The organism is Bacillus sp. 37MA, assembly GCF_000372765.1.
Taxonomy (GTDB): Bacteria; Bacillota; Bacilli; order Bacillales; family Domibacillaceae; genus Domibacillus; species Domibacillus aminovorans.
The window spans coordinates 2,833,799-2,891,469 of sequence record NZ_KB889752.1 but is presented as its reverse complement, the minus strand read 5'-3'; the positions used below and the strand labels follow the sequence as shown (position 1 = coordinate 2,891,469).

61 protein-coding genes and 1 riboswitch (2 of these 62 running past the window's edge) are annotated in these 57,671 nt (G+C 39.2%); of the genes, 47 read left to right on the top strand and 14 right to left on the bottom strand.

Annotated elements, in window-relative coordinates; genetic code table 11:
* From A3M5_RS0115960 to A3M5_RS0115845, 23 genes are all read left to right on the top strand, one after another.
* On the top strand, positions 1-343 hold the 3' end of the coding sequence (locus A3M5_RS0115960) for a nucleotide sugar dehydrogenase (protein ID WP_018394787.1). 977 nt of this gene lie to the left of the window's left edge; only the last 343 of its 1,320 coding nucleotides appear in the window; its start codon lies beyond the left edge, outside the window; the stop codon is at positions 341-343.
* Between the two features lie 553 nt (positions 344-896).
* Positions 897-2,102, top strand: a complete 1,206-nt coding sequence (locus tag A3M5_RS0115950; protein WP_018394785.1) for an O-antigen ligase family protein — start codon at positions 897-899, stop codon at positions 2,100-2,102.
* A gap of 17 nt (positions 2,103-2,119) precedes the next feature.
* Complete coding sequence (locus A3M5_RS0115945) at positions 2,120-3,322, top strand: glycosyltransferase family 4 protein (protein ID WP_018394784.1); 1,203 nt, start codon at positions 2,120-2,122, stop codon at positions 3,320-3,322.
* A 62-nt stretch (positions 3,323-3,384) separates the two neighbouring features.
* Positions 3,385-4,455: a TDP-N-acetylfucosamine:lipid II N-acetylfucosaminyltransferase family protein gene (locus A3M5_RS23870; RefSeq protein ID WP_018394783.1), complete on the top strand. Its 1,071-nt coding sequence runs from the start codon at positions 3,385-3,387 to the stop codon at positions 4,453-4,455.
* Positions 4,456-4,475: 20 nt separating this feature from the next.
* The gene (locus A3M5_RS0115935) at positions 4,476-5,942 is read left to right on the top strand and encodes a lipopolysaccharide biosynthesis protein (protein ID WP_018394782.1); all 1,467 of its coding nucleotides are present in this window, start codon (positions 4,476-4,478) and stop codon (positions 5,940-5,942) included.
* A 75-nt stretch (positions 5,943-6,017) separates the two neighbouring features.
* Entirely contained in the window at positions 6,018-6,980 is a 963-nt protein-coding gene (locus A3M5_RS0115930; protein ID WP_018394781.1) for a 1-aminocyclopropane-1-carboxylate deaminase/D-cysteine desulfhydrase, read from the top strand.
* The gene (locus tag A3M5_RS23175; RefSeq protein ID WP_018394780.1) at positions 6,977-8,449 is read left to right on the top strand and encodes a GNAT family N-acetyltransferase; all 1,473 of its coding nucleotides are present in this window, start codon (positions 6,977-6,979) and stop codon (positions 8,447-8,449) included. Before A3M5_RS0115930 ends, A3M5_RS23175 begins: the two co-directional genes overlap by 4 nt.
* A complete protein-coding gene (locus tag A3M5_RS0115920) occupies positions 8,450-9,553 on the top strand; it encodes a DegT/DnrJ/EryC1/StrS family aminotransferase (protein ID WP_018394779.1) in 1,104 nt (367 codons plus the stop codon).
* 14 nt (positions 9,554-9,567) lie between these two features.
* Complete coding sequence (rfbA, locus tag A3M5_RS0115915; protein ID WP_018394778.1) at positions 9,568-10,464, top strand: glucose-1-phosphate thymidylyltransferase RfbA; 897 nt, start codon at positions 9,568-9,570, stop codon at positions 10,462-10,464.
* A 41-nt stretch (positions 10,465-10,505) separates the two neighbouring features.
* Complete coding sequence (rfbB, locus tag A3M5_RS0115910) at positions 10,506-11,525, top strand: dTDP-glucose 4,6-dehydratase (RefSeq protein WP_018394777.1); 1,020 nt, start codon at positions 10,506-10,508, stop codon at positions 11,523-11,525.
* A 59-nt stretch (positions 11,526-11,584) separates the two neighbouring features.
* Complete coding sequence (locus A3M5_RS0115905) at positions 11,585-12,016, top strand: VanZ family protein (RefSeq protein WP_018394776.1); 432 nt, start codon at positions 11,585-11,587, stop codon at positions 12,014-12,016.
* Positions 12,017-12,039: 23 nt separating this feature from the next.
* On the top strand, positions 12,040-12,234 hold the full coding sequence (locus A3M5_RS23170; protein WP_018394775.1) for a hypothetical protein: 195 nt from the start codon (positions 12,040-12,042) through the stop codon (positions 12,232-12,234).
* A 277-nt stretch (positions 12,235-12,511) separates the two neighbouring features.
* Positions 12,512-12,688, top strand: a complete 177-nt coding sequence (locus A3M5_RS25525) for a hypothetical protein (RefSeq protein WP_018394774.1) — start codon at positions 12,512-12,514, stop codon at positions 12,686-12,688.
* Between the two features lie 340 nt (positions 12,689-13,028).
* Positions 13,029-13,484: a serine O-acetyltransferase gene (locus A3M5_RS26490; RefSeq protein ID WP_018394773.1), complete on the top strand. Its 456-nt coding sequence runs from the start codon at positions 13,029-13,031 to the stop codon at positions 13,482-13,484.
* Positions 13,485-13,506: 22 nt separating this feature from the next.
* Positions 13,507-14,676, top strand: a complete 1,170-nt coding sequence (locus A3M5_RS0115885; protein ID WP_034298696.1) for a glycosyltransferase family 4 protein — start codon at positions 13,507-13,509, stop codon at positions 14,674-14,676.
* 20 nt (positions 14,677-14,696) lie between these two features.
* The gene (locus A3M5_RS0115880) at positions 14,697-16,772 is read left to right on the top strand and encodes an alginate lyase family protein (protein WP_018394771.1); all 2,076 of its coding nucleotides are present in this window, start codon (positions 14,697-14,699) and stop codon (positions 16,770-16,772) included.
* A 13-nt stretch (positions 16,773-16,785) separates the two neighbouring features.
* A complete protein-coding gene (locus tag A3M5_RS0115875; protein ID WP_018394770.1) occupies positions 16,786-18,024 on the top strand; it encodes a glycosyltransferase family 4 protein in 1,239 nt (412 codons plus the stop codon).
* Positions 18,021-19,301: a nucleotide sugar dehydrogenase gene (locus A3M5_RS0115870; protein WP_018394769.1), complete on the top strand. Its 1,281-nt coding sequence runs from the start codon at positions 18,021-18,023 to the stop codon at positions 19,299-19,301. Before A3M5_RS0115875 ends, A3M5_RS0115870 begins: the two co-directional genes overlap by 4 nt.
* An 18-nt stretch (positions 19,302-19,319) precedes the next feature.
* The gene (locus A3M5_RS0115865; protein WP_026221761.1) at positions 19,320-19,925 is read left to right on the top strand and encodes a sugar transferase; all 606 of its coding nucleotides are present in this window, start codon (positions 19,320-19,322) and stop codon (positions 19,923-19,925) included.
* The gene (locus A3M5_RS0115860) at positions 19,922-20,548 is read left to right on the top strand and encodes an acetyltransferase (RefSeq protein ID WP_018394767.1); all 627 of its coding nucleotides are present in this window, start codon (positions 19,922-19,924) and stop codon (positions 20,546-20,548) included. Before A3M5_RS0115865 ends, A3M5_RS0115860 begins: the two co-directional genes overlap by 4 nt.
* 19 nt (positions 20,549-20,567) lie before the next feature.
* Complete coding sequence (locus A3M5_RS0115855; protein WP_018394766.1) at positions 20,568-21,722, top strand: DegT/DnrJ/EryC1/StrS family aminotransferase; 1,155 nt, start codon at positions 20,568-20,570, stop codon at positions 21,720-21,722.
* Positions 21,723-21,933: 211 nt separating this feature from the next.
* Entirely contained in the window at positions 21,934-23,772 is a 1,839-nt protein-coding gene (locus tag A3M5_RS0115850) for a glycosyl hydrolase family 28-related protein (protein WP_018394765.1), read from the top strand.
* A 328-nt stretch (positions 23,773-24,100) separates the two neighbouring features.
* Entirely contained in the window at positions 24,101-24,658 is a 558-nt protein-coding gene (locus A3M5_RS0115845) for a YdcF family protein (protein ID WP_018394764.1), read from the top strand.
* A 119-nt stretch (positions 24,659-24,777) separates the two neighbouring features.
* Here A3M5_RS0115845 and A3M5_RS0115840 read toward each other — a convergent pair whose 3' ends face one another.
* A complete protein-coding gene (locus tag A3M5_RS0115840; protein WP_018394763.1) occupies positions 24,778-25,188 on the bottom strand; it encodes a GIY-YIG nuclease family protein in 411 nt (136 codons plus the stop codon).
* A gap of 213 nt (positions 25,189-25,401) precedes the next feature.
* Between A3M5_RS0115840 and A3M5_RS0115835 the strand changes: the two genes are divergently transcribed.
* Both A3M5_RS0115835 and A3M5_RS0115830 read left to right on the top strand, forming a co-directional pair.
* Entirely contained in the window at positions 25,402-26,229 is an 828-nt protein-coding gene (locus tag A3M5_RS0115835; protein ID WP_018394762.1) for an SGNH/GDSL hydrolase family protein, read from the top strand.
* Between the two features lie 137 nt (positions 26,230-26,366).
* Positions 26,367-26,597 carry a hypothetical protein gene (locus A3M5_RS0115830; protein WP_018394761.1) on the top strand — a complete coding sequence of 77 codons (231 nt, stop codon included), beginning with the start codon at positions 26,367-26,369 and terminating at the stop codon, positions 26,595-26,597.
* Positions 26,598-26,639: 42 nt separating this feature from the next.
* Here the strand turns inward: A3M5_RS0115830 and A3M5_RS0115825 are convergent, their stop codons facing one another.
* On the bottom strand, positions 26,640-27,158 hold the full coding sequence (locus tag A3M5_RS0115825; RefSeq protein ID WP_018394760.1) for a hypothetical protein: 519 nt from the start codon (positions 27,156-27,158) through the stop codon (positions 26,640-26,642).
* Positions 27,155-27,637, bottom strand: a complete 483-nt coding sequence (locus A3M5_RS23165) for a sigma factor (protein ID WP_018394759.1) — start codon at positions 27,635-27,637, stop codon at positions 27,155-27,157. Before A3M5_RS23165 ends, A3M5_RS0115825 begins: the two co-directional genes overlap by 4 nt.
* Positions 27,638-28,111: 474 nt before the next feature.
* Between A3M5_RS23165 and A3M5_RS0115815 the strand changes: the two genes are divergently transcribed.
* Positions 28,112-28,342 (top strand): hypothetical protein, encoded by a 231-nt coding sequence (locus A3M5_RS0115815; protein WP_018394758.1) that lies wholly within the window; start codon positions 28,112-28,114, stop codon positions 28,340-28,342.
* 165 nt (positions 28,343-28,507) lie between these two features.
* Positions 28,508-29,140 (top strand): FMN-dependent NADH-azoreductase, encoded by a 633-nt coding sequence (locus tag A3M5_RS0115810; protein WP_018394757.1) that lies wholly within the window; start codon positions 28,508-28,510, stop codon positions 29,138-29,140.
* Positions 29,141-29,319: 179 nt separating this feature from the next.
* On the opposite strand, the gene A3M5_RS0115805 is transcribed toward A3M5_RS0115810, so the two are convergent.
* On the bottom strand, positions 29,320-30,174 hold the full coding sequence (locus tag A3M5_RS0115805) for a YitT family protein (RefSeq protein WP_018394756.1): 855 nt from the start codon (positions 30,172-30,174) through the stop codon (positions 29,320-29,322).
* A gap of 422 nt (positions 30,175-30,596) precedes the next feature.
* A riboswitch (cyclic di-GMP riboswitch) is annotated at positions 30,597-30,682 on the top strand.
* 41 nt (positions 30,683-30,723) lie between these two features.
* On the opposite strand from A3M5_RS0115805, the gene A3M5_RS0115800 reads away from it, so the two are divergent.
* Positions 30,724-30,915: a hypothetical protein gene (locus A3M5_RS0115800; RefSeq protein ID WP_018394755.1), complete on the top strand. Its 192-nt coding sequence runs from the start codon at positions 30,724-30,726 to the stop codon at positions 30,913-30,915.
* Positions 30,916-31,011: 96 nt separating this feature from the next.
* On the opposite strand, the gene A3M5_RS0115795 is transcribed toward A3M5_RS0115800, so the two are convergent.
* Positions 31,012-31,731 (bottom strand): YqcI/YcgG family protein, encoded by a 720-nt coding sequence (locus A3M5_RS0115795; protein WP_034286960.1) that lies wholly within the window; start codon positions 31,729-31,731, stop codon positions 31,012-31,014.
* Positions 31,732-31,890: 159 nt separating this feature from the next.
* Between A3M5_RS0115795 and A3M5_RS25520 the strand changes: the two genes are divergently transcribed.
* Positions 31,891-32,034 carry a hypothetical protein gene (locus tag A3M5_RS25520; protein WP_018394753.1) on the top strand — a complete coding sequence of 48 codons (144 nt, stop codon included), beginning with the start codon at positions 31,891-31,893 and terminating at the stop codon, positions 32,032-32,034.
* 48 nt (positions 32,035-32,082) lie between these two features.
* Positions 32,083-32,217, top strand: coding sequence for a hypothetical protein (locus tag A3M5_RS26485; RefSeq protein WP_018394752.1), 135 nt, complete (start codon positions 32,083-32,085; stop codon positions 32,215-32,217).
* A 126-nt stretch (positions 32,218-32,343) separates the two neighbouring features.
* On the opposite strand, the gene A3M5_RS0115780 is transcribed toward A3M5_RS26485, so the two are convergent.
* The 4 genes from A3M5_RS0115780 to A3M5_RS0115765 form a co-directional block, all read right to left on the bottom strand.
* Entirely contained in the window at positions 32,344-32,616 is a 273-nt protein-coding gene (locus A3M5_RS0115780; protein WP_018394751.1) for a hypothetical protein, read from the bottom strand.
* Between the two features lie 130 nt (positions 32,617-32,746).
* Complete coding sequence (locus A3M5_RS0115775) at positions 32,747-33,052, bottom strand: monooxygenase (protein WP_018394750.1); 306 nt, start codon at positions 33,050-33,052, stop codon at positions 32,747-32,749.
* 14 nt (positions 33,053-33,066) lie between these two features.
* The gene (locus A3M5_RS0115770) at positions 33,067-33,987 is read right to left on the bottom strand and encodes a DsbA family protein (protein WP_018394749.1); all 921 of its coding nucleotides are present in this window, start codon (positions 33,985-33,987) and stop codon (positions 33,067-33,069) included.
* A gap of 24 nt (positions 33,988-34,011) precedes the next feature.
* Complete coding sequence (locus tag A3M5_RS0115765) at positions 34,012-34,320, bottom strand: winged helix-turn-helix transcriptional regulator (protein WP_018394748.1); 309 nt, start codon at positions 34,318-34,320, stop codon at positions 34,012-34,014.
* A gap of 183 nt (positions 34,321-34,503) precedes the next feature.
* Between A3M5_RS0115765 and A3M5_RS0115760 the strand changes: the two genes are divergently transcribed.
* From A3M5_RS0115760 to A3M5_RS0115750, 3 genes are all read left to right on the top strand, one after another.
* A complete protein-coding gene (locus tag A3M5_RS0115760) occupies positions 34,504-35,163 on the top strand; it encodes an ABC transporter ATP-binding protein (protein ID WP_018394747.1) in 660 nt (219 codons plus the stop codon).
* Positions 35,160-36,482, top strand: coding sequence for an ABC transporter permease (locus A3M5_RS0115755; protein WP_018394746.1), 1,323 nt, complete (start codon positions 35,160-35,162; stop codon positions 36,480-36,482). The genes A3M5_RS0115760 and A3M5_RS0115755 overlap by 4 nt, the downstream gene beginning before the upstream one ends.
* 121 nt (positions 36,483-36,603) lie before the next feature.
* A complete protein-coding gene (locus A3M5_RS0115750; RefSeq protein ID WP_034298692.1) occupies positions 36,604-37,092 on the top strand; it encodes a VanZ family protein in 489 nt (162 codons plus the stop codon).
* 70 nt (positions 37,093-37,162) lie between these two features.
* Here the strand turns inward: A3M5_RS0115750 and A3M5_RS0115745 are convergent, their stop codons facing one another.
* The 5 genes from A3M5_RS0115745 to A3M5_RS0115725 form a co-directional block, all read right to left on the bottom strand.
* Positions 37,163-38,437 (bottom strand): TRAP transporter large permease, encoded by a 1,275-nt coding sequence (locus tag A3M5_RS0115745; protein ID WP_018394744.1) that lies wholly within the window; start codon positions 38,435-38,437, stop codon positions 37,163-37,165.
* A 4-nt stretch (positions 38,438-38,441) separates the two neighbouring features.
* Positions 38,442-38,933 carry a TRAP transporter small permease gene (locus A3M5_RS0115740; protein WP_018394743.1) on the bottom strand — a complete coding sequence of 164 codons (492 nt, stop codon included), beginning with the start codon at positions 38,931-38,933 and terminating at the stop codon, positions 38,442-38,444.
* 68 nt (positions 38,934-39,001) lie between these two features.
* Positions 39,002-40,018: a TRAP transporter substrate-binding protein DctP gene (dctP, locus tag A3M5_RS0115735; protein WP_018394742.1), complete on the bottom strand. Its 1,017-nt coding sequence runs from the start codon at positions 40,016-40,018 to the stop codon at positions 39,002-39,004.
* A 19-nt stretch (positions 40,019-40,037) separates the two neighbouring features.
* The gene (locus A3M5_RS0115730; protein ID WP_018394741.1) at positions 40,038-41,126 is read right to left on the bottom strand and encodes an NAD(P)-dependent alcohol dehydrogenase; all 1,089 of its coding nucleotides are present in this window, start codon (positions 41,124-41,126) and stop codon (positions 40,038-40,040) included.
* Between the two features lie 51 nt (positions 41,127-41,177).
* On the bottom strand, positions 41,178-42,212 hold the full coding sequence (locus tag A3M5_RS0115725) for a zinc-dependent alcohol dehydrogenase (RefSeq protein WP_018394740.1): 1,035 nt from the start codon (positions 42,210-42,212) through the stop codon (positions 41,178-41,180).
* Positions 42,213-42,451: 239 nt separating this feature from the next.
* Here A3M5_RS0115725 and A3M5_RS0115720 point away from each other — a divergent pair, with 239 nt between their 5' ends.
* From A3M5_RS0115720 to A3M5_RS0115650, 14 genes are all read left to right on the top strand, one after another.
* Positions 42,452-43,453: a LacI family DNA-binding transcriptional regulator gene (locus A3M5_RS0115720; protein ID WP_018394739.1), complete on the top strand. Its 1,002-nt coding sequence runs from the start codon at positions 42,452-42,454 to the stop codon at positions 43,451-43,453.
* A 248-nt stretch (positions 43,454-43,701) separates the two neighbouring features.
* On the top strand, positions 43,702-44,556 hold the full coding sequence (locus A3M5_RS0115715) for a transketolase (protein WP_018394738.1): 855 nt from the start codon (positions 43,702-43,704) through the stop codon (positions 44,554-44,556).
* 3 nt (positions 44,557-44,559) lie between these two features.
* The gene (locus tag A3M5_RS0115710; RefSeq protein ID WP_018394737.1) at positions 44,560-45,522 is read left to right on the top strand and encodes a transketolase family protein; all 963 of its coding nucleotides are present in this window, start codon (positions 44,560-44,562) and stop codon (positions 45,520-45,522) included.
* A gap of 54 nt (positions 45,523-45,576) precedes the next feature.
* Positions 45,577-47,013: an aldehyde dehydrogenase family protein gene (locus tag A3M5_RS0115705; RefSeq protein ID WP_018394736.1), complete on the top strand. Its 1,437-nt coding sequence runs from the start codon at positions 45,577-45,579 to the stop codon at positions 47,011-47,013.
* Between the two features lie 95 nt (positions 47,014-47,108).
* Positions 47,109-48,188: a tartrate dehydrogenase gene (locus tag A3M5_RS0115700; RefSeq protein WP_026221759.1), complete on the top strand. Its 1,080-nt coding sequence runs from the start codon at positions 47,109-47,111 to the stop codon at positions 48,186-48,188.
* Positions 48,189-48,213: 25 nt separating this feature from the next.
* Positions 48,214-48,603, top strand: coding sequence for a 3-hydroxyacyl-CoA dehydrogenase family protein (locus tag A3M5_RS0115695; protein ID WP_155894729.1), 390 nt, complete (start codon positions 48,214-48,216; stop codon positions 48,601-48,603).
* 174 nt (positions 48,604-48,777) lie between these two features.
* A complete protein-coding gene (locus tag A3M5_RS0115685) occupies positions 48,778-50,352 on the top strand; it encodes a sigma 54-interacting transcriptional regulator (RefSeq protein ID WP_018394732.1) in 1,575 nt (524 codons plus the stop codon).
* Between the two features lie 132 nt (positions 50,353-50,484).
* A complete protein-coding gene (locus A3M5_RS0115680; RefSeq protein WP_018394731.1) occupies positions 50,485-51,663 on the top strand; it encodes an iron-containing alcohol dehydrogenase in 1,179 nt (392 codons plus the stop codon).
* Complete coding sequence (locus tag A3M5_RS0115675) at positions 51,647-53,023, top strand: membrane protein (protein WP_018394730.1); 1,377 nt, start codon at positions 51,647-51,649, stop codon at positions 53,021-53,023. Before A3M5_RS0115680 ends, A3M5_RS0115675 begins: the two co-directional genes overlap by 17 nt.
* Positions 53,023-54,447, top strand: a complete 1,425-nt coding sequence (locus A3M5_RS0115670) for an NAD-dependent succinate-semialdehyde dehydrogenase (protein ID WP_018394729.1) — start codon at positions 53,023-53,025, stop codon at positions 54,445-54,447. The genes A3M5_RS0115675 and A3M5_RS0115670 overlap by 1 nt, the downstream gene beginning before the upstream one ends.
* A 131-nt stretch (positions 54,448-54,578) precedes the next feature.
* A complete protein-coding gene (locus tag A3M5_RS0115665; protein ID WP_018394728.1) occupies positions 54,579-54,908 on the top strand; it encodes a CHY zinc finger protein in 330 nt (109 codons plus the stop codon).
* A 184-nt stretch (positions 54,909-55,092) separates the two neighbouring features.
* On the top strand, positions 55,093-55,512 hold the full coding sequence (gene nikR / locus A3M5_RS0115660) for a nickel-responsive transcriptional regulator NikR (RefSeq protein ID WP_018394727.1): 420 nt from the start codon (positions 55,093-55,095) through the stop codon (positions 55,510-55,512).
* A 19-nt stretch (positions 55,513-55,531) separates the two neighbouring features.
* Positions 55,532-57,136, top strand: coding sequence for an ABC transporter substrate-binding protein (locus A3M5_RS0115655; RefSeq protein ID WP_018394726.1), 1,605 nt, complete (start codon positions 55,532-55,534; stop codon positions 57,134-57,136).
* Between the two features lie 13 nt (positions 57,137-57,149).
* Positions 57,150-57,671 carry the 5' portion of an ABC transporter permease gene (locus A3M5_RS0115650; RefSeq protein WP_269765910.1) on the top strand. It continues 468 nt past the right edge of the window, so 522 of the gene's 990 nt are visible here — the first part of the coding sequence; its start codon is at positions 57,150-57,152; its stop codon lies beyond the right edge, outside the window.

The window sequence follows — 57,671 nt, the reverse complement described above, 5'->3', positions numbered from 1 at the left end:
TACATTTAAAGAGAACACGCCAGATACTCGAAATTCTAAGGTAACAGATATTATTGAAAGTTTACGGGAATATGAGATTGAACCTGTTATAGTCGACCCGGTAGCTAATGCGCAAGAAGCTAAAAGAGAATATAATATTGACTTAGTTGATTTAAAAGATGTAAGTAAAGCAGACTGTGTCGTCTTCGCAGTTGCACACGAAGAGTTTAAGGATTTGAGCTTTACTCAAATAGAGAAAATATTTGAAAATACAGAAAAACAAGATAATATCATTATCGATGTGAAAAGTATGTTAGATAAATCGATGATATTGGAAAAAGGGTACCGTTATTGGAGGTTATAAAGAAAAAGAGCGTCATTGGAATGAAGGTGTTACACATCAATTCTTACTATAGTGTTAGTAGTTTCTATGCGACACTCAAAAAAGAAGAAGTATACAAAAGACTGCGCTACGAGAGCTTTGAGACAGCCCGAATGGCCCTATATAAGTATATTGAGAGCTGGTACCAAGGGGTATTCCACCGTAGCATTGATTTTAACTAACATCCAATGTATCTGAAAAAATGTGCGGTGTAGAAGCATAAAACGTGAGGGGGAAAAGAATTCTTCCCTATCACATTTTTCGGTGTAACCTTCATAGGGTTTCTCGCTCTACATCCCGTGTAGGCGGTCAAAGGCTCTTTTCACTTTGATGGGCTACACGGAATGTGGAACACTCTATGAATATTGGTTTCCATAGAAAAAAACTTAATATTTGTGTGTCCAAAAGCCTGACGTAGATCCAAATTAATATAAGGTTAACTTTAACAAGATGGGTAGTAGGCCTTGATCAATACATATTAAGGCTTATTTTCCATTTTTAATTATAGTAATTAATGCTTTGAAGGAGACAAGCTATGGATGAAACTATTAATTATAAGGAGAATTTAATATCTTTACAACTATTGAAATCTCTATTTGCTTTAATAATTATAATGACATTTTTCGCACCAAATCTACTTGGTAGAGATTATTTAGGTATCACTACATTATTTGCATCATTAATTATAGTCTTGTTATATGAAAAAATCATAATAAATAAACTAACAATCCTAATTTTTGTATACGTTATATTTACAATATTTGTTGATCTTATCAGTAATTTCAATTATCCAACTTCTCCTGTATTCATTGTAAGAACTTTTATTTATAGCTTAGTACCTTTGGTTGCGTTTATATTAGGAAGTTTCTTTAATAATCGGTTAAATGAAAATTCAGTTAATAAATTGATTTTAATTACAGGGTTTGGTCAAGCTTTAATAGGACTAGCTCAAGTATACAACGAATCTTTTAGAGCAGTTACTTTAAATTATTACGCAAATTTTGAAAAATACAATTATGGTTTTGAAGCATGGGAAGTAGGAAGAATTGTTGGAACAATTGGAAACCCAAACATATTCGGTGTATTTTTGGTGATATTTTCAATATATATATTAACTATATTGCTTCCAAAGTATCAAAATAATATCAAATATACTTTTATACTGATAATTATATTATTAACTTCTTCATATGCAATACTGCTATCTCAGTCAAGAACTGCTTATCTATTGCTTGCTCTTGGTATAGTAGCATCTATATTACTAAGTAAAAAAAATATCTTAATAAAATCAATATTATTATCATTGATTTTACTAGTACTTGCTTTAATTTATATTAATAATCCTATTGTCTCACGAAGGTTCGAAGCAGAAAATATTGATACACTTGGTGGTAGAGAAGATATATGGAGAATATTCATAAAAAATTATCTTTCACCATTTACTATACAAAGTTTTGTGGGTTATGGATTTTATTATGTTCGTGATATTAGCAAAGCAGTTGATAATTATTACCTACAACTTATATTGCAATATGGTTTTATTGGTTTATTGCTTTATTTGAATATATTTTTGTCTGCTATAAAATCATTTTTATTCAGAGCAAGAGTTTCTAAATATAGTGCTTTCATAATTATATCTACAATTACTATACTAATTTCAGACTTTACTGGAACAATCAACATGTCCCCAGATATATCTATCTTCTATTTCTTAATATTGGGATATTGCTTTAATAAATAATGATTGGAAGTGCTAAAATGAAAATATTATTAATTACAATTTTATATCCTAGCTACGAAGAACACTCAAGAAAGGAAATATCTTATGCATTACATTATTTTGCAAAGGATTGGGTCAGTTCTGGGCATGATGTAAGAGTAATGAAAATTTATCCAAAATATCCTGCGATATTTAATTTAACCAAAAAAGGAAAAAAAAACAGCAGATATCGGAAAGACGCTACATTTAAATTAGAGGACGTAGAAGTAAATAGACTAACAATAAATAAATTTCCTAAGATTAATTATTTTCAAAAAGATATACGTCGAATGTGTAGTAAGATCCTGCATGATATAAATATGAATAATCAACCAGACATAATAGTCTGTCATATGATAGATCCTTCTATATACATAGCTAAAATGTTAAAAGAAGAACTGAATGTTCCATTGATTTTGACAATTCATCAGTCGGATATCTTTCTATTGACTAATACGAAGAAGAGGTTGGAAAGCTATAAAGAAGTTGAGCCTTTTATTAATAGAATTGGTTTTAGAAATCGTAATTTAATGGATAAATATGACGCATTAAACTTAACTTCAAAAAATAACTTTATAATTCACTCAGGAATAAATAAGGATTTGATTATTTCTGATTATAAGCTTCAAAAAAAGATCAACTCTCAATCTCAATTTATTTTTATTGCAGCCAATATGATAGCTTTGAAAAATATAGATATAGTTATAAAAGCTTTTGAAAAAATAGCAGTTGATGAAGACGTATATTTAAAAATTGCCGGCGAAGGACCAGAAAAAAATAAATTAATCAAATTGGCTGAGGAATCTAGTGTGAATGATCGAATAGAATTCCTCGGATATATTACTAGAGAGTCAGTAATTGAGAATATGGAGAAAAGCGATGTTTTCGTAATGGTTAGTTCTCCTGAAACTTTTGGATTAGTTTATATTGAAGCTATGTCTAAGGCATGTATAACAATCGGTACTAAGGGAGAAGGGATAGATGGTGTTATAAAGGACAGTGAGAATGGATATTTATGTGAACCTAGAAATGTAGATGCCTTAGCAAATAAGTTAACTAAAGCATTAAAGTTAAATAGTGATCAAAAAGAAAAAATTATTACTAATGCTGTTCAAACAGCTAAAAATATGACACAAGAGGAAATATCAAATAAATATCTAGATGTATTACAAGATACAATTAAGAACTTTAATAAAAGTTAAATACATTTGTAACTTTGTGATTAGTACTGGCTGTAAAACCATGTTTAAGTAAGGAGAATTTAATGAAACATCTTCATATAGTGAATACAGATAAATTCATTGAGCCATTTATAAGATTTATAAATGCGAATTTCGATATTCATGAACATCAGTTTTTAAGTATTACTTCGGCAGCTAAGAAGAATTATATAAAAGAATGTTATAAGAATGTTTCAATGTACAATAAAGTCTATAGGAATTGGAATATTTTACGTGATATGTATGATTTTGAGCATATTTATATACATTCGTTGTTTGATATGAGGGTTGTCGTGATACTCTTCTTTCAACCTTGGCTTTTAAAGAAATGTTATTGGATAGTCTGGGGTGGAGATTTGTATGCTTATCGTGAACCCAAAAAGACTTTCAAGAGTAAGGTCAAAGAGTTTATAAAAAGTAAAGTAATAAAAAATGTTGGACATGTTTGTACGCTTGTAAAAAGTGATTATGATTTGGCAAAAAAAATTTATAATGTAAAAGGTAAGTATTTACCTGCGATTTATATTAGCGAGGAAAAGAATAATGCAGTTCTTCGAGTATTAGAAACCACAACTGTTAAGAACAGTAATACAATTAAAATTATTGTAGGGAATTCTGCAACTAAATCTAATTATCACATCGAAGTATTCAAATTATTAGAAAAGTTTTCAACGCAAAATATAGAAATATATTGTCCATTATCTTATGGGGATGCTTCATACGCGGAAGAGGTAATAACCTACGGGACCACAATTTTTAATGAAAAGTTTAAGCCTATAGTAGAATTCATGAATATAGATGAATACATCGAATTCTTAGGAACCATGGATATTGGAATATTTAATAATGATAGACAACAAGGACTTGGGAATATTTATTCACTTTTACATCTTGGGAAAAAGGTGTATCTTCGTGAAGGTACGACAATGTGGAATGAAATCCATAACGAAAAAAGCCTTGTGGTTCACACATTAGATAGTATAAATTTAATTGATTTTGAAGAATTTCAGGAATTCAGTAATGAATATCGTTTGAAAAACAAAATAATAATGGATGAAAGATATGATTCAAAAACAACAGTTCAAATTTGGAGAAATATATTTGAAGCAATATAGAATGGATATGATCTTTATTTATGAAAGATAATAAGCAGTTAAAGAAAGATACGATTAGTGGTCTATTATGGACTTTTACAGACTTCTTTTCTTCTAAAGGAATTGGATTTGTCATTCAGTTATTATTAGCTCGTCTCCTTTTACCTGAGCATTTTGGTCTGATAGGGATGATATTAATAGTAATAGCTATTTCACAATCGATTGTTGACAGTGGCATGCAAAATGCCTTAATTCGTGAGCAAGATTCAACACAGGCAGATTATTCTACGGTTTTTTATTTTAATTTAGTTATTTCTGTTGTACTTTACGGTGTTGTTTTTTTGATTGCACCTTTTGTAAGTGAGTTTTATGATGAATCAATCTTAACAGCGTTATTGCGAGTTTTGGGTATAGTTATTATAATCAATGCGTTTAGTATTGTACAAAGAACTATTCTAACAAAGAATATTAATTTTAAAACACAAACGCTTATTAATATTGTTTCCACAATTGTTTCTGGTGCTACTGCAGTAGGATTTGCTTTAGCTGGATTTGGAGTTTGGAGTCTAGTTGTTCTAAATGTAGTTGGGCAGCTCATACAGACAATGCTTTTAACATTGCATAATAGATGGAGGCCATCGTTAATCTTTAGCGTTTCATCATTTAAACGATTATTTGGTTTTGGATGGAAGTTGCTTGTATCAGGACTTATCGATACTACTTATAAAAATATATACAATGTTATCATTGGTAGGGCCTATGCGACTACAACATTGGGGTATTATACACAAGCTGTAATGTTAAGAGATGTGGCATCACAGTCAATCACATCAGCGGTTCAAAAAGTAACATATCCTGTATTAAGTAAAATGCAGCATGATGAAAAACAATTAAAACATGGCTACCGTATCATTATTAAAAATTCAGTTTTCATTACATTTCCTTTCATGATTGGTCTTGCAGCTATCGCAAAGACGTTAATTCCTTTGTTGTTTGGTGAAAAGTGGACAGGTACTGTACCTTACTTCCAAATTCTCTGTTTTGCGGGAATGCTTTATCCTTTGCAGGCCATTAACTTAAATATCCTCCAAGTCAAAGGTCGATCGGATTTGTTTTTGAAGTTGGAGATAATAAAAAAGGTAATTGGAATCGGTTTGATTGCAATTGCAATAGTACTTAAAACCGGGGTTATTGGCTTAGTATGGACTTTAGTTATTTCGTCAGTAATTAGTTATTTTATTAACTCGTTTTATTCAGGAAGATTATTAAATTATAGTACAAAAATCCAAATATTAGATATTTCTAAAACGTTTATTTCTGCTTCCATCATGGGTATATCGGTAGCAGTTCTTAGTTCACAATTAATAATGTTGAACAGTGTCTATTCATTGATATTACAAATACTGTTTAGTGGCATAGTATTTGTTGTAATGTCGATAATTTTAAAATCTAACGAATTAAATTACTTTATCAGAATGGTACGATCTTTAATAAAAACTAAAATTTAAAGTAGATATGATAGGGAAGCTATTGAAAGACAAAGGTGGTAGATATTTCAAATAGAAGAAAAGGGTGAAACAAGAATGGGAAATGGAAACTATTTAACACCAATTCATCAACTTAGCTATAATGATGGAAAAAATAACTATTATATGAAGCGCGAAGACTTGTTACCTTTTTCATTTGGGGGAAATAAGGTAAGAATTGCTCAAAAGTATTTTGAAGATATGGAGAGGAAGAAATGTGATTGTATTATTGCTTATGGCAATAGTAGATCCAACCTTTGCCGAGTAATTGCAAATATGAGTAAATTGAAAGGTATACCATGCTATGTAATTTCTCCAGCAGATGATTCTGGAGAGCGATATGAGACCAATAATAGTATTATTGTCAAAAAAACAGGGGCGAAAATTATCCCATGTCTTAAAACTAATGTATCTCAAACAGTTGCAAGCGTCATTGAAGAATGCAAAAGTAAAGGACTAAATCCGTACTACATTTATGGGGATATGAATGGGAAAGGCAATGAAAAGATTGCTGTTCAAGCTTATGCTGAAGTATTTAAAGAAATAAAAAAACAAGAGAAAGATTTAAATTTGTTTTTTGATTATATTTTTCTTGCCTGTGGTACAGGAACTACATTAGCTGGGCTAATATGTGGTAGTTTGAGTTATAGTAATGAGTGTGAGATTATTGGTATCTCTATTGCGAGAGATAAGGAGCATTCTTTGAGAGTGGTCACTGAATATGTTGAGAAATATATGGAAATGAGTACAAATGAGTGGGGAAAAATTATTAAGGTTGTAGATGATTGGCAATCAGGTGGATATGGACAATATAATAATAGCATTGTTCAAAGTATAGAGGATGTACTATTAAATGATGGAATTCCGCTTGATACAACATATACAGGTAAAGCATTTTGGGGAATGAAAGAGTACATTCATAAACATGATATTACAGATGCCAATATTCTTTTTATACATACTGGCGGTTTACCATTATTTTTTGACAATCTAAAATCTTTGTTAGGAGTGAAAAAATGAATATTCTTCTTACTTCAGTAGGTAGACGTAGTTATTTGGTGAATTATTTCAAAGAAGTTTTGGGTGAAACGGGCTCAGTGCATGTTGCCAATAGTTCAAATCTTACACCAGCATTTGTTGTCGCCAATCATAGTGTAGTAACTCCATTAATTTATGACGATAACTACATTTCATTTTTGCTTAAATATTGCAAAGACAATCAGATAGATGCTTTAATTCCACTCTTTGATGTAGATCTTCCTGTCTTAGCTAAAAATAGAAGTGCTTTTGAAGAAGTTGGTACAAAGCTTATTGTTTCTTCAGAAACAGTAATTAATATTTGTAATGATAAAATGGCAACTTTTAAATTTTTAAAGGAAAATGGATTTAATACACCCAAAACATTTAGTACGTATGAAGAAGTTCTTCAAGCAATTGATCGAGAGGAAATTAATTATCCCTTAATTATTAAGCCGCGTTGGGGGATGGGGTCAATTGGTATATATGAAGCGGAGAATGAGGAAGAGTTAGGGATTTTCCTTAAAAAAGCTAAAAGAGAAATTCTTAAGTCCTATTTAAAATATGAAAGTGAAGTTAACATTCAAGAGAGTATTCTTATTCAAGAAAAATTAGAAGGACAAGAGTATGGTCTCGATGTAATTAATGACTTGAACTCAGAATATATGAATACAATCGTTAAGAAAAAATTTGCGATGAGATCTGGAGAAACGGATTGTGCGGAAGTTTTAGATGATTCCATTTTAAAGAAATTAGGTTCAGAAATCAGTCGAAAATTAAAACATATTGTAAATTTAGATGTTGATGTTTTTTTAGTAGATGGATTTCCTTATATACTTGAGATGAATGCTAGATTTGGTGGGGGCTACCCATTTAGTCATCAAGCAGATGTAAATCTTCCATTAGCTATTACTGAGTGGTTAAAAGGTGAAGAAGTTGACAGGGCAGTACTTACTGAGCAAGCGAACATTATTTCACATAAGGACATAAATATGGTCAAGCTACCTATTTACAGAAAAGAATCAAACGCTAAAATAAAAAAAATCAAAAGTAATGATGAGATTATTCAAGTACTCAACTCATTTGATAATGTATTCAAGCCAACTATTTCAAGTAGAATTCCAGAATTAAATCAGTATTCAAAGAAACTTCTTGAACATGGAGAGGTATATACTATAAATGATGAAAAAAATCAAATTCAAGGATTTGCAGCTTTTTACGCCAATGATCATGAATCGAAAGTGGCCTATTTAATTTTTATTGCAGTAAATCCTAATGTTCAAAATAAATATTATGGAAAAGAGCTATTAGATTTATGTATTAATGTTTCTAAAGATAAAGGTATGGAGTTTTTGAAACTCGAAGTTCAAAAAGAGAATCATAGAGCTATCTCTTTTTACAATAGAAACGGATTTTCTTATATAGGAAATGCATCTTCCCATGCTAACTATATGCAAAGGGAGCTAATATAAATGATAGAAAAACAGAATTTAATTCAAGTCACTCAATCATCTATGCCAGAATTTAATGAATATGTTAATGAAATAAGAGATTTATGGGATAGTCGTTGGTTGACTAATATGGGAGTAAAGCATAATAAATTACAAGAGGAGCTAGCTCAATATTTAAATACGCCGAATGTTTCTCTTTTCTCTAATGGTCATCTGGCTTTAGAGAATGTGATAGGCGCTTTAAATTTAACTGGGGAAGTAATTACAACTCCCTTTACGTTTGCTTCTACAACACATGCGATTGTAAGAAACGGTTTAACACCAGTATTTTGTGATATTAATTCTGAAGATTATACGATTCAAACTGACATATTGGAGAGTTTAATAACAGAGAAAACTTCTGCTATTATTCCTGTCCATGTTTATGGGAATGTATGTAATGTGGTTGAAATTGCTAAAATTGCAAAGAAATATAATCTGAGAGTAATTTATGATGCTGCACATGCATTTGGCGTTACTATTGATGGTGTAGGGGTTGCAAACTTTGGGGATGCTTCGATGTTCAGTTTCCATGCAACAAAAGTATTTAATACTATTGAAGGTGGAGCCGTAACGTTCAGCGATTCTATCTTAAAAGAATTATTAAATGTTTATAAAAATTTTGGTATTACAGGGCAAGAATCTGTTGAGTATATTGCTGGAAATGCAAAAATGAATGAGTTTCAAGCAGCTATGGGTCTTTGTAATCTTCGACATGTAGATGAAGAGATAAACAAAAGAAAGAAAGTAGTAGAAAGATACATTGAACAGCTTAGTGGTATTAAAGAAATTAAACTTTGGGAGCCTCAAAAGAGTGTGAAAAGTAATTATGCTTACTTCCCAGTTGTTTTTGATAACTATAAATTTTCCAGGGATGAAGTGTTAGAGGATTTAAAGCAACACAATATTTTTGCAAGAAAGTATTTTTATCCTCTAACGAGTAGTTTTGAGTGTTATCAAGATCGGTTTACAATTCAAGAGACGCCTGTTGCAGCATACATAGCAGATAGCGTGTTAACTTTACCTCTTTATGCAGATTTAGCTCTGGAGGATGTAGATAAAATTTGTGAAATTATAAAAGGATAAGAGGTGGATATCATATGAAAGGTATTATTTTAGCTGGAGGTTCAGGCACAAGACTTTATCCATTGACCAAAGCTGTATCGAAACAAATGCTTCCAATATATGATAAGCCGATGATTTATTATCCATTATCGGTCTTAATGCTTGCAGGTATTAAAGAAATTTTAATTATCTCGACACCAAGAGACATTGTCGGTTTTAAGGAATTATTAGGAAACGGTAGCAATCTAGGTATGAAGTTCGAGTATATTGTTCAAGAGCAGCCAAACGGCTTAGCAGAAGCATTTATCCTTGGTGAAGAATTTATAGGTAATTCATCAGTAGCTTTAGTACTGGGAGATAATATCTTTTATGGGTCCAATTTCGGTAATACATTACAAAAAGCAGCTTCATTAAAAAGTGGCGGTATAATTTTCGGGTGTTATGTGAAAGATCCAAGAGCGTATGGCGTAGTTGAAGTAGACGAGGACCGAAATGTGATTTCAATTGAAGAAAAGCCAGCGAATCCGAAATCTTCTCTTGCGGTGCCTGGCTTGTATTTCTTTGACAATCATGTCGTTGAAATCGCAAGAAATGTGCAACCATCTGCACGTGGTGAAAAGGAAATTACATCAGTCATTGATCATTACTTGAAAGCAGGCAAGCTAAAAGTATCAATTCAAGGGCGAGGTCTTGCTTGGTTGGATACAGGGACTCATGAGTCTTTGCTTGATGCTTCAAATTTCGTTGAAGCAATTCAAAAAAGACAAGGGTTATATATAGCATGTATTGAGGAAATTGCCTTTAGAAGAGGCTATATTTCTCAAGAACAGATATTAGGTCTTGCTCAACCTCTAATGAAAACGGAGTACGGTAAATACTTAATGGAAATTGCTCTTCAACCACAAGACAAAGTATTAACAACTGTAAAGTAGTTATTGGTTGTTATTGAATACTTTAATGAGAGGTGAAATAGATGAGAAGAAAGAAAGTACTTGTTACTGGTGGTGCCGGCTTTATTGGTGGTAACTTTGTACAGTATATGGTTAATAAATATCCTCACTATGATATTTATAACTTAGATTTATTAACTTATGCTGGTGATTTAACTAAACATCGTGATATTGAAACAAAGGATAATTATCATTTTGTAAAAGCAGATATTGCAGATCGTGAGGCAATAATTCCTCTTTTTGAGAAAGAGGAATTTGATATTGTTGTCCATTTTGCTGCAGAAAGTCATGTTGATCGTTCTATTACAGATCCTGGAGTATTTGTCCATACGAATGTGCTAGGAACACAGGTGTTATTAGATGCAGCAAAACAAGTAGGTATTACTAAATTCGTTCATGTATCAACAGATGAGGTATATGGAGAACTGGATTTTGACCCAACAACATTTTTTACAGAAAAAACACCAGTGCAACCCAATAGCCCATATAGTGCAAGTAAAGCATCATCTGATTTATTAGTCCGTGCATATCACGAAACATACGACCTACCTATTAATATCACTCGCTGCTCAAATAACTATGGACCATATCACTTTCCTGAAAAGTTAATACCTTTAACTATTTCACGTGTCTTAAATGACCAAAAGGTTCCTGTTTATGGTGATGGTAAAAACATTCGTGACTGGTTACATGTTATTGATCATTGTGCTGCTATTGATTTAGTGTTACGCGAAGGTGTAAATGGTGAAGTATATAACATAGGTGGACATAATGAGCGAACTAATTTAGAAGTCGTTAAAACGATTATTAAAACACTAGGGAAATCAGAAAACTTAATTGAGTTTGTAAAAGATCGCCTAGGACATGATAAACGGTATGCAATTGATCCAACTAAATTAGAACGATTAGGATGGAAACCAACTTATACGTTTGAGACTGGAATTGCTCATACCATTCAGTGGTATTTAGATAACCAGGAATGGTGGGAACAAATTTTAAGCGGTGAGTACCAAACCTATTTTGAAAGACAGTATTCTTTGTAACAATGCGCCAAGATGCTTGGTGATTTGAGAAGAATTATAAAGATTAAAAGGAAATATAAATGTACAAAACCCTTTCCTGTACCGCCGTTATTTTTTTGATGGCATTAATCTTCTATCTATCATACCAATCAGCCACAACGTCTAATGAGCTGAGTAAAGGAATAACTGAAATTATAGTTGAAAAAGTAGAAAAAATTGACCCTAATACGACGGAGTTTGATATAAGAAGCTTGAATCACATCATCATAAAAAATATCCTCTTCTTAGTTTATTTAGTACTTGGGGTGAAAGTTTTAAATGATCTAAGGAGAAGTGGGATTTATGGATATCGGCGTATGGGAATGGCTTTACTGATGTGTCTTCTATATGAAATATCAGGTGAAGTACATCAGCTATTTGTTCCCGGCAGAGGTCCGGGAGTGAAAGATGTGTTCATAGATAGTACCGGTGCGATTGGAGTTGGTATAGTTTCGTGGACACTCTTTAGTTAACTCTAAGAGAGGACGTGTCCGGAATGGCACCGAAAAACACGCGTAAATATAACGACGATTTTAAGAAAATGGTGGTTGGATTTTATCATTATCAAACTGGTAGCTCGGTGAGTAAGCTAAGCAGAGAATTTGGTATTTCTGAAGTAAATTGGATTAAGCTTCATTCCCCAATTGAAAGTGCAGAAGAGTTAACGGCAGCGGAAGTGGTTGCGATCTAAAAGGAGAATCATCGTCTTAAACAGGAGATTGAAATTTTAAAAAGGTTATAAGCATATTTGCGCAAAAGTGAGAGAACAAGAGCTCATTGATCATATTGAAAAAGAAAGCGGACATCTTGCAGTTCAGTTGATGTGTAGTGTTTTAAAAGTGCCCGAAAGTATGTATTACTAGTTTTTCCACAAAAAAACGAGTGTTTAGTATATGAAATGCAAAACCAGGAACCGACAGAACGCATTTGTGCTATTCACAAAAAAAGTGAAGGGGGGGTTATAAAGTGTGCCAAGAACTCACATTCTCTTACTTCAAGAAGACTTTGAAGTGAGCATCAAACGGGTGTCACTGTCTCACAAAAAATACCGTCCGACGCCAACGCAGAGGCCGGCGGAAGAACGTGACAATGTATTAGAACAAGATTTTCTTTCAAAAATAATTATCAATTTGCCCGCAAAATGACGATGGATCTTGTTCTGAAAGCGATAGGAAATCAAACGCCGTACAGCGTAAAATCCATCGCCCGGCCTCATCATACACTCAGATTTAGGTAAGCAGTATACGAGTGAGGTTTTCAAAGAACATCTAAATGATTCCTTCAGTCACAGAGGCTGTACCCATATGATAACGCATGTATTGGAATCTTTTCATGCTTTTTTAAAGAAGGAAGAAGTCCATCGCGACACCTATTTAAATTTCTAATTTAACAAACACAACACAACTGTTTTATTATAGGGACTTAATTAAAGTGTGTAGTATTTTGAACATGAAACTCACGATTTAAGTTTGGAGGAGCATTATTTTGAATGCAATTAAGTTTTATAGAATAGCTAGATTTTTATATGAAAAAAAAATACCTTTCTTACCTAAAATTATTAAGGCAATAATATTTCTTTTATTTAACTCCGTAGTTCCTTACTCAACAAAAATAGGGAAAGACTCTAAGTTTGCTTACGGTGGTATAGGTGTAGTTTTGCATGGGAGAGCAATTATCGGGGAAAAAGTGATCATTGGACAGGGTGTCACTATTGGAAGAAAGTTAGATCCTGCAGGCGTTCCTGTTATTGGAGATAATGTATATATATCAACAGGGTCAAAAGTTTTAGGTGATATAAAAGTTGGAAATAATGTCATTATAGGTGCAAATTCAGTTGTTGTAAAGGATGTTCCTGATAATAGTATTGTGGCAGGAGTTCCGGCAAAATTAGTAAAGACTATAGATGAAGATATCTATTCACTTTTAAAAAATATATATTAAATTTATTCCAAGGGTGTGCCACATGCAAAAAAAGAGAGTGATGTTTTACCAACCATATATTGCCAATTGGAGGGCGGACTTCCTAGAAAGACTTATGGATCATTACAATAATGTTTATGAATTTCAAATAGTAAGCGGAGGTTTTAAGAACAAAAAAATTAAAAAGATTGGGAACTATTCACAAATTAAATTTACATACAAAAATTTAATATCTCCATCATTTGTCTTAACAATAAGAAATCAAGTCTATCCGATTTACTTTTCACCTACTTTATTAATAGAATTATTCCGAGAAAAACCTGATGTTATAATAACAGAAGGAGAAATAAATATTCTGAATAATATTCAAATATATATTTATTCGAAAATTCGGAATAAAAACTATATTTGGTGGAGCCTTGGAAAAGTTAGAGGTAGAAAAAAAGTATTTTTGAATAAAATAGGAGATTCGATTAATGATTTTCTTATAAAAAATTCTAAAGTCGTTTTAGCGAGAAATAATTATGCTAAAAATTATTATCTAGAAAAAGGGATAGCGTCTAAAACGAAGATCATTGTTGCTCCAAATAGTATAAATGACTTCAAAGTAAATAAAGAGATCGAGCAGTACCTTGAAATTAAAGATGAAAAAACACCAACCTTAAAAGATTTCTATAATGCTGATTATATATTACTGTTTGTGGGAGCGCTCGAAAAAACTAAAAGATTGGAAGATCTTATTGAAGTAGTATCAATGTTCAAAAAAGACAATGAACTGCAAAATGTGAAAGCTGTTATTGTTGGAAAAGGCGATGAAGAGAATAATATAGCTCAGTTAATAAAGGATAAAAAATTAGAATCTGATGTTTTTTTAGCCGGAGCTGTATACGATGGTATTTCAAAGTACTTCATTGAAAGTGATTTGGTGATTTTGCCTGGGATGGGTGGCTTAGTTATTCAACATGCGGCTTTACATTCAAAACCTATTATTACAAGAATGGCTGATGGGACAGAATTAGATTTAATACATGAAGAGAAAAATGGTTATGTGCTTCAAAATTATGATAATAACGAATTAGCTGAAAAGGTCAAATTGATCTTAACCAATAAAGAGTTAATGGAAGAGATGGGACAGTATTCACTAAAACTGGTTGAAGAAACGTGGAATATGGAATTAATGATAAAAAGAGTAGTAGAAGCAATTGAAAAATAATTAATTTGGTTGTGATAATTATGAAAGCTTCTTTGGAAATTATGAAAAATATGGGTCCCAAATGGACAGTATTTAGAATTAAATATGAAATTGAGAAAAAGCTGGGGTTGCTGCAAAAGCAGTTCCCGGCTTTTTCTTATGAAGCGTTTGATTTGAATAAGCATATTGTTGAAACGAAAAAGCTGCCCCAATTAATTGAAGAGTCAAGTGAACGTTACTTTTTCTCTGGGTTGTCTGATCATTATTCCGAGTTGAAAGATACTTTTCAAATTGAAAAAGTGGTAGCGGAAGCAAATAATATTTGTGATCAGACATTCCGTTATTTCAGCAAACATTCTTTTTCATTTGATCAAATCAACTGGCAGTATAATCCGGATATCAATAAGTCAGCTCCAGCGGATGTTCATTGGGCAGGCATTGCGGACTTAGGCAGCGAATTTGGTGATATTAAGTGGATATGGGAACTGTCACGTTTTTCATTCGTTTATCCGCTAGTCAGAGCGTATGCAGTTACTAAAGATGATAAGTATGTGGATGCTTTCTGGAGTTATTTTGAAGACTTTATTGAATATAACCAACCTGAACTTGGTCCGAATTATAAATGTGGGCAAGAAATGTCGCTTAGATTAATGGCTTGGACGTTTGGATTGTTTGCTTTTCGTAATCATCCAGCAAGCACAGATATCCGACTTGAATCAATGATGAAAGCTATTTATCATCATGCGGATCATGTCGAGAAGCATTTTGATTTTGCGCTTAAATCTGTTAAAAACAATCATTCGATTTCTGAAGCAGCCGGTATGTATACAGCAGGGATTCTTTTTCCTTTCTTTGATAAAGCAGAGAAGTGGCGGAAGAAAGGAAAGAAATATGTGAGATCAGAAGCGATGTGGCAAATATACGAAGATGGATCATACATTCAGCACTCGATGAATTATCAGCGTCTTGCTATTCAAGATTTAACATGGACTGTGCGCCTTTCTCAAATAAACAATGATTCATTCGACAGTAAATTTTTAAAGAGATTCGGTCAGACAGTTTTATTTATGTATCAACATCAGGATCTTACGACAGGAAGACTGCCGAATTATGGCATGAATGACGGTGCATATATTCATCCGCTGACAACATGTGAATATTTGGATCACCGTCCAGCACTTCAAGCGGCCTGGTATACTTTGCATCAGGAGTTTTTATATGGTGATGAAACAGTGAATGAGATTGTCTTCTGGCTGTCAGGTGAAAAGGCACTTCTATCTAGAACAGCTCACGTTGAACAAAAATCGCAAGCTTTTCCTTACGGTGGTTATTGCACATTGCGTACAGAAGATTCATTTGGAATGATCCGGTGTGCAACATATAAGCATCGTCCTGCTCAAGCGGACATGCTTCATTTTGACTTGTGGCATAAAGGACAAAATATTTTAGCAGATGCAGGTACGTTTTCTTATAATACAGATCAGGATCATATTCTTTACTTCAATGGTACGGCTTCTCATAACACGGTCATGGTGAGTGAGCAAGATCAAATGAAAAAAGCATCACGGTTTATTTGGCTGAACTGGACAAAATCAAAAACGTTGCGTGCTGAAAAACATGATGACATTCAAGTTTTTGAAGGTGAACATTACGGATATGGTGCTGTTACACATAGGCGGGGAATTATTCAGAGCGGCGATCAGTGGGTGATTGTAGATGATATCTTTGGTGATGTGAAAGAAGATAAAATTTCACTAAGCTGGCTATTCGGTGTTCAAAATGTTCAGCAGTTTCAAGAGAATGAATGGTCAATTGAGTTAAAAGACAATGAACATTGGACATTAAAAACGTATTCTAGTGAACTTATTTCTTCACAATTGTATAAAGGAGCGGAACAGCCTTTGAAAGGATGGCGCTCACTTTATTACGGTCATAAAGAAGCTTTTCCACAGGCTGTCATGAGCAGCAGGGGAGATCAGCCAATGCGCTTTATTACAATCATTGGTCCATCAGATGAGCGTCATGAAGTATCGATGAAAGATGGTGAAGTCTTTTTAAGTAATAAAGTCATCTCGTTAAATGGTATTGGGAAGGCTACGATTTTCAAATTGAACTAAAGGGATGTTATTCGTGAAAATATTAGTGTTGCATCAATATTTTTTAGGGAAAGATGATCCAGGTGGCTCACGCTTTAATCAATTCGTGAAGTATTGGGAAGAGATGGGACATGAGATTACAGTAGTAGCTGGCACGGTGCATTATGCAACGGGTCAAAAAGAAGATAAGTATAAAGGGAAATGGATCGTAAAAGAGCAATACTCTGATAAAACAACTTTGTATCGAACTTACGTGTCTGAAGCGTACAACAAATCGTTTCTCGGTCGTTTGTGGGGTTATTTCTCTTTTACTCTTTCTTCGCTCTCAGCCATTATATTCAAAGTGAAAAAACATGATGTAATGATTGTGACCTCGCCGCCGCTATTTGTAGGGATTACAGGTATTCTGGCAAAGTTCTTTAAAAGAATGCCAATGGTGTTTGAAATAAGAGACTTGTGGCCGGAATCTGCTATTGACACAGGTGTGTTGACGAATAAGTTGATTATTAACATTGCGTATCTAGTTGAAAGGCTTTCCTACAAGTATGCAGATAAGATCAATGTTTTAACACCCGCTTTTAAACAGGCATTGATTGAGAAAAAAGACATTGATGAGAAAAAGATTATCTTTATTCCAAACGGAGCGGATCTGGATATCTTTCAGCCAGGACCTAGAGACAACTGGGTACGGGATCAATATGGTTTGAAGGATAAGTTTGTGATCACGTATATGGGTGCTCATGGAGTAGCTAACCATCTTGATTCACTTATTGATGTGGCAAAAGAGTGTCAGGACTATGAAGATATTGTCTTTATGCTAATTGGTGATGGTATGCAGAAAAAGGGACTTGTTGAACGCGTAACACAAGAAGGACTGAAAAACGTCCTTTTTGTTGATTCGCAGCCGAAACAAAAGATTCCGGACTTTTGCAATGCATCGGACATATGTACAGCCGTACTGAAGAAGGTAGATACATTTAAGACAGTATATCCAAACAAAGTGTTTGACTATATGTCGTGTGCAAAGCCTATTTTGCTAGGGATTGATGGAGTAGCTAGAGAACTTGTGGAAGAAAGCGGCAGTGGTTATTATGTGGACCCGGAAAATCCTGTGGAGTTTAAAGAGAAAATCTTGGCGTTGTATCATGATAACCAATTGCAAAAACAGCTTGGTGAAAACGGCCTTAAATTCGTTCGAGAGAATTTCAGCCGGGAAAGTTTAGCCGAAAAATATCTTAAAGAAATTAAATTAATAGGAGGCGTTTCAAGATGAATAAAAAACTTTGTGTAGTAGGATTAGGTTATATTGGGTTACCAACAGCAGCAATGTTCGCAAAAGCAGGTTGGAATGTGACCGGTGTCGATGTCAATTCAATCGCGGTAGAGAAATTGAATAAAGGCGAGATCCATATTGAAGAAGTAGGTCTTGGTGAACTAGTGAAAGCAGGCGTTGAAGCAGGGCGATTGAAAGCGAAGTTAACACCTGTTGAAGCAGACTGCTTTATCATTGCTGTACCGACACCGCATCGTGCAGATCATACAGCGGATTTAACGTATGTGGAGTCCGCAACAAAAGCCATTATCCCGTTTTTAAAAGAAGGAAATACGGTGATTGTTGAGTCCACCATTCCACCGCGTACCATTGATGACGTGGTTGCACCTTTATTAGTGGAAGCAGGATGGATTCCTGGTGAAGATATTTATCTTGCTCATTGTCCGGAGCGTGTATTGCCGGGACGCATTTTAATTGAACTTGTTGAAAATACGAGAATCGTTGGCGGGATTAACGAAATCTCTGCACAAAAAGCAGCTGATGTTTACCGTAGCTTTGTGACAGGAGATATCCTTATTACACGAGCAGTCAGTGCGGAAATGTCAAAATTGATGGAGAATACGTATCGTGATGTCAATATTGCATTGGCAAATGAGTTAGTGAAAATTTCAGAGCAGCTTGATGTTGATGCACTGGAAGTCATTCAGCTAGCGAACCATCACCCACGTGTAAATCTACATCAACCGGGACCTGGAGTTGGCGGACATTGCTTAGCGGTTGACCCATATTTCATTATTGAAAAAGCGCCTGAACAATCTGTTTTAATTTCAAATTCACGTAAAATCAACAACTCTATGCCAGAGTTTGTTGTTAGTCAAGTAAGAAAGATGCTTCCAGACACAAATTCTAAAATCGCCGTTTTTGGATTAACGTACAAAGGAAATATTGACGATGTGCGTGAAAGTCCCGCAATGGACGTGTTGAGCTTACTGCAAGAAGAAGGTTATAAGTTAGGTATTCATGATCCTCATGTGGAGCAAGAACGAGTTAATTTTCACCTGTCTTCATTTGAGGAAGCGGTACAGGACGCTGAGTGCCTGCTAGTGTTAACAGACCATAATGAGTTTAAACAGTTGGATGAGGAAACGATTCTAGCAAAAATGAAGAACACTGTCGTTTTTGATACAAAGAATTGTGTGTCTATACAAGATGAAAATATCTCTTATTATAATTTTGGTAACTTGTCTGAAACGAAATATACTGTTCAAGAAGTTTAATGGATGAAGGTGTTCGACATTAAAAGATTATTTGATTTCATATGTTCTTTAATCGGCATTGTTTTATTGTCCCCGGTTATCATAGTGACAGCTCTATTGATTCGACTAAAATTAGGTTCACCAATCGTCTTTAAACAACAACGTCCGGGCTTACACAGTAAGCCCTTTTTTGTATATAAATTCCGGACGATGACAGATGAGCGAGATGAAAATGGGGAAATGCTTCCCGATTCGATTCGGCTGACATCATTTGGTCAACTACTTCGTAAATTGAGTTTAGATGAGCTGCCTCAGTTGTTTAATGTATTGAAAGGTGATATTAGTCTTGTTGGTCCACGGCCGCTTTTGATGGAATATTTGGAGCTTTACACACCTGAACAAGCTCGCCGTCATGAGGTACGTCCGGGTATTACAGGCTGGGCACAGGTGAACGGCCGTAATGCGATATCGTGGGAAGATAAGTTTAAGTTGGATGTGTGGTATGTCGATAACCGATCTTTCTGGCTAGATATTAAAATTTTGTTTATGACGATACAGAAGGTGTTTAAGTCTGAAGGGATTAGTCAGGCAGGACATGTAACAATCGAGAAGTTTGCCGGTCCGAAAGGCGCTGATAACGAGTGAAACCGATTGTTGTGATTGGTGAAGGCGGCCATAGTAAAGTGATACAGGATATTATTGCGGCAGAAGGACTTTATCAGGTGATCGCGATACTGGATGATAAATATAATGACTTGTTTGAAATAGATCGAGTTGTAATTGGTCCGATATCTTATGCAGAAAAGCTGATTGCAGAAACGAATGCTGTTTTTGTGATAGCAATAGGGAATAATCGAGTCCGTGAAAAAATTGCTAGATCGTTGTTTGAAGCGGGTGCTGTGTTTAAGGCAGTCGTTCATCCATTTTCATCGGTTAGTCCTTCTGCACGTATTGGTGCAGGAACTGTTGTAATGGCAGGTAGTGTGATTAATGCAGATGCGGTGATTGGGGAGCATGCGATTATTAATTCTGGTGCTGTTGTGGAGCATGATAATCAAATTGGCGATTTCGCACATGTTTCGCCAGGTGCTGTGTTGACGGGGAATGTGTTTGTTGGTACCGGTGCTCATATTGGTGCAGGCGCGACAGTAATCCCAGGAAAGACACTTGGCGATTGGTCAGTTGTTGGTGCTGGGACAGTGGTAATTAATGATATCTCAAATGATGTAACGGTTATTGGTGTGCCAGCGAAAGTAATGAAACAATAATATATAGAGGAGTGATCGTATGTCTCAACAACCAAGAATTTATTTGTCTTCTCCACATATGAGCGGGAAAGAGCAAAGTTATATTAATGATGCATTTGAAACAAATTGGATTGCGCCGCTTGGTCCGAATGTGGATGGATTTGAGCGTGAGATTGCAGAGTATACGGGTGTTGCAGATGCGGCCGCGGTGAGTTCGGGAACAGCAGCGATTCATCTGGCGCTTCGATTGTTAGACGTACAGGCGGGCGATACAGTATTTTGTTCAAGCTTAACGTTTGTAGCGAGTGCGAATCCGATTGTTTATGAGGGTGCTGTACCAGTTTTTATCGATTCAGAACCTGAGACGTGGAATATGTCCCCAGACGCTTTAGAGCGAGCTTTACAAGATGCTAAAGTGTTGCCGAAAGCAGTTATCGTGGTAAACTTGTATGGACAGAGTGCGAAGATGGATGAGATTATGTCGATATGTGATCGTTACGGTGTGCCGGTCATTGAAGATGCCGCGGAATCGCTTGGTGCGGAGTATAAAGGCAAGAAAAGTGGTTCGTTCGGGAAGTTTAATGTATTTTCGTTTAACGGAAATAAAATTATTACAACGTCGGGCGGCGGAATGCTTGTTTCGAATGACGAAGAAGCGTTGCGAAAGGCTCGTTTCTTAGCGACCCAGGCACGGGACCCAGCTCCGCATTATCAGCACAGCGAATTGGGTTACAATTACCGGATGAGCAATATTTTAGCGGGTGTTGGCCGTGCGCAGCTAGAAGTACTGGATGAGCGTGTGAATGCGCGACGTGCGGTGTTTAATCGGTATGTGGAAGCATTTGGTGAAGTAGATGGATTTGATTTTATGCCGGAGTTGAAAGGTTTTAAACATAACCGCTGGCTGACGACACTGACGATTGATCGGGAGAAGGTCGGATTTACGCCGATGGAGTTAATTGATGCATTGTCTGCCGAGAACATAGAAGCACGTCCTGTGTGGAAGCCGCTTCATTTGCAGCCGTTGTTTGAAGGGGCGAAGTATTATACCCATACGGAAGGAAACAGTGTGTCGGATACGTTGTTTGAAAATGGTGTGTGTCTTCCATCGGGATCGAATATGACGGTGAAGCAACAGGAACGAGTTATTTATTTTATTAGTAACATGTTAAAGACGAAATCATTGCAAGTTTAATATGGACTCAGTCGGTTGCGGCCGGCTGGGGTGTTTTTAGGTCAATTTACTTTAGCACGGTGATTTAATAAAATATAAAGATAATTATTAACGTAATAAAACATTTGAATTTTCAGAGGAGATTAAATGACATTATGAGATACCTTATGTAAACGGAGAGTATTACCATTTATAAATGATTCAGGGTATCGTTTTATAAGGGGGGGGCATTGTGGATAGAAGAAACTTCTTGATAAAATTGTTACTTTGGATATTAACTCTTATTTTTGGTCATAGAGCTATACATGCTGTGGAAATGGAAATGCAAGGTTCTGATTCGATCAAGATTAAAGATAAAGATGGAAGGTTGGTTTCTGAAAAAATTGAGATCTTAACTGAAGAGTTGGCCAAAACTGAAGTGGATTTATTACAAAGAGCAATTAATCCAAAGAGACCACCTTTCGGAGCAATCGGAGATGGTGTTACAGACGACACAATTGCAATGCAATCCGCTATTAATTCCATGTCAGAGGGTGATACATTCGAACTTCCACGAGGTGTATATAGGGTATCATCTATTAACATTTCAAACAAAAAAAATTGCACTTTTATTTTTAGAGGAATTATAAAAGCGCTAGATAATATTGATATAAGCGAGGTAGTTTCAATAGTCTCATCTGATGGTTCGACTTTCGAAGGTTTGACTATTGATGGTAACATTAGGAACGTTTTTGATCGACAGACTTATGGCGACCAACCAAACTTAACAATAGGTTTTGCACAGAAAGATATTACATTTAGAAACACAGTGTTAAAAAATAGTAATTATTGCGGTATTGTCATGAACGGAATGTGTGAAAACATCTATTTTGATAGATTAGTCTTCGATAATATAGGAGAACACGGTATATATATTTCCGGAGGGTCTAATAAAAATATTAATTTTAAAAAGGTGTCTGCAAAAAATCTAGCATCTAACAGCTACTTAAAATCTCAAGATAGTCACGAGTGTTACGTATTTAAAGTTAGGCATACTGCATACTCGACAAATGAAAATCTTGTATTCGAAGATGTTGAGTTGTTGCAGGATAATAATAGTGTTGTAGTGTGTGTGTTTGGTTTCCTTAATGTTAAAGGCATTTATGCAAAAAACATTACATGCTTAAATAACTCTCTTGCTATTTTTTCCGGTTACGTTGTTGAAGATATTTATTTTGAAAATATTAAAGCAAAGAGACTTCTCTATAACGTAACAGGAGGAATTATCAAAAATATAAATATTTCAGGGGGAATTATTGGTAAAAATACCGGTGTATATATTAATCATATTAACGCTTTTGACATAATAGAAAGTGTAGATTTTGTTAATTGTAGGCTTACCTTTAATAATATAAAAATTTACAAACCACACAATCATAGCGTTAAATTTATAAATTGTACAAACACAGGTATAAAAACCAACTTTTTCATGGATTTAGAATATCTGAATGAAGACGTAGTATTTCAGGGTTGCCGTTTTGAGAGTGACATAAGCGAACTTTCTGTGGAACAGGATTTATTTAGAATAGCTTTAGCCGAATACGATAATGAAACCACATTATCGTTTATAGACTCTATAATAAAATGCGAGAATTGGGACTATTCTATGAATATATACCAAGCGATTAAATTAAATATAATTAACTGTAATATTGATAAACGAATTAGAGCATTTAAAGATCCTATATCGCTAGTAAAAATCAGCAGCAGTGTTATACCAACTTCACCTAAATTTTTTAATAAAATCAGGCATTTTGATAAAATAAATGCCGAAAACCTGACAGATATCACTGGAAAATCTTTAAGTATGTTGAAAGGGGTAGCATCAATTAATGCAGGTCAAACTTCATCGGCCTATATATCTTTATCCAATCTTGCCATTAATCCTAAAGTCGAAGATATATCTGTAATGCCTTTGTCCCCAGTTAATGGATTTTACATCAAGCATGATTCAGTTAATAACCGGTTTTTAATAAGGTTGTTAACTGCAGAACCATCAGATGTATCTTTTTCATATCAAGTTAAAATTTAGCTGGAATAAAGTGTGACATAAGGGCTCTTTTATCGGAGCGTGGTTTTTATGCTTTCAAATGGGCCCCAGCCTTTTTTATGTTTTGAGATTGTTTAGCACGTATGGTAACTATCCACAATTATAAATATGTATTCTGTCTGACTCTATACATTCATTTAAAAAAGCAGTCATTTCGAAGCGTCAGTTCGTGATATAGAAGCAGGCACTGAAATGATCTAGCTGGCTGTGACCGGCTAAGGTGTTTTTAGATCAATTTGCTTTAGTACAGTGATTCGTTGAATTAAAGGTTACTTTACGTACGGGGCATTAAAGGAACGGTGGCGACAAAATGAAACGGATCAAACATGGAAGCATTTTAGTGACGCTGGCATGTATTTTCATGATTGCGGGAAGAGGCTTTTTAGTCGTTGATGAAGAGCCAAAGAAAGCGGATGTGATCATTGTGTTAAGTGGGGATACAGGCCGTCTGGAGCGAGCTGCTGCTTTGTATAAGGAAGGATATTCAGACTATGTCATGCTTTCAATTGCGAGTGAAGAGGGGCTGCGTGCACAGCAAGCCACTGAATTAGGGGTAGCGAATGCTGCGTTGCTTCTTGAGAAGAAGGCGACGAGTACGTATACGAATGCTGTTTATACGAAAGAATTGATGGCAACACATAGTTTGCGGTCGGCTATTGTTGTTTCCTCGGATTATCATATGCGACGAGTGAAGTTGATTTTTGACCGGGTGTATAAAGATAGCGGGATTGAGTTAACGTATGTGGCATCACAGAGAAATGATCAAATGTGGTACAAGGATAGAGCGAATGTCTGGCATACTTTCACTGAATTTGTGAAGATCCCAGCGTATGCTTTGAGATTATATAAGTTCGTTGATATTGAATAGGATTGGGTTAGGGATTTTACATAGGTTAAGAGAAGGTTTTTTTAAGAAAGGTCAAATGTGTTTTTCCCTCTGCCGGGTGGAAAACATATTTGTGGTGCTGCTATGATTATGATTCAAAATCAGATAAATAAATGTTTTTTGTAAAGAGGTTTGAGTGTGTAAGCTAACATATGTTCCACGAGTTCTCGATCTGCTTGATCATTAATTTCAAGCCAGAAGATGGTTGGATGTTTCTGTTCCATTGACTGGAAATATTGAATTCTTTTTGATCGAGTATTTTCGATGCTTAGTTTGTTGTAATGGCTTTTGATCCGTTTGAAGAGAGGTGCGCCTTTCCCGATGTAAAGGATTTCGTCGTTCGCGCTTTTGAATAGGTAGATGCCGGCTGTTGTGCCGAGTTGATGTTGAATGAAGTCTAGCGAAACAGGGGTGTTGGCCGTTTTCGTATAAGGCATGTTAATGGAATTCCAAGACTCTGGATCAAAAGCGTAGCCATTTTCTTTTAAAAGTGCCTCAATTTTGTTGATCATGATTGGGTGTTCTCCTTTTTCACTATTTAAACAGTACTACGTTATTCGACATATCATTCCGTTTTCCTCTTTGAAGCAGGACGATTTTAGTGGGAATTTGGTGCTTGATAGTAGTGGAGACGAAGTCCCTTTTCTGAAGGGGTAAGGTATGGTCCAAATTCCCTTGTTTTCCAAAATATTTTGTTTATAATGAAAAGAAAAAGGGGCGCTTCGATGAAAAAGAGCAGCATTTTTGTGTTCATCACAGTCGTCATTGCTTTCGGCTTGTTAATTTCAGGTTTTGTCTCGTATCAGAGCAAGTTGGACAAGATTGAACGTGAAGCGTGGGCCAGTCAAGACTTAAAACAGGCTCAACAGGAACAAGAAAGCGTTTTATTAGAGGAATTGGATCCTCGTACACATCCTAAGCAATCGGTATTGGATTTTTTACGTTATCAATCTTTAGTAAACGATGAAGTGAAGATCTCATTGCTTGGAGGCGATAGTATAGCGGGTGTTGAAGAATCGTTATTACAAAACAAGCTGCAATCATTTGATCCAGTATTTAAAACGGTTACGGTTCGCAATTATGGCTTTGAACGATATTCCACTTCCGATTTAGTAAAAGCGGACAAGCAGTTAATCGTCGTCAATGATCAGCCAGACTTGGTCCTATTTGAAACGTCGCTCATCGCTAATCAAAAAGAAGCAGTGTACTATGATCAAACGGATGAAGATATTCAAACGATGATGTCTGATATGACAAGCAAACTTCCGAATACTCGTTTTCTGATTATCTCACAGAACCCAACAGTGGATGATGATAGGGGAGAGAATAATCCGATGGGCTATACACGTCAAGGATATTTAGATCATACGAAGGCATCTATATTAGACTCTAAATGGGAATATTTCGATGTGAATGCGGCGATGAAAATGAAACTAGAGGAAGAACATCGAAGTGTAGAAGACATTTTGGCTGATGATATTCATTTGAATGAAGAAGGATACGCGATGTGGAGTGACGTTCTGTTTGATTATTTTGGGCATGCTCGTCCGTAATCGGTAAGAATGACAAATGGCCCCGAGGCTATTTGTCATTTTTTTTATGCAAAAAAGAGTAAATATATTAAATAAAGGGTATAGAATTGAAAGCGTTTTCAAATGGTATCTAAACGGATGAAGAAAGGGTGATGGCTATGAATGACACAAAACAAATGGAGATGTCTATCGATAAACTGTATGAAGAGAATGAGAGAAAAGATGGTTTAAGGGAAGTGACGTTTATTCAAAAAATGATCATTCTATGGCACAAACATCATTACTTAAAGTATCAATATTTAGAAGAAGGGTGTATGAATAAAGAAATTAGAAAGGAACTTGAAGGAAAGAAAGTCTATCATTATGAAAAATACGTTAAAATTTTATAGCCAAACGGCAAAAAGCCCCGGTGTATCAGGGCTTTTAACCATTTAATCGTTTCGCTTTTCAAGCATTCGTGCTTCCACTTTTTTGTAGACGATCAGACCGTTCAGGAAATAGGCGTCTTCAAGATCACATTCTTGTTGGAATGGATCGTGAAAGTCGTATAGATGGGAAAGTTTCCGTCCATGTTTATAGAGCCATATTTCGCGCGTATGGAATGCGATGTCAATAATGAAGCGGTGAGTCCGTTTCTCCAAGTAATAACAAAAGCCGGTTTCGTTGAAAATGGCTTTCGGAATGTGATGTCGGATTCGCGCGCCTGATGCGTATTTGGATTTTGAATAATGAACGTATTCGTCCGCATCCAATATCCAGATCGGGTGTACGCTGGCCAGTACATATTGATCTTGGTGCTCGTACCATGTTTTAAGCGGCATTTTTTCTTCTAAATAGATGAAGACCGAGATGGTTCCATTCGGATGCAGGACGCGAAAATCGCGTCCTGTTTGTATTTGTGCGTCCGGAAACTGTTTCTTGAGCCAGCTAAATAAAGCATGCTTGCTCATTCGGTGTCGCCGAATTGTTCTTGTAGTTGTTTAATAGCCGCCATTTGCCACTTTCGGACGGCGGCGGGTGTGACGTTTTCGCGCCGTGCAATGTCCGGGTTTGTGAGTCCTTCGATAATGGATAAGTCAAACCAACGTTTCGCTCGCCCGCTTAAATGATCACCGTGCGCTTTCGTCATGGCAATCGTGTCAGGGGTCGGGCCAGGGTCAATACCTTCAAATAGAACGGGTTCGCCGGTCAGGACGGTTTCGTCACTGAAGGCTGCATCTTTCGTCAGGGCGTTCAAGATGCGCCCTTGAATGTACGAGTAAGCGTAAGGTGGAAAGGCACCTTTTGCGCTGTCGAACTTTTTGTGTGCTTCCCATAGGGCGATCAAGCCTATTTGATGATAGTCTTCTTTGTTTTTGTAAATGTGCAGTTTGTTCATGATGCGGTGGATCATCGGCGTGTACTGCGTTGCTAGTTGTTCAAATTGCATGATTACATTCCAATCTGACTAGCGCGCCAGCCGGTATATTACCCGGGTTACATTGAATATATAGGTTAATAGACTTGTGTGTAAATACCTTATAATTATGGTTTAATTACCTAATTTAATAGGAAAAAAGTTTATTTGGATTATAATTGGAAGTTGAAGTGGGGGTTGGTATAATAGTAGAGGTCAGTTTGTATTTGGGCGTTTGGAAGCGGTTGCTTTTGGTGTGGAGAAGGCATTATGGATGATTGTTAATGTATTGTAAAATTTATGGATAGACGACAGTTAGCGAGATTAGTAGCAAAAAATAGTGATGATAGCGATATTGTTCAGTCAGGTAGATGTTTTTTACGCGTTTGGAATAAACTATGACATAAGCTCTCTTGTATAGTATAAAAGGATGGATTTACTGAATAAGGGTATACTTTTGAAAGCGTTTTCATATATTATCTAAAATACGATGAAAGGGTGATGGCGATGAATGAGACGAAACAAATGGTGATGTCTATTAATCAACCGTATGGAGAGGAAAAGAGAAAAAGTGGTTTAAAGACAGTGAAGGTCATTCAAAAGAGTATCATTGCCTGGCACAAATACCACTATCTCAAGTATCAATATTTAGAAGAAGGCTGTATCAACAAAAAAATCAGAAAGGAATTGAAAGGGAAGAAAGTGCATCATTATAAAAAATACATGGATATCTCATAGCGAAACGATCGATAAACCTCCTGGCGTGCCAGGGGGTTTTAATCAATCCATTTTCTCGTGCGTTTAAATAATTACGATGTTTTTTTGTTGATTTTTATGCTAGTTTAATATATTATTAATTCAAGATAGTTGAATTAATAATAACTAAAGGAGATTTACAATATAATGAATGTATTAGTAGTAAAAGCAAATAACCGTCCAGCAACAGACGCTGTATCAAGTAAAATGTATGAAACGTTTATGGAGAACGTAGAAGGTGTAAACGTAACAACTTACGATGTATTTGCAGAAGATATGCCTTACTTTGGTCAAGATTTATTCAACGCCTTCGGTAAAGTAGAATCTGGCGAACAAATGACAGATGTGGAACAACGTATTTTAGCTGCGAAACAAAAAGCAATGGATGCTTTATCAGCAGCAGACGTCGTTGTATTTGCATTCCCATTATGGAACTTAACGATCCCAGCTAAATTACAGACGTTCATCGACTATGTGTACCAAGCTGGTTTCACATTCAAATATGACGAAAATGGCCAATTAGTACAATTAATGACGGACAAAAAAGCTGTTATTCTAAGTGCACGTGGCGGCGTTTACTCAACACCAGAAGCAGCACCAATGGAAATGGCTGCTACTTATATTAAAAACGTTGTGGGTGGCGTATTCGGTATGGAAGTCGTACAGGAAGTCATTATTGAAGGTCATAATGCAATGTCAGATCAAGCTGAAGCCATTATTGCGGAAGGTTTAGCAAAAGTGGAAGCTGCAGCAAAAAGTTTATCAGCCGTAACGGCTTAATGATTATTAAATAATAGCCCTCTTTCAGGTCTATTCGAAATGCAGTAAAATCTGAATGTTAGATTTTACTGCATTTTTGTATTAATCTGTTTTAAAATTAAAATGATGATCGGTATGCTTAGGTGATAAATGATAATAAAGTTGTTTAAAAATTGATGAACAAATGGCGATAGAGTCAGTTATTCTCTTTGATAATCTTTCGGTAAAGAAAATCCCCTTCCTACAATGTCTGAAGCATTTAAAAAGATAACAAAAGAATCGGTGTCATGCCTCTGTATTAACTCTTTTAGATAAACAGCTTCTGATTGTTCGACCACGCTAAACAGCAATGCTTTTCTTTGATTCGAAAATCCTCCTTCCGACCACACTCTGGTAAAACCTCTATTGATCTCGTTCTGGATCAGATTTGTTACTTGTTGCTCATTTTCCGTAATAATTAATACAAGCTTAGAAGAGGAAGAACGAAGTTGTACTACATCTATGACTTTACTTCCGATAAAAATTGAAATCATTGCATAAAGAGCGAGCTCTAAGTCAAAGGCAATCATCGCAAAAATCACAACACAGCCATCAATCATTAGTTGTGCAAAACCACTTGATAATCCTGTGTATTTTTTAATGAGCTGACCGATAATAGTCGTACCGCCGGTGGAACCGTTCCCTCGAAAGACCAAGCCAAGACCTGTACCCAAGAGTATTCCCCCGTATATCGAGGAAAGCATAGGATCTTTTACAGCAAAAGGTAAGTAAGAGGTTATCCAAACAAATAAAGGAAGTGACGTAGTTCCCACAAACGTTTTAACACCAAAATCTTTTCCTAAAAGGAAATATCCAAGAAAAAAGATAGGAATATTAATACTCCATTGAATCAAAGCAGGCGTCCATCCATACAGACTATAAAGAATCGTGCTTATTCCGGAGACCCCTCCTGCTGCTAAAAGAGCTGGTAATAAAAAGAGATTAAACGACAGTCCGACAAAAAAAGTGCCAAATACAATTAAACTATAAGATCGTAATTCTTTTTGTGTGTTCATATATATGTCCCTTCTATGTAATACAACAAAAAATGGTATACTTTCATATTTTCTTTTAATGACAAATACTAACGCTAAATATACAGTATCGTCAATTAATTTTTAAACATTTTTCAAATTTATTGAATTAAAATATTTAGTTCGTCATTCGAAAATTGAACGACTTAATGATTTTTAAACAACTTTACTGTAACTAGACATTAGTAGTTTCTTCATTTCCTTTTCTGCAAATTATTCCATCCTAACCGACCATGCCGTTGTGAAACTCCCTTCAATAAATTGTAGAATTTTTCTATTATAACAGAAAATAGGTAAATTAGAGTGGTGTATGTAGGTCATATTCATTCCTTTTTTTTAGGAAATTAAGAAATATTGTTTCATTTTCGGTACTTATGTCGTATTATAGAAGATATAATACAAATTGTACGAACGGGCAAAATCATTGAAAAGTGATGACGCAAAACTAGAGGGGCTAAAGTTTTCGAGACTATGTCAGCCAGTTGCCGAATACGGACCTCCGTACGGTTTAGTAAAGAGGGGGAGTAAAAAGTGATTATAGCAAACGCAAGAGGAAATGAGTCAAAAAGAGTCAGTTTTATTCAAAAACTGATTGTTAAATGGCATAAAGATCAATATGTAAAGTATCGCTATCTAGAAGCTGGCTGTATGAATGAAAAAGTCAAAACGGGCCTAAGAACGAGAAAAATGTATCATTATAAAAAATCTAAGAACATGTTATAAAGTGCTTCCCTAGGAAGTGCTTTTTTTTTATTGTCATTGAAAAAGTGGAGATCGTCCGAATAAAGCAAAGAACGCCGGCTGCGCGCCGGCGTTCTTTTACGTTTCTTCTTTATGGTGAAAGGGGCATTTTCCTTTGATCGGTTCGATGTCGTCGCCGATGAAAAATTGTTTCCACTCGTTATGGTCTGGATCGCCGAAGTGGCTAATGTCCGGATGCTTTGGGAGTTGATCCCATTTCTCAACGCGTTCCCGTACTTTTTCACGGGACATGATGCCGCCTTTTTCTGTTCCTTTCAGCCCTTCGAAAATTTTGCGGGGCTGAAATCCGAGTACCATGGAATTGCCGAGATGACGGGTTTTTCGCTGTTTATAGGCCGGTGCATTGCCGAAGACGAAGATCGGTTCGCCGTTAAAATGAAAGTCCCACAAAAAATGTTCAGGGTTTTTCGGGCTTTCTGTTGGCCACTCTTTGTCATCTTGTTCATGCACGTATTGGAGGATGTCCCAAAATTGCGTTCTGTATTGTTCGAGTGATCCTTCGCGTTCAAAAGGTTCGACGAAAACGAAGAGGCCGTGCCTGATAAAAGGGGGTTTTTGAAAAAGGGCTAGAAAGTTCTCCAGTGCATGAGGCAAATTAGACCAGTCTTTTTGTGTAATGTACGCATAGCGCAGTTCTCCTTTACGTTCCCCATTCATGCCGAAATAACAGGGGAAAGTCGGATCGGTCACAGTTTGATGAAACGTCTCATATTCTTGCTTAAGCCAATCAGGCAAATCTTCACGAGTGTTCATCTCTTCTTTCGTCAATAAAGCCATCTTTGTTTTCAGCAATCCATTCTCGCCTCCAGTACATTCCAATCATATCATAACTACATGCAGTACATTACCCATTCGGAAGTGGATTGAAACCGAATTATCTGTATAAAACAAAATAAGTGTGGGCATATTGAGGATAAAAGAAAAGGGCGAACTATTATGAAGGAAGATGAATACATTAATATGGATGAATATCATGAGGATGGCCATTTCTTTATAGGATTAACGTGGGCAACAGTGTTAAGCGTTCCATTGTGGATTTCATTTTTGGGATGGATCAAATTAATGGGCCACTTTTTGTAAGAGAGTAGCGGGGGGAAATGTTACTTTTTTAATTAGGAGGTACGATGAATGCCACTCTATCATATGAAAGAAGTTTGGACGCCATTAAAATGGATGGGGATTAAAATCTACAAGTCTTATGGTGAAGGTGAAGGATATTATATGAAATTTCGTGATCAACATAGAAAGAAAATTGGATTTTAGATAAAGAAGCAAGAGGATACGAACAACATAATCTTTACGAAGACGAGCGGACAACTGCTCGTTTTTTTTTGTGCTCAAATGATGAAAAAGAGGGGAACGGCATTGTCGTATATGCCGTTCGTTTATTCAACCGGTGTAGAATTGGACGTTTGAGCGCGGAAGGGCAAAGTAGATGTAGGTATAGTTTTTAAAATGAAACAGTGATTTGCGTTTTTTCTTCTGGAAGTAAACACGGTATGCGTTGCCAAGGTCTTCGAAGCCGACGTAGTGAAATTGTTGATCTACGCTGAACTCACGGGCAGCTGCTTCAACATCTGTTTCATTATGAACGTCAAAATCAGGTCGGCTGTAGTCGATGACAGACGGGTGTTCATTAATGGATTCAAGAAAAAACAGCATATCTTCATCTCCTTTTTCAAATAAATCTCATTATAGAATATAGAGTGTTACACTAACGTTACACGCGAATTTTAAAGTAAAGAAAAAGGCCATTCCTTGACTGGTGAGCAAAGGAATAGCCTTGTGATCATTAGTGGAGCGGTCCGTGGGTGATGGCGGTCAGGGCTTCGTTGATTTCAAATAGTTTTGCACGTACGTTTGTGATGCCGAAGCCGTTTAGGCGTTTTGTATGCATAGTTAAGTAGTTTTCGGCATCTGTTTTTGTTTCGAACATGTAGATGCCGCCTGCTTCATTCGTTTCTTTGTTTTCTGTCCATATTTTCCACATGAATCCTTTTTCGTCATTAATGCTTTTCGCCAGATCGGAAAAAGCAGCAGCCATTTCGTCTCCGAACGGTCCTTCATGTTTAAAGTCCACTTGCAGTACGTAAGCCATTTGTCATTGCCCCTTTATTGTTTTTTAATATACGTTTCCCCGAGAATTTCGTTAAGCTTGTATGAATTCGTTGAAAGTTCTTTTTGAATAAATGATGGAATATCTGTTTGATCGATATCGTACAGGACTTCGATTTCTTTTGAAAATAATAGGCCTTCTTCTTCAAGAAGAGATGAGAGTGCAGGGAATGTCTGCGTTTGAAGCGGCTCTGCTGCTGAAAGAGCTTGCTTAAGGCCCTGTACGTAATAGTCAAGCGGCCGTGCACCGACGATTTTGATGCCTTTGTTTTCTTCGTTGACTAGGATGATGGTCGGGAATCCACGGACACCGAGTTGTTTTGTGAGTGCAAAGTCTTGCTGCAATAGTTGTTCGCCGGCTTCACTGTTCGCTTCTTTGACGATTGTTTCTCCGTTGAGATTCATTTGATTCAAGATGTCGATTAAGACCGGTTCATCCGCGATGTTTCGATTGAAAGCAAACACGGCTTCTCTCGCCCGGCGTAAAAAGGTGTTCGCAAGCTGAGGCTTTTTTTGCTGAACGATTTTGAATACCCGTGAAGGCGGGTACGATGAATGGACAGGATTTTCAAGCCATACGGAACCGTCAATCGGCATGCGCGAATGTTCCCCGACTTCTCTCCAGTGCGCGGCAACATCTGCAGGACCGGAAATGCCGTTTGCGACGTCAGCGAAGCCTTCCCACGTTTCGAGTAGTCCGCCCATCACGGTTTGGACATTGAAATACTGTCCGTATTGTTTTTCAAATCGGCGTAAAACGGGTTCGAGTGCCCAGCAGTGGGAGCAAATCGGGTCTGTTATGTAATAAAGAGTCACTTTTTTTTCGGGTTTGTTTAGATCGATCATTTCCATCGCCACATCGCTAGCATCGCCACATATGCCTGTTTCAACATCACAAATCATCTTATTTTTCGTCATAGTCAGTTCCTCTTTTCTTTCTCTTTATTTGTATTGAAGGGCCCATTGTTGAACGGGTTTGAGCGCAGCTGTTAATGTTTGGCCTTTTTCGGTTAATTCATATGAAATGGTTACAGGAGTACCAATTGTCACTTTTTTTTCGATTAATCCGTATTCGGCGAGCTCAGATAGTTTTAAAGACAGGGCTCTAGGCGTAATATCTGTCAGGTCTCTTTTGATTTCGGAAAAATGGGCTGTGCCATTTGGGCAAAGAGACAAATAATGAATGATGAGCCCATTCCACTTTTTTCCTAGTATTTCGAATGAATATTGTAAGTATGGACAAATTTCCACGGATGACACCTCGCTTATAAATAAAGTATATATAATATAAAAAATATATCAAGTATAAAAAGTATATTAATTTATTGGAAAGGAATAAAAGGCCTTTTGCCATAAAACACATACAGGAAAATCGATTTAGTCATGATATGTTATGATAATAATAGAATTTTTTGTCAAATTGGAGGGTTTCGTTTGATAGAGTTGCGTGAGGCAAAAAAGGTGTATCGATCAGGAAGCGGGAAAGATGAGATTTTGCGCGGCATTGATTTGCTTGTCGAGAAAGGTGAGTATGTGGCGATTATGGGGAAGTCCGGTTCTGGGAAAAGTACGCTGCTGAATTTACTCGGGGCGCTTGATGTGTTAGATGCAGGTGAGTATGAATTAGCGGGGAAGTCTGTACATAAAATGAGGCAGGGCCGTCGTGCTGCGCTTCGCAATGAAGAAATTGGCTTCGTGTTTCAGCATTTTCAACTTATTCCGAATTTGTCTGTCTATCAAAATGTGCTGCTACCGCTCACGTATGGCAAGAAGCGGCTCGGGAAAAAGAAATCACGTGTGCTCAGTCTTCTTGATGAAGTAGGTTTGCTAGATAAGAAGAATCAAAAGCCGGCCCGCTTATCAGGCGGTGAGAAGCAGCGTGTCGCGATTGCACGAGCACTTGTGAATGAGCCGGGCTTAATTCTGGCCGATGAACCGACAGGAAGTTTAGATGAAGAGACGACGGAAAGTGTGTTGAATTTGTTTGATCGTGTACATAAGCAAGGAACGACGATTATGATGATTACGCACGATCATGATGTGGCAAAGCGGGCCGATCGTATTTTGCGTTTGCAAAATGGGGTGCTCGCATGAAGTTGATCACGGCGTTTAAACTTGCGTGCTTCGGATTATGGTCGAATCGCTTTCGAGTGCTGTCGGCAATGATGGGTGTTGTGATTGGCATGTTTGCGGTCATTGTACTCACGTCGATTGCCATTGGTGTGAAAGATACGCTGCTAAAGCAGATGGGCAGTCTCGGTGCGGAGCAAATTCTCGTCATGCCGGGCCGTGTGCTTGATACAGCCGGTGGACAGAAAGATTTTTTAAGCGGGCTGACGAGTGTGCCAAGTACGTTAACATATGAAGATGCAGAAGCGGTTGCACAGGTGCCGAATGTGAAATCGGTGACACCGCAGCTTGAAACGGTGACCGTTGCGAAGTATGGGGAGAAAAGCGTGCAATCCGTTCTCGTTGGCAGTACGGATCAATATAGCCGCGTTCAGCATGCGGATCTGTCGGAAGGGCGCTTTTTTACGAAGGAAGAGCAGGATCAAAAAGCAAAGGTTGTCGTTCTCGGAAGCAATATTCATGAGGCACTGCTCGGTTTGAATACAGAACCGGCTGAAGGCGGCGTCACGGAACCGACTGAAACGAAACCGGAGTCTTGGTGGAAGCGTGTGTTGAATTCATTGCAGGCAGGCGTTGTTTCGGCTGAAGAAGTTTCGTTAGTCGGGAAGACGTTGACAATCAATGAGAATGAATTCAAGGTGATTGGTGTACTGGCGCCAAATGCGGCGCTCGGGTCGAGTACGGATAATAATATTGTCATGCCAATTGAGACGGCGCTTCAAACGACAGATATGAAAAATTTGAATAAGATGGTCGTGGAGGCGTCGAGCATCGATGTCATTGATGAAGTGGATGGCGCCGTCTTTTCAACGATTAAAGCGAACCATCAGGAAATCGATTTTAGTGTCGTGAAGCAGGATCAAATGTTGGGTGCGCTCGATAATGTGACGTCGATTTTGCAGGTGATGCTTTTCGGGATTACGGTGACGGCACTTCTTATTAGCGGAACGGGCATTATGAATGTGATGGTCATGTCGGTACGAGAGCGGACGCGTGAAATCGGGATTCGCAAGGCGCTCGGCGCGACGACATTTGAAGTGATGGGGCAGTTTTTCTTTGAGACGCTGTTGCTTTGTTTTATCGGCGGCGCGGTCGGGATTGGTCTCGGGTACGGGTTTATTGAACTGTGGAATAGTCAAGTGGATATATTCGCGCTCGTACTACCCATTTGGGCAGTGAAACTGGCACTGTATTCATCGCTTGTGATCGGTGGATTGTTCGGCATTTATCCGGCGTTGAAAGCAGCGCGGATGAATCCGAGTAAAGCATTACGGTTTGAGTGATTAGATCGCTAAAATGCCGTATTCGGATGAATGGACAATTTTGGATTTGTGCGTTATTCTTTTTAAACGAAGACGAAGCCCGCCGTATGTTTAGCGGGCTGTTTCGGTTAGAGGTGGTTTTTTGAAAAGGATAGTGAGAGTGGGCATTTTGCTTTTGATCGGAGCGGTCATTTTTCATTTTTCTTCGCAAACGTACGATCAGCAGTCGCTTGTGCCGCTTCTCAGGCGGGTGCTGCCGGGTGAGCCGTTTGCCGGTGTTTTATCACATGTGCAAGTGTCGTACTGGGACTCGATTATTTCGGTAGAGACGAAGGGGTATTATTATTTTGTGGAGTTTTTGATCCGAAAGTTTGCGCACTTGTTTTTATTCGGGTGTTTAGCGGTGGCATTGTTTAGTGTCGTGATGCTGGCCAGACCAAAGCAGGTGTGGCAGGTTGTCTTGTTTTCACTGATCGGGACGGGGATGTATGCGGCGCTCGATGAGTATCACCAGTTTTTAACAGGGGGGCGGACACCGCTTTTAAAAGATGTGGTGCTCGATTTGATGGGGGCGACGGCGGCCCTTTCATTGTACGTGCCTCTGTTTTTGTGGAGGATGAAGCAGAAATAAAAAAGGTATGTTCTCATCTTCAGCATGATGCTGAAGAGGGAACATACCTTTTTTCGTCCACTCGTTTTCTTTATTTCATCAAAGATGGAATCCACGTTGAAAGAGGCGGGAAGAACGAGATGATGAGTACATCGAGTATTAAAATCAGAATGAGCGGGATAACGGCCTTCCCGATTTTAACAATCGATAGTTTGGTCAGTTGGGAAACGACGAACAAATCAATACCGACTGGCGGTGTAACTAAGCCGATGGCGAGGTTACATACCATGATGACACCGAAGTGAACAGGATCGATACCTAATGTGACCGCTGTACTTAACAATAATGGAACAAAGATGAGAATCGCGGCGCCTCCATCGAGGAACATGCCGGCGATAAATAAAATAACGTTTACGATAATTAAGAAGACATACTTGTTCGTAACAAAATCTGAAATCAACGCGTAAACCATATCAGGAACGCCCGTGATGCTAATGAAGAAGCCGAATAAACCAGCCGTTCCGATAACAATCATGATGATAGCGCTGCTAATGGCAGAATTTCGAAGCGTTTCGATCAATTGTTTCATCGTAATTTCACGGTAAACGACGAAACCGATGATGAATGAATAGACAACGGCGACAACAGATGCTTCCGTCGGTGTGAAGATACCGCTGTAAATACCACCTAAAACGATGATCGGCATTAATAAAGCGAGAATGGCTGCTTTAAACGTTGTCCACACTTCAGCAGGCGCTTTACGCTCTTCACCGACATAACCACGCCGGTTGGCGATAATATACGCACTGATGAGAAGGGAGAGTGTAATAAGTAAACCAGGCATGATACCGGCTAAAAAGAGATCACCGATGGACACTTCTGCTGCTACCCCATACAAGATCATGGAAATACTTGGCGGGATAATAACACCAAGAGCACCTGCAACGGCCTGGTTGGCAGCTGCATATTCTACATGATAGCCTCTGGCGAGCATAGCGGGAATAAGGATGGAACCGATGGCCGCTGTTGTTGCCGCTCCTGATCCAGAAATGGCTGCAAAAAACATCGATGTGACGATGGCGACCATGGCAAGTCCGCCTGTAAAATGTCCTACTAGTGAACTCGCAAAGTTTACGAGACGTTTTGAGATTCCGCCTGCTCCCATTAAGTTTCCAGCAAGGATAAAAAATGGAATGGCCATTAAAGGAAACGAGTTGATCGCGACGAAAATCCTTTGAGGAACAACGTCTAGTGGCAAAGAATCGTGCATCCAGATTCCAGCAACTGTAGATAATCCGAGTGAAAAAGCAATCGGTACACTTAAAAACAGGAGAACGAATAAGGAAATAAAAAATATAGGAAGCATGTTCTCACTCCTTTCTTCCTATGAACTCTTCAAAAATACATGTGATGGAGTTCAAGAAAAATAGTATTCCTCCAATAGGAAGGGAAAGATAAATGATAAACATTGAAATCCCGGTTCCTGGAGCAATTTGATTGGAAAACTTTTGAGCAAGGTCTAAACCGTATACAATTAAGATGACATAAAAAATCATTGAAATGAGATGAGTGAGGATCACGATCCATTTTCTTATTTTTTCATTAAGCAATTCCGGTACAACTTCGACGGCTAGCAGTCTTCCATTTCGCAAAGCGAGAGAAGCACCGATTAAGACGACGTAAATCATGAGAAAGCGGGAAAGTTCCTCAGACCAAGCAAGAGATGAACCGAAAACATAGCGGGCGATGACTTGCCAGAAGATAAGTGCCGTCATGATCGCCATCATTAACGCAACTAGATAGCCACACAATTTATTAAATACATCGTTTACTCGTATATAGCCATGCATAATGTTTTTCATTTTCTCAACTCCTTAATAAAGAAGGGGGGATAATGACAGATTCATTATCACCCTTCTAGCAGTTCTAATTAATATTCGAAGTTCCGTACTCGATCAATCATTTCTTCTCCAATTTGTGGTGCCCATTTCTCGTAGACAGGTTCTACTTTTGCTTTAAATGATTCTCTGTCCGGCTCTGTAATGACAACGCCTTCTTTTTGAATGAATTCAGCGGCTTCTGCTACTTTATCTTGGTTCGCTTGGCGGCCGATCGGTTCAGCATATTCAGCTGCTTTTAAAACGGCTTCTTGCTGATCCGGTGTCAAGCCATCAAAAATGCCTTTTGAAATCGCAATTGGTGCTGGAGAAAAACGGTCTTCGATTAAGGCAACGTGACTTTGAACTTCATAAATTTTGGATGTTTGAATCGTTGCTAGTGAGTTAGAGTGCCCATCGATTACACCTTGTTGAAGGCCAGTAAATACTTCTGTCCACGCCATAGGTGTCGGGTCTGCTCCAAATGCTTTCCACGTATCGATTTGTACTTCATTTTCCTGTACACGTATTTTCAAGCCTTTTACATCTTTTACGGAGTTAATTGCATTGTTGGATGATGTAGCAACGAAACCGTTTTCGACCCAACCAAGAACTTTAACTTGTGCTGCATCTTCAAACTTTTGTGAGAGTTCATCGCCGATTTCACCATCTAAAACAGCGTATGCATGCTCGCGGTTGTCAAGCAAGAATGGCAAGTCAAACATGTTAAATTCAGTTACCCAGTTACCCATAGGACCGGCAGAGATAATTCCCATGTCGAGCGAGTTAATCCCCATTAATTCGAATACTTCACGCTCGCCGCCTAATGAATTATTGTAGTGAATTTTGACAGACATTTGATCATCTGTTAAATTTTCTAATTCTTCTTTAAAAGCTTTTGCTGTAACATCAAATTTTGCGCCTTCTGGTTCAGGAATACTTAAGTCCAGTACGATTTGTTTACCAGTGTCTTTCTCGCTTTCATTTGCACTATCAGAAGAAGCGCCACAGCCTGCAAGTCCTAATGATAAGGCCGCTGCCAGAGATGTTACTTTCAATAATTTTTTCATGATAAATCCCCCTTGTTTGTTATGAATGTGGATACACAATGACTTTTAAGCTCCCACTTCGATTTGTGTGGGCTTGATGCATCGCAGCTTGAATTTCGTCAAGCGAATAGCTGTCCGTTAATACGTGCTGTATTTGGCTGCCGATCGATGTAAGCAAATCAATCGCCAGTGGATAAGTATTTGTATAGCGATAAACAGAATACAAATTAATTTCATTTTGAAGCATTAACGTGACGTTAAGAGGTACGGCATCTGTTGGCGGAAAGCCAATTACAACGATCGAACCGCCGCGCTTTGTCAATTCAGGAGTAGATTGAAGCGCTTTCGTGTTTCCGGACGTCTCAATGACGAGATCAGCGCCAAGTCCTGCTGTCCGTTGCTTTACTTCGTCCAAAATAGACTGCTTGGAAATGTCAATGGCTTTTGTCGCACCGAGTTTAAGTGCGGCTTCAAGCCGAAGCGTTTCCATATCGCTCACAATAATTTCTTTTGCGCCAAAGGCTTTTGCAGCGATAACGGTCATTAATCCGACCGGCCCCATTCCAGAAATCACAACGGTATCGCCCGTTTTCAAATGGCCGCGCTTCACGGCATGAATGCCGACTGACAGTGGTTCTGCTAAGGTAGCGTTTTCAAAAGAAAGCACATCAGGAATAGCGAATAAAAAATCTTCCCGGTGTTTTAAATATTGAACGAAAGCTCCTTTCACCGGCGGTGTTGATAAAAACTGTACGTCCGGACAAAGATTATAGCGGCCTTCCCGGCACCAAGAGCAAGTCATACAGGCAACACCAGGTTCGATCGCTACTCGGTCGCCTAGGCTAAAGCGGGTTACTTCATCTCCTACAGCGACGACAATTCCTGCACATTCATGACCTTGAATGTGGGGATATTGAACTTCACGTTTTCCGATTCGACCATGAGCATAGTAATGAACGTCCGAACCGCAAATCCCAACGGCCATTACCTGGACCAGCACATCTTTGCCTGTAACGTGTGGGACGGGTGCGTTAGCTACATTTACTTGCAGCGGCTTTTCGAGATACGCGACTTTCATCGTTTCCGGTATCGTGAATAATTGTTTACATGTTTCTTCTGTTTTACACATAAGGCAACTCCTATCTCTAAGGTAAGCGGTTACTTTGAATTGAATAAATAATTAAGCGTTGTGACTTAGGAGCACTTTTCCACATTGTTTTTGTTCACAAAGTTCAAAGGCAGCTTCCCACTCGGTAAGAGGAAGTTTATGCGTAATGATCGGTGCAAGGTTGATTTTTTTCTGTTCAAGAATGTTCATAACCCGCTCCCACGTCGTCATCGAGTGAGCAAGTGAACCGAATACTTGAAGTTGTTTATAAAGAACAGTATCAAAGTCTAACATAATTTCTTTTCCTGCAATACCGACTTGAATATGTTTCCCGCGTTGTTTCAATGCGGAAAGACAACTTGAAACAGATGGACCTGCTCCTGCACATTCAACCGTTACATCGACACCTTTTCCATTCGTCTCTTTTAGGACGATCGCTTGTAAGTCTTCATTGATCACATCGACAACGATGTCAGCGCCAAGCTCTTTTGCCAGTTCAAGGCGAGTGGCATCTGCTGACGTTCCGGCGACAATGATTTTACAGCCTTTCATCGCTAGTAAAGAGAGGCAAATTAATCCAATTGGTCCAGGGCCAGAAAGTAAAACCGTATCACCGACTTGAATCGTCGTCAGTTCTTCGATGGCTTGAACAGCACAAGCGAGTGGTTCTGACAAGGCTGCTTCTTCAAGACTCACGCTATCTGGTATTTTGTAGACCATGTCTTCTCGAACGACCGTATATTTTGTGAAACTACCATTTACACCGTGCCCCATTCCCCGGCGATCTTTGCAAAACATATAATAACCGGTTTGACAATACTCGCAAGAACCGCATGTGACAGCTGTTGAACCGAGGACGGCCACCCGGTCACCCGTTTTTACTTTTGTGACGTTTTTCCCAACTTCTGCAATAACACCGGAAAACTCATGGCCCATAATAACAGGCGGATAACTTTTAAATGTCTCGTGGTATATATGCAAATCGGTACCGCAAATACCGGTGTAGGCAACGTCTATTTTCACACCATCATCTGGGCATTCAGGCTCAGACACAGGTAACAATTCAACATTTCCAACTCCGTATTTCGTTTTGAGTAGTGCGTCCATAGTACCCCCCTAAGTCATATATCGAATTTGGTAAAGCGCTTTACTGAACTGATTAGTCCGATTATAAAAAAGATTGTGCAGAAAAGTCAAACAGTTTTTTAAAAAAACTTTTTTCTTTTCACGCTTCGACGAGTACGCTGGCGTTTACGTCTATTTTTTAAAATTGACAAATCTACTAAAGAATGATAGTTATTTTCATTAAGCAAACATCACTTATTGACAGAAAGAGAGCACTGACTATGAAACCAACCATTTATGACGTCGCGAGCAAAGCAAATGTTTCAATAGCAACTGTTTCAAAAGTGTTAAATAATTCAGGAAGGATCAGTGATGAGACAAGAAAACGTGTGTTGAAAGTGATCGAACAGTTGAACTATCAGCCGAGTATGATGGCGACGGCGTTAACAGGAAAAAGTACGTTTACAATTGGACTACTTATACCCGATATGGCCAATCCGTTTTTTGGTGAACTGGCGAGAAATATTGAAGACAGGGGCCATGAACTCGGCTATAATTTGCTCATTTGCAGTACAGATTACCAGCCGGCTAAAGAACAAAACTACATCGAGTTATTAAAAAGAAAAAGTGTTGACGGTATTATTTTAGCTTCTGGATTTGAACAGACTTCTGAAGTGGATAAACTCGTTAAAGAAAAGTTTCCGGTAACGATTGTCGCACGTGACTTTCCTTCAACGTATGTGAATTCCGTGTCGTTAGATGATTTTCAGGGGGGGTATGAAGCAACGTCGTATTTAATTCAATTAGGCCATCGACAGATTGCGATTATTGCAAGGGATGTATGGAGTAACCGTGAACGGATGAGAGGGTACAAAAAAGCGCTTGAAGATCATGGTTTAGAGGAATACACCATGTTTACATTTGTGGAAAAATCAAATGTCGAGTGGGGGAAAAAAGTGGCGGAAGAATATTTGCGTTCTGAGAAACCGCCTACAGCCATCTTCGCTTGCAATGATCTGTTGGCGAGTGGTGCTATCCAGGCTGCTCGGACCCTACACCTTCACGTTCCAGATGATGTATCCGTTATCGGTTTTGATAATACAATCATCGCGACGCTTGTCGATCCGCAGCTGACAACAATGGCTCAGCCGATTAGAGCCATGGGGCGCGAAGTAATGGATTTGATGGTAGGAGAGATCAAAAAAGAAGAGCAATCCAAAAGGCGAATTGTCCTTAGTCCGACTTTAATTAAACGAGGATCTACTGCTAAATTGAACAAATGATCAATAAAAAAAGGGGGTGAATTTACTCGAGAGGTTTCGCAAGTAAACTCATCCCAAGAAATAAAAGCGTTGACTAAAAAGTCTTTAGAAAATTAAAAAAAGTATTTATTTTTTCTTTGAGATTGATTATAGTGTTAGGTAAGCGGTTACCCAAAACAATTTTGTTGAAGGTTTATTTTTTTGATTAGTGGTTAAGCGCTTTACCTAATAATAAAAATGTATATAAGTAAAAAAAGGAGGATTACACAATGTCAGCACAACTTGATTTTGCAGAAATAGAGCAATTAAAACAAAAGGCAGCCGAGGCGAGAAGGCTTGTTATAGAAACCGTCCATCATGCTGGAGCTGGTCATATTGGCGGCCCCCTTTCGGCTATTGATATGCTAGTGAGTTTGTATTTTGATGTCATGAATATTAATCCAAGCGATCCAAAGTGGGAAGATCGGGATCGTTTCGTTCTTTCAAAAGGACATTCAGCGATTGCTTTATATACGGTTCTTGCAAAGCGTGGTTATTTCGGGGTTGAGGAATTAAGCACATTTGACGAAATTAATTCCCGTTTGCAAGCGCATCCAGATATGAATTTACTGCCGGGTCTTGATATGTCATCTGGATCACTCGGACAAGGTATTTCAGCAGCTGTCGGTATGGCGCTTGGTGCGAAACAGCTAGGGAAAGCATTTTATACGTATTGTATGATCGGCGATGGCGAGTCACAGGAAGGTCAAGTGTGGGAAGCGGCCGATATTGCAGTGAAATACAAGTTGGATAATTTGATTGTAATGATGGATTTCAACCAGTTGCAGCAGTTTGGCTGGGATGGGACAGATGGACGAGAAAGAGAACGTCCTGTTATATCACCTGCTGAGCGCTTTAAAGCATTTGGCTGGCACACGATCTCTGCCAACGGACATGATTTTCAGCAAATCATTGATGCTTGTAACGAAGCGAAAGAAGTAAAAGGCAAGCCAACAATGATCATTGCCGAAACGATCAAAGGAAAAGGCGTAAGTTTTATGGAGAATCAATATCTCTGGCATTCTAAAATTCCGACTGCGGAAGAATTAAAAATAGCTTCACAAGAATTGATGGCGGGGGTGTAAAAAATGAGCCAATTGTTGCAAGTGGGGGAAAAAGCATCGATGCGTGATGTCTTTGGAGAAGCGTTATTAAACATTACGAAAAAAGATACAAAAGCAGTCGTGTTAGATGGAGACTTAGCGAATTCAACGAAAACGGATACAGTAGCGAAAGGAAATGCAGCTCAGTTCCTACAAATGGGGATTGCTGAACAAAATATGATGGGCGTAGCGGCCGGCCTTGCTTCTGTAGGTCTTCAACCGTGGGTGTGCACATTCGCTTCTTTTATTACGAAAAGAGCACTGGATCAAATTACGGTATCAGTCGCTCAGCCTAAATTAAATGTGAAAATGATCGGTGCTTACAGCGGGCTGTTAACGGGCTGCACGGGGAAGACGCACCAAGGTGTGGAAGATGTGGCCATTATGCGCAGCATCCCGAATATGGTTGTCCTTGCACCAGCAGACGGAGTGGAGTTAATTCAAATGATGGAGTTTGCTCATCAATATGACGGACCTGTTTACATTCGTCTTGCACGGGATGAGCAGCAGCAAATCTTTGACGCAGAAACACATAGGTTTGAATTAGGAAAAGGCTTGTTTGTAAAAGAAGGTGGCGATCTCACGATTATCACCACGGGTACACAAACGGAACGCTCAGTAGAAGCCGCTCGTTTGTTAGAAGAAGAAGGCATTCACGCATCTGTTTTGCATATGCCGTCGATCAAGCCACTTGATCAGGAGGCCATTGTGAGGGCCGCCCGTGAAACGGGAGCGATTGTCGTTGCGGAAGAGCATAACATTATTGGTGGACTGGGCAGTGCTGTCGCTGAAATTCTCGGTGAACAGTATCCAACACCGATGATTCGGATCGGTGTGCAAGATCGTAACACAGAATCAGGCAAGAATGAAGAGCTGCTGAAAAAATACAACATTACACCTGCTGACATGGTTGTAAAGGCGAAAGAAGTATTGAGTCGGAAAAAGTAAGTTTTGCATGCAAGCAAATTCATGACAAATAAAAAGATGAGGAGCGTGTACACGATGTCTGAAACTACAAATAAACAACAGTTGTTCATAAATGGAGAATGGGTGGAAGGATCTACCTATACGAAACTAACTTCTCCTTATAGTGAAAAAGAGATTGCTCAAATCCCTTCTGCGAATGATGAAGAAATTGACAATGCGATTGAAGCAGCATTCCAAGCTAAAGCGGTTATGGCAAAGATGCCGGCTCATCAGCGTGCTTCTATTTTGGAAAAAGTTGCCGTGTTACTTGAGGAACGTGGAGACGAGGCAGCGACGATTCTTGCGAAAGAAGCAGCGAAGCCTTTCGTGTATGCAAAAGCGGAAGTAGGCCGAACGGTTCAAACGTACAAATTCGCGGCAGAAGAAGCGAAAAGACTTCATGGTGAAATGATTCCGATGGACGCTGCTATAGGAGGAGAAAACAGAATCGCTTATACAACGCATGAGCCTATTGGCGTTATCGGTGCGATTACACCATTTAATTTCCCACTCAATTTAGTTGCGCATAAGCTTGGCCCTGCGATTGCGGCGGGAAATACAGTTGTGCTGAAACCAGCTAGTCAAACGCCATTGACATCGTACTTTACCGCAAAGTTGTTTGAAGACGCGGGACTGCCTGCAGGTGCGTTAAACGTCATTACAGGTGGAGGAAGAGTCGTCGGCGATAAAATTGTGACAGATGAACGCGTGAATATGGTTACGTTTACAGGAAGCCCAGGTGTGGGGATTGGCATTCGGAATAAAGCAGGACTTAAACGGGTAACGTTAGAGCTGGGGTCAAATTCCGCTGTCATCATCGATAAAGATGTCAATATTGATAAGATTATTGACCGGTGCATTATGGGTGCTTTCTCAAACCAAGGACAAGTATGTATTTCATTGCAGCGCGTGTATGCACATGAAGATGTGTATGACTCATTCGTTGAGAAGTTTGTTGAAGCGACGAAAAAGTTGACGCTTGGCGACCCGCTCGATCCAGAAACAGAAGTATCTGCTTTAATTACGCCGGGAGATGTAGAGCGCGCGCTCAGCTGGATTCATGAAGCGAAGCAAGGCGGCGCTACGATTGCGGCAGGTGGCGAATCGGAAGGCCATATTCTTCATCCGACGGTCATTTTAGACGCTGACTCAAACTTGAAAGTATCTTGCCAGGAAGTTTTTGCACCGATCGTTGTCATTAACAAAGTGAAGACGGTTGAAGAAGCCATTGACCTTGTTAATGATTCACGCTTCGGACTGCAAGCAGGAATTTACACAGAAAACGTGCATACAGCATTTGATGTGGCAGACGCATTGCATGTAGGCGGCGTTTTAATTAACGATATCCCTACTTTCCGCGTGGATCATATGCCGTACGGCGGTGTGAAAGAAAGTGGATCTGGCCGTGAAGGGATTAAATATGCGGTCGAAGAAATGACCGAAATGAAACTCGTTATTTTTAATCGTAACTAAAAAAGAAAGCCGGGCGGGATCATTTTAAATCCCCGCCCGTCTCTCTCTTTTTAGAAGCATAGTTCGTTATCATAATTGAAGGAGTGAGCGGTTTGGTGAAAGAATATAAAATTGCTGTCATCGCTGGAGATGGAATTGGCCCTGAAGTGATTGATGAAGGGATCAACGTTTTGAATGAAGTAGCCAAGGTGGATGGCGACATCGCTTTTGACTTTACTCATTTCCCATGGGGCTGTGAATACTACGCTGAAACGGGAAAAATGATGGATGATGATGGGATGGAAAAGCTGAAAGAATTTGACGCGATTTATTTAGGCGCTGTTGGATTCCCAGGTGTTCCGGATCATATTTCTCTTTGGGATCTCCTTTTGAAAATTAGAAAAGGATTCGATCAATATATTAATATTCGGCCGATTACCTTATTGAATGGCGCTCCTTGTCCGCTTGAAGGCGTCAAAAGAGAAGAGATTGATATGCTGTTTATTCGTGAAAACAGTGAAGGTGAATATGCAGGAGCAGGAGACTGGCTGTTTAAAGGAAAACCTGAGGAAGTCGTCCTGCAGACAGGTGTGTTTTCTAGAAAAGGGACGGAGCGGGTGATCCGTTATGCGTTTGAAGAAGCGAGAAAAATGAACAAATCGCTGACGAGTATTAGTAAAGGGAATGCGTTAAACTACTCTATGGTATTTTGGGATCAAATTTTTGATGAAGTAAGCAAAGAGTACCCAGATGTACAAACATATTCCTACCTCGTCGATGCAGCGAGCATGTTAATGATTAAAGATCCGAAACGATTTGAAGTCGTCGTTACATCTAACTTGTTCGGAGACATTTTAACGGATTTAGGTGCAGCGATTGCCGGAGGACTTGGGCTGGCTGCTGGAGCAAATATTAACCCGGAACGAGACTATCCGTCTATGTTTGAACCGATTCATGGCTCTGCACCAGACATTGCAGGCGAAGGTATTGCTAATCCGCTTGCTTCTATTTGGTCCGCAAGTCAAATGTTCGACTACTTCCACCGTCCTGACTTAGGTGCGCGCGTGTTAAAAGCGATTGAAGACGTATTGACAGAAAAAGAATACGTAACACCTGATTTAGGAGGAAATGCTTCTACTTCTGAAGTTGGCGCACGTGTCGTTCATTATTTGAAAGAACAAGTGAACGAATCATGAGTTTACAAAACCAAACATTTTTTCGGTGTTACCAACAGAAGTTAAATTTGGGATGCATATTGCTCAAAAAGAGTTAGCGAAAGACATTCATGCAACAGGAGATCAAAAGGTTTTTATCGCGACCGATAAAGGCCTTTTGAAGGCTGATGTTGTAGACGGAGTGACAACTGTTTTGGAAAAAGAAGGTTTAGACTATATCGTGTTTTCAGATTTATATGAAGACTTAGAAAATAGAACGACTCCGTCTCCTCTTTTAGAAGAAAACGTGCGTAATGGTGCTCTAGGCGTGAAAAGCAAGCAAGGATTTTTTAACTGGGAAGAGAAAAATATGTCCGCTATTCAGTTAAGAAAAAATATTGAATTGTTAGAGTTAGCCAGGTGGCTAGAAAAAAGAGAGCATGATAAACCTGAATGAAATTTTTACGAATGAGAGTTGTTTTGAAAGATGGAGAAATCCAGCTTTTAAAACAACTCTTTTTCTTCTCGTTAAGAAACGATCATGATAGCATGAAAAGAAACGGACTTTGATTGAAGCGCTGGCGGGGTTGATCAGCCGCGCTCGGTCATTTTTGAAAAGGGGTTGAAGGATGTGCTAACGTTAGATCAAACGATTCAAGAGGCGTTGATTTTCATTACGGAGCGAAATGCGGAGTCGGCAGCGATTATGGACCAAGACAAAACGGTTGGGATGATTACGCTTGAGGAGATTCGTGTGGCGATTCAGAACGGCCATGTGTTGATGACGCTTCGGACATTTTTTCAGCAGCCGTTTTTACAGGAGTTTCTCCAGGAGCAGGAGTCGGACATGTTTCGTGAGATGCTCGTAAGCAAGATGTTTTCCGATATGATCAACTCGTTGTATGACGGTGTGTACATTACAGACGGGTACGGGTTTACGGTAAAGGTGAATACGGCATATGAGCGGATTACCGGTATTTCATCGGAGAAAATAATTGGTCTTCATATGAATGATATGGAGAAAGCGGGCTATATTTCGAAGTCGGTGTCGGTTCAGGTTATTCAGGAGAAAAAAGCGATGACACGTATGCAGGAGCTGGCGAATGGACGGAAAGTTATCGTGTCGGCTAGTCCGGTGTTTGATCAAGAACAAACGATTTTGTATGTCGTCAGCAGTGTGCGTGATATTACTGAGTTGATTCAGCTGAAGCTTGAGAATGATGAGTTAAAAGAAAACAAGGCAGAGAGTGAAGCGGAGACGAACGGGGCAGAAGACTTTCCATTTATAGTAGGGGATCTAAAAGCGAAGCGTTTGATGCGAAAGGTTGCCAAAACGAATGTAACGGTTTGTTTGACGGGTGAGAGTGGTGTTGGGAAAACGATGTCGGCTTCATACATTCACAGGCACTCGCTGCGAACAGGGAATCCGTTTATTGAAGTAAACTGTGGGGCGCTTCCGGCGAATTTAATTGAAGCAGAATTGTTCGGTTACGTAGGCGGGGCCTTTACGGGAGCACTTTCGAAAGGGAAAAAGGGACTGATTGAAATGGCGAATAGAGGGACCCTTTTTTTGGATGAAATTGGGGATATGCCGCTTGAATTACAGGTGAAGCTTTTGAAAGTGCTCGACGATTTTTCGTTTACGCCAGTCGGTTCAACAGTGCCGAGAAAGGTTGATATCCGGGTCATCGCAGCGACGAATCAGCCACTGGAAGAGCTCGTTAAAAAAGGTGCATTTCGTGAGGATTTGTATTACCGGCTAACCGTTGTCCCGATGTGTATTCCACCGCTGCGAGAGCGGAAAAAAGAAATTCCCGGCCTGCTATCGTATTATTTGGAGCAGTTTAATGCTACTTATCAAGAAGCTGTCACGTTGTCAGCGGACGTGTTTGATGAGTTGTGTGAATACAGGTGGCCAGGCAATATTCGTGAGTTGAAAAACGTCATCGAATATTTAGTGGTGACAGCTTCTTCGGCGCAGGTGGACGTAGAACAGCTTCCGGCGAAAATCCAGCGGGAGCCTACTCAGGAATTTTCATTGGATGGTCAAATCATTCCGCTGAAAAAAGCGACGGATCAGGTTGAGCGGCATTTAATTGAAAAAGCAATGCGCATACATAAAACGACAAGAAAAGCGGCGGAAGCTTTGCAAGTTAGCCAGTCTACTATTGTGGCGAAAATGAAAGGCTGGTCTTCCTCTGATTAGAATTCTAATCAAAAAAGGTGATTTTGAGTAGTATTTAAATCAAGCAAAGGGATAAATCCTTCTTTTACGCTCTTTTCTTATTGGCACGGAACTTGCAATAAGAATAAGGAGAAGAAAAAAGGAGGATTTTTTATGACTATTTCTACGTTTAAGATTGCCAATAAATTAATTACTGGTGAAGGTGCAACTGGACAGTTGAAAGTGGAAGCGGAACGGTTAGGAATGACGAACCCGCTCATTGTCACAGATCATATTATTCAACAGACAGGGATGCTTAATAACATTCAAGAAATTTTGGAAGGGCTTACGTGCGGCGTATTTTTAGAAGTGAAGCCTGAGCCAGAATTTTATGTGGTGGAAGAGTGCCGGAAAGCGTTTCAAACAGGCGGACATGATGGGCTGATTGCAATTGGCGGTGGGAGCGCGATGGATACAGCCAAAGCAGTTTCAGGATATGCGAATTATACAGGTGCACTTGTCGATCTCGTCGGTACTGACCACGTAAAGCAGAAGGGATGTCCGCTCATTGTGATTCCAACGACGGCAGGTACCGGTTCTGAAGTGACAAATATTTCGATCTTGTCCGATAAAGAAGAGCAAGTGAAAAAAGGAATTGTAAGCGATTACCTATTGCCGGATGTGGCAATTGTTTCACCGGAAATGACATTGACGATGCCAGCCGGTGTTACAGCAGCCAGCGGGATTGATGCACTTGTCCATGCGATTGAAGCATACATATCCGTTCATGCGTCACCGATTACGGATGCGTTAGCAATAGGCGCGATGAAAATGATTGCGGTGAACTTGCCAAAAGCATATGCAAATCCAGACAATGTGCAGGCGCGTGAGCAAATGGCGACAGCAAGCCTTATGGCGGGCATGGCGTTTGGCAATGCAGGTGTTGGTGCTGTCCATGCATTGGCGTATCCGCTTGGCGGCCGGTTTCATATTCCGCATGGTGTAAGCAATGCTCTCCTATTGCCATATGTCATGGAGTGGAATAAAATCGCCTGCCTAGAGCGTTTTAGAGATGTGGCCGCGGCGCTTGGTGAAAAAGTAGATGAGGCGACAGATAATGAAGCAGCAGAAAAAGCCATTGCCGCCATGAGCAGGCTTTGTAAAGCAGTACGCATCCCGGACGGCTTGCAGGAGCTCGGCATTAAAGAAACGGATTTAGAGGACATGGCTGAAGATGCGAGTAAAATTGACCGCCTGTTGAAAAATAATCCAAGACGTTTAAATAAAGCAGATATTTTGGCAATTTATCAAGCAGCATATTTAGGAGGCGAACGCGATGCTATGGAAAAATAGAGCACACGGCGAGGAATCGCCTTATGTACCATTAGGGCCGTTTAAACTGCGGCTCCCTTTTATCCATTACCGTTTCGAGTGGCCGGATTACGTTCAAGGGCTGTTGCTATGTGCGGTTGACTTGGCGGCAATTCCATTACTGATGGAGCTTCTCGGCATGCCCTTTGAAGCGGCCCTCGCTGTCGTCATGTTAAATGGAATTATGTATTTAACGCATCATTTGTTGGGCGATCCGGTTGTTCCAGGCTGGATTACACCGGCGGTTCCGCTCATCATGTTATATGTTTCACAGTTTCCAGAAGGAGAGCAGCGAGTGTATGCCCTCATTGCTTTTCAATTGACACTCGGGATTTTTTCGATTTTCCTTGGGGTGACAGGTCTTGCCGGAAAAGTGGTCAGTCTTGTGCCGAGTGCAATTAAAGCCGGGATTATTATGGGCGCTGGAATTGGTGCGGTTACGTCGATTTTTGAAGTGGGCGGCCAGTTTGAAACATTTCCATGGACTATTTCAATTGCGATCGGGATTGCGTTTTATTTAATCTTTTCAAAGCACTTCCAAGTGCTGAAACAAAGGAATGCATTTTGGACACTGATTTCAAAGTTGGGTATTTTCCCAATCATTATTTTGGCTGTTGTGATTGCTCCTCTAGCTGGAGAAGCACCATGGCCAACGATCGAATGGGGCATTACAAGTCCGGATTTTGCATTACTCTGGAATGAATACACCGTGTTTGGCCTTGGTATGCCGCCGCTCGCTTTGTTTATTAGCGGACTGCCAACCGTATTAGGAACGTATATTGTTCTTTTTGGAGACATTTTGAAAAAAGAAGCTATTTTGGATGATGCAAAGGATGTCCGCAGTGACGAAAAAATTGACAACAATCCAAACCGCGCGCATTTAATTTTTGGAGCAAGAAACGCAATTATGGGTATTATTGGTCCGGATGTGACAATGGCCGGTCCGATGTGGGCTGCGATGCAAGTAGTTGTAGTAGAGCGGTATAAAGAAGGCAAGAAAGTCATGAATTCATTTTTCGGCGGAGCCGGTTCATTCCGCTGGGGAACCAATACAGGTTTGTTGCTGATGCCAATTGTCAGTTTGGTTGAACCGATTTTAGGCATCGCGCTTGCTCTGACGCTTTTGATTCAGGGGTATGTAAGTGTTCGTGTAGGCGTTTTAGAAGCAAGAAGCCAGCGGGATCTTGGTATTGCGGGTATAATTGCGGCAGTATTAGTAATTAAGGGTGCTTCGTGGGCATTCGCCATCGGGATTATTTTATGTTTCTTGATTTACGGTAAAAACTTTTTTGTTGGTGAAAATGATGGGACTTTTACAAAAGATGTGGAGGAGAAAATCTAGTGAAATCATGGCGTATGTATATGAACGGCGAATGGGTAGATACGGAAGAACGAATTGAAGTCGTCAATCCAGCGACGCTTGAAGTCATTGCGACTGTTCCGAAAGCGGGGAAAAAAGAAGCAGCAGCGGCTGTTGATGCAGCAAGCGCTGCACTTCCTGAATGGGTTGCTAAAACGGCAGCTGAACGGGGCACACTGTTAATGAACTGGTTTCGTTTAATCGATAAGCAAAAAGAAGAGATTGGGCGCATTATGACGACGGAGCAAGGGAAACCATTGAAAGAAGCGATCGGCGAAGTTGGTTATGCGAACAGCTTTATTTCGTGGTATGCAGAAGAAGGGAAACGGATTTACGGAGAAACGGTTCCAGCATCCGCTCCGAATAAACGGATTTTCGTTACGAAGCAGCCAGTTGGTGTCGTTGCGGCCATTACGCCGTGGAATTTTCCAGCAGCGATGATGACACGGAAAGTGGGCCCTGCGCTGGCAGCGGGATGTACAGTCGTTGTGAAGCCGTCAGAACTAACGCCTCTTACGGCTTATAAATTGGTGGAGCTTGCGGAAGAAGCAGGCATTCCGAAAGGTGTTATCAATGTGATTACGGGTGACGCGGCGGCGATTGGTGAAACGTGGATGGCTGACAGCCGCGTTCGTAAAATTTCGTTTACGGGGTCTACAAATGTTGGGAAGTTATTGATGCGCCAGGCAGCAGATACGATGAAAAAAGTATCACTAGAGCTTGGCGGCCATGCACCGTTTATCGTCACGGAAAATGCAGATCTCGACAAAGCAGTCGAAGGATTGATGGGGTCTAAATACCGGAATGCAGGACAAACATGTGTCTGCGCGAATCGCGTGTACGTGCACGAGTCGGTTGAAGCAGAGTTTGTTGAAAAGCTGAAGGAAGCGGTCAGTCAGTTATCGGTTGGCAACGGGCTGGATGAAGGTGTTGAAATCGGACCGCTCATTAACGAAGCAGCTGTCGATAAAGTGAAAAAACAGTTGAAAGACGCCGTATCAAAAGGAGCTCAGCTCGAAACAGGCGGAGAAGCATTGTCTAGTGAGAAAGGTTACTTCATTACACCAGCTGTGTTAACGAATGTATCAGACGACATGGAATGCATGATTGAAGAAACGTTCGGGCCGCTTGCGCCGGTAACAACATACAAAACGGCTGAAGAAGTAATTAAGCGCGCCAACAACTCACCATACGGACTGGCAGCGTACGTCTTTTCGCAAAATATATCGGAAGCGATCACCATATCAGAAGGACTTGAATACGGTATCGTTGGATTAAACGATGGACTTCCATCCGTTGCCCAAGCCCCATTTGGCGGAATGAAAGAAAGTGGACTCGGCCGGGAAGGCGGGCATTGGGGAATAGAAGAATATTTGGAAGTGAAGTATATTTCACTCGGGCTTTAACAGGGTATACGGATTGTTCCACGAATCTTTTCTGACTTCAGCTCTTTTGCTGAAGTCTTTTTTTAGTTCAACTGTATAATAAAGATTAAATATAAGCTGACGCTTTATATATAGGAAGAGGAGGATGTACGATGATCATAAAAGGGCATGAGGTGCGGGGCAGTGTACTCGATGAGGAGACGAGATGTGCGCATTATCATCAGGAAATTGATCGGATTGCGATTAAGTTTTATTGCTGCGAGACGTATTATCCGTGCCACCAATGTCATGAGGAAGATGGCTGTGGTGAGGTGCAGGTGTGGCCGAAAGAAAAGTGGGAGGAAAAAGCGGTGTTGTGCGGAGGCTGCGGTCATGAGCTGACGGTTCGGGAATATTTAGCGTGTGAGTCCACTTGTCCGAGCTGTGGTGTAGCGTTTAATCCGGGCTGCCGTTTACATAAGCATTTTTATTTTGAATCGTAAGCGGTCATGAAAGGGAGCTCCCATATTGACCAAATAATACGACCATGATATTGTACAATAGTTAATAAGGTAACTAAACAAATTAATCTATTAAATAATTATTCATTTAATATGTCTATTCGTGCTACTAATCTAATAAAATGTGTTACTAGATGAAAAATTGAAGTGAAATAGAGGTGGACGTATGCAAGATTCAGAATTAAAAAGATTTGGTGTTTCAATGGATAGTCACTTGCTTCGGAAGTTTGACCATTTAGTCAATCAAAGAGGATATGAAAATCGTTCGGAAGCCGTTCGAGATCTTGTCCGTGATGCACTTATTCAACAATCATGGGAAGATCATGAACATATTGTGGCAGGAAGTATTCTTTTATTTTATAACCATCATCAGCGGAATTTGCTTGAAGAAATGACCAACATTCAACATCATATGCACGATTTAATCATTGCAACGACACACTTTCATTTGAATCATGATAGCTGCTTAGAGCTGATCGTCGTAAAAGGGAAAGTGAAAGATATCCAGCAGCTCAATCATAAGCTGACGAGTTTAAAAGGCGTAGATTATGGAAAGTTTACCGTGGCACCAGTAGAGCAAATATAATGATGAAGGAGTCAGATACATGAGTAAGAAATTTTGTGGACTTATCGCAGTAGCTGTTTCCGCTTTTTCTATTATGTTAGCAGGTTGTTCACAATCTGATTCTAGTCAACCTAGTGAAGAAAATAAAAAGGATGAGCTTGTGTTGGCTGTTGGAGGAGAGCCTGATACTGGGTTTGATCCAACGACTGGTTGGGGGCGTTACGGATCACCACTTTTCCAAAGTACACTGTTAAAAAGGGATAATGAACTTAACATTGTCAATGACTTAGCCACTAGTTATAACGTGAGTGAAGATGGAAAGGTCTGGACGGTCACTTTGCGTGAAAATGTGAAATTTTCGGATGGACAACCATTAACAGCAGCAGATGTAAAATTCACGTTTGAAACAGCACTGAAAAATGGATCAGTTGTTGATCTGAATGTACTGGAGAAAGTGGAAGCAAAGGATGAGTACACCGTAACATTTACGTTAAAAGAAGCGCAATCAACATTTGTTAACTCTTTCGTTGCAACAGGGATTGTCCCTAAACATGCTTACGGAGAAGATTATGCAGAAAACCCGGTTGGTTCAGGCCCTTATCAGCTCGTTCAGTGGGACAAGGGGCAGCAGCTTATTGTACAGGCGAACCCTGAATATTATGATCAAAAGCCTTCTTTTCAAAAGATGACCTTTTTATTTTTAAGTGAGGATGCTGCGTTTGCTGCTGCTCAAGCAGGAAATGTTGATGTTGCGGCTATCCCAGCTGCATTTAGTCAACAACAAGTACCTGGTATGCGGTTAGAAGCAGTCAAAACGGTTGATAATCGTGGAATTGTGTTTCCATACGTAAAATCAGGTAATGTGACGGAAGATGGTTACCCAATTGGTAACGATGTGACGGCTGATCCAGCGATTCGTCATGCTATTAATATCGCGATTGATCGAGAAGCACTTATTGACGGTGTGTTAGAAGGATACGGATCACCCGCTTATACGTCAGTAGATGGTTTACCTTGGTGGAATCCTGAAACTGTCTTTAAAGATGCCGATCTAGATGGGGCTAAAAAGATGTTAAAGGATTCAGGCTGGAAAGATACAGACGGTGACGGAACTTTGGAGAAAGGCTCTTTGAAAGCGGAGTTTACTTTATATTACCCAGCGGACGATGCCATAAGACAATCCCTTTCCATAGCTGTTGCGGATATGATCAAACCACTTGGTATTAACATAACAATAGAGGGTGAAAGCTGGGATACGATCGAACAGAAGATGTATTCAAACGCTGTACTCATGGGTTGGGGAAGTCATGACCCGCATGAAATGTATAACGTATATAGCAGCAAATATGCAGGAGTAGAATACTATAACACAGGTTTTTATGAAAATAAAACAGTAGATGACTATTTTGAAAAGGCGCTTCGTGCTGCGAATGAAACAGAAGCAATGGCGTTTTGGAAAAAAGCGCAATGGGATGGAACGACTGGATTAAGTGCAAAAGGGGACGCGCCATGGGCATGGTTAGTGAACATTGACCACTTGTACTTAGTGAAAGACGGTCTGGATATTGGGGAACAAAGAATCCATCCACATGGGCATGGCTGGCCTGTGACAAACAATATTGAAGAATGGAAATGGACTGAGTAACGTGCGCAAAAGGATAAATAGACATATTGGAATCTTTCTTTTACTGAAAAGTGTACGAATGGCGACATTATTAGTCGCCATTTGTTTCATTTCCTTTCTATTAATAAAGAATTCTCCCATTGATCCGATTCAAGCGTATATCGGTGCGGATATGTTGACGGTAGGACCGGAACAGCGAGAAAAGATTGCTGAGTATTGGGGACTCGATCAACCGGTCATGGTACAGTTTTTCAATTGGGGCTCTGCTTTGCTTACAGGTGATTTAGGAACGTCAATGATTTACCGCCGTCCCGTTGCTGAGATTATTAGTGAACGTTTTTTTAATTCTTTCGTTTTAATGATCACAGCGTGGTTATTATCTGGAATCATCGGGTTTGCCATGGGCGTTATTTCAGCGATGAAAAAGGATACGTGGATGGACAAATTCATTAAATGGTATTGTTATACTTTGGCATCCACTCCGACCTTTTGGCTCGGACTTCTCATGCTCATTGTTTTTGCCGTATGGTTAGGATGGTTTCCGATCGGCTTAGGG

Excerpts from the sequence above, each read along its gene's own strand:
- A3M5_RS0115935 (WP_018394782.1), top strand. The coding sequence starts at position 4,476 with ATGAAAGATAATAAGCAGTTAAAGAAAGATACGATTAGTGGTCTATTA.
- rfbB (WP_018394777.1), top strand. The coding sequence starts at position 10,506 with ATGAGAAGAAAGAAAGTACTTGTTACTGGTGGTGCCGGCTTTATTGGT.
- A3M5_RS23165 (WP_018394759.1), bottom strand. The coding sequence starts at position 27,637 with ATGCAATTTGAACAACTAGCAACGCAGTACACGCCGATGATCCACCGC.
- A3M5_RS26485 (WP_018394752.1), top strand. The coding sequence starts at position 32,083 with ATGCCACTCTATCATATGAAAGAAGTTTGGACGCCATTAAAATGGATG.
- A3M5_RS0115730 (WP_018394741.1), bottom strand. The coding sequence starts at position 41,126 with ATGTGTAAAACAGAAGAAACATGTAAACAATTATTCACGATACCGGAA.
- A3M5_RS0115805 (WP_018394756.1), bottom strand. The coding sequence starts at position 30,174 with ATGAACACACAAAAAGAATTACGATCTTATAGTTTAATTGTATTTGGC.
- rfbA (WP_018394778.1), top strand. The coding sequence starts at position 9,568 with ATGAAAGGTATTATTTTAGCTGGAGGTTCAGGCACAAGACTTTATCCA.
- A3M5_RS0115655 (WP_018394726.1), top strand. The coding sequence starts at position 55,532 with ATGAGTAAGAAATTTTGTGGACTTATCGCAGTAGCTGTTTCCGCTTTT.
- A3M5_RS0115885 (WP_034298696.1), top strand. The coding sequence starts at position 13,507 with ATGCAAAAAAAGAGAGTGATGTTTTACCAACCATATATTGCCAATTGG.
- A3M5_RS0115675 (WP_018394730.1), top strand. The coding sequence starts at position 51,647 with ATGCTATGGAAAAATAGAGCACACGGCGAGGAATCGCCTTATGTACCA.
- nikR (WP_018394727.1), top strand. The coding sequence starts at position 55,093 with ATGCAAGATTCAGAATTAAAAAGATTTGGTGTTTCAATGGATAGTCAC.
- A3M5_RS0115780 (WP_018394751.1), bottom strand. The coding sequence starts at position 32,616 with ATGCTGTTTTTTCTTGAATCCATTAATGAACACCCGTCTGTCATCGAC.
- A3M5_RS0115745 (WP_018394744.1), bottom strand. The coding sequence starts at position 38,437 with ATGCTTCCTATATTTTTTATTTCCTTATTCGTTCTCCTGTTTTTAAGT.
- A3M5_RS23170 (WP_018394775.1), top strand. The coding sequence starts at position 12,040 with ATGGCACCGAAAAACACGCGTAAATATAACGACGATTTTAAGAAAATG.
- A3M5_RS0115880 (WP_018394771.1), top strand. The coding sequence starts at position 14,697 with ATGAAAGCTTCTTTGGAAATTATGAAAAATATGGGTCCCAAATGGACA.
- A3M5_RS0115815 (WP_018394758.1), top strand. The coding sequence starts at position 28,112 with ATGAATGAGACGAAACAAATGGTGATGTCTATTAATCAACCGTATGGA.
- dctP (WP_018394742.1), bottom strand. The coding sequence starts at position 40,018 with ATGAAAAAATTATTGAAAGTAACATCTCTGGCAGCGGCCTTATCATTA.
- A3M5_RS25520 (WP_018394753.1), top strand. The coding sequence starts at position 31,891 with ATGAAGGAAGATGAATACATTAATATGGATGAATATCATGAGGATGGC.
- A3M5_RS0115930 (WP_018394781.1), top strand. The coding sequence starts at position 6,018 with ATGGGAAATGGAAACTATTTAACACCAATTCATCAACTTAGCTATAAT.
- A3M5_RS0115920 (WP_018394779.1), top strand. The coding sequence starts at position 8,450 with ATGATAGAAAAACAGAATTTAATTCAAGTCACTCAATCATCTATGCCA.
- A3M5_RS0115830 (WP_018394761.1), top strand. The coding sequence starts at position 26,367 with ATGAATGACACAAAACAAATGGAGATGTCTATCGATAAACTGTATGAA.
- A3M5_RS0115855 (WP_018394766.1), top strand. The coding sequence starts at position 20,568 with ATGTCTCAACAACCAAGAATTTATTTGTCTTCTCCACATATGAGCGGG.
- A3M5_RS0115945 (WP_018394784.1), top strand. The coding sequence starts at position 2,120 with ATGAAAATATTATTAATTACAATTTTATATCCTAGCTACGAAGAACAC.
- A3M5_RS0115725 (WP_018394740.1), bottom strand. The coding sequence starts at position 42,212 with ATGGACGCACTACTCAAAACGAAATACGGAGTTGGAAATGTTGAATTG.
- A3M5_RS0115715 (WP_018394738.1), top strand. The coding sequence starts at position 43,702 with ATGTCAGCACAACTTGATTTTGCAGAAATAGAGCAATTAAAACAAAAG.
- A3M5_RS0115845 (WP_018394764.1), top strand. The coding sequence starts at position 24,101 with ATGAAACGGATCAAACATGGAAGCATTTTAGTGACGCTGGCATGTATT.
- A3M5_RS0115755 (WP_018394746.1), top strand. The coding sequence starts at position 35,160 with ATGAAGTTGATCACGGCGTTTAAACTTGCGTGCTTCGGATTATGGTCG.
- A3M5_RS0115720 (WP_018394739.1), top strand. The coding sequence starts at position 42,452 with ATGAAACCAACCATTTATGACGTCGCGAGCAAAGCAAATGTTTCAATA.
- A3M5_RS0115835 (WP_018394762.1), top strand. The coding sequence starts at position 25,402 with ATGAAAAAGAGCAGCATTTTTGTGTTCATCACAGTCGTCATTGCTTTC.
- A3M5_RS23870 (WP_018394783.1), top strand. The coding sequence starts at position 3,385 with ATGAAACATCTTCATATAGTGAATACAGATAAATTCATTGAGCCATTT.
- A3M5_RS0115740 (WP_018394743.1), bottom strand. The coding sequence starts at position 38,933 with ATGAAAAACATTATGCATGGCTATATACGAGTAAACGATGTATTTAAT.
- A3M5_RS0115665 (WP_018394728.1), top strand. The coding sequence starts at position 54,579 with ATGATCATAAAAGGGCATGAGGTGCGGGGCAGTGTACTCGATGAGGAG.
- A3M5_RS0115705 (WP_018394736.1), top strand. The coding sequence starts at position 45,577 with ATGTCTGAAACTACAAATAAACAACAGTTGTTCATAAATGGAGAATGG.
- A3M5_RS0115810 (WP_018394757.1), top strand. The coding sequence starts at position 28,508 with ATGAATGTATTAGTAGTAAAAGCAAATAACCGTCCAGCAACAGACGCT.
- A3M5_RS0115870 (WP_018394769.1), top strand. The coding sequence starts at position 18,021 with ATGAATAAAAAACTTTGTGTAGTAGGATTAGGTTATATTGGGTTACCA.
- A3M5_RS23175 (WP_018394780.1), top strand. The coding sequence starts at position 6,977 with ATGAATATTCTTCTTACTTCAGTAGGTAGACGTAGTTATTTGGTGAAT.
- A3M5_RS0115710 (WP_018394737.1), top strand. The coding sequence starts at position 44,560 with ATGAGCCAATTGTTGCAAGTGGGGGAAAAAGCATCGATGCGTGATGTC.
- A3M5_RS0115795 (WP_034286960.1), bottom strand. The coding sequence starts at position 31,731 with ATGGCTTTATTGACGAAAGAAGAGATGAACACTCGTGAAGATTTGCCT.
- A3M5_RS0115950 (WP_018394785.1), top strand. The coding sequence starts at position 897 with ATGGATGAAACTATTAATTATAAGGAGAATTTAATATCTTTACAACTA.
- A3M5_RS0115825 (WP_018394760.1), bottom strand. The coding sequence starts at position 27,158 with ATGAGCAAGCATGCTTTATTTAGCTGGCTCAAGAAACAGTTTCCGGAC.
- A3M5_RS0115680 (WP_018394731.1), top strand. The coding sequence starts at position 50,485 with ATGACTATTTCTACGTTTAAGATTGCCAATAAATTAATTACTGGTGAA.
- A3M5_RS0115905 (WP_018394776.1), top strand. The coding sequence starts at position 11,585 with ATGTACAAAACCCTTTCCTGTACCGCCGTTATTTTTTTGATGGCATTA.
- A3M5_RS0115840 (WP_018394763.1), bottom strand. The coding sequence starts at position 25,188 with ATGATCAACAAAATTGAGGCACTTTTAAAAGAAAATGGCTACGCTTTT.
- A3M5_RS0115775 (WP_018394750.1), bottom strand. The coding sequence starts at position 33,052 with ATGGCTTACGTACTGCAAGTGGACTTTAAACATGAAGGACCGTTCGGA.
- A3M5_RS0115770 (WP_018394749.1), bottom strand. The coding sequence starts at position 33,987 with ATGACGAAAAATAAGATGATTTGTGATGTTGAAACAGGCATATGTGGC.